Origin of the sequence: Corallococcus sp. AB045 (assembly GCF_003668895.1) — a bacterium.
In the GTDB taxonomy this organism is placed as follows: domain Bacteria; phylum Myxococcota; class Myxococcia; order Myxococcales; family Myxococcaceae; genus Corallococcus; species Corallococcus coralloides.
Genome location: NZ_RAWN01000033.1, coordinates 1 through 55,098, shown reverse-complemented (window position 1 = coordinate 55,098; position 55,098 = coordinate 1). Strand labels below are relative to the sequence as shown.

The window sequence follows — 55,098 nt, the reverse complement described above, 5'->3', positions numbered from 1 at the left end:
GGAAGCGGCCGCCGTCACGCCGGTGCGCTCCAATGCGGCGCACCAGGTCCGGCGACGTCCAGGCGTGCACCAGCACCAGGTCCGCGCCATCGAGCACCGCCTCCAGGTCCAGCGTGTCGGGTGCGTAGCGCTCCGGACGCACGTGCGGGTAGAGGGCTCGGACCTCGTTGAGCACGGCCACGCCGTGGGGTTCTTCCAGGAGGCACTGGAAGCTCGACGCGTCCTCCGGTTCGAACACGCGCACGGAGTGGCCTCGCGCGGCCAGCTCCGTCACCACCCCGCGCAGGAAGTGGGCGTCACCGTGGTTCCAGTCCGACAGCAGGGAATGACAGAAGAGGATGACACGCATGGATGGACAGGCTCCTCGGGCTCCCCCGCCGCGTGGCCATGGGCCCGGTCGTGAAAACGGTAAACACCCCGCCGTCCGGTTCACCCCTCCCTGATGGCTTGTCTGGGCGCCAGCCCTCGGGGACGCCCTTCCCCTCCCCACAGGGCCCCTTGCCCGTGAAGTACGAAAGGCTTCGTTGACACCTACGAAATCGTTCGTATAACTATGCGTAGGAAGCGGTGAGGAGAGAGGAAGCCATGAGCCGAGGAAAGCTGCCGCGACCCACGGATGCCGAGCTGGCCATCCTGCGGGTGCTGTGGGACGGGGGCGCGCGCACGGTGCGCGAGGTCCACGAGACGCTTCAGGACGGGGGCGGCTACACCACCGTCCTGAAGACGATGCAGATCATGACGGAGAAGGGGCTGGTGACGCGCGACGAGTCCCAGCGCGCGCACGTCTACAGCGCCCGGCTCCCCCGGGAGAGCACCCAGCAGCAGCTGGTCACCGACCTGGTGGACCGCGTGTTCGGCGGGTCCCCGGCGCGGCTCGCCCTGCAGGCCCTGTCCACGAAGAAGACGTCCCCGGAGGAGCTGGCGGAGCTGCGCCAGCTGCTGGATTCGCTCGAGAAGGAGTCGGAGTCATGAACGGTCTCATCCTGGAAGCGGTGGGTTGGGCGCTCGTGCACCTGGTGTGGCAGGGCGCGCTCGTGGCGGTGGCCCTGGCGCTGGCGCTCCGGTGGGTGGGGCGGCGTTCGGCGAACCTGCGCTACGCGCTGGCGTGTGGCGCGCTGGGCATCATGCTGGCGCTGCCGGTGGCCACCGCGTGGCGGCATGCCTCGCGCGCGGCGGAAGCCCGTCCGGTGGCGCGCACCGCGGTGGTCCCGCGGACCGTGGCGCCCCTGCCGGCCCCGGTGTCCCCCGCCCTGACGCGGCTGCCCGCCGCGCGTCCCATGTCCGTGAAGGAGACCATGTCGCTGCCCCGGCTGGACGGGATGTTCCAGCAGGTGGGCGAGCACCTGCCCTGGCTGGTGCTGGCGTGGGGGCTGGGCGTGGCGGCGTCGTCGCTGCGCCTGCTCAGGGGCTGGATGGGGCTGCGCCGGCAGGTGGACGAGGCGGTGCACGCGTCGTGGGAATGGCAGCAGCGGCTGGAGGTGCTGGCGCGGCGGCTGAACCTCACGCGTCCGGTGCGCCTGCTGGTGTCGTCGAAGCTGGACGTGCCGTCCACGCTGGGCTGGCTGAAGCCGGTGGTGCTGGTCCCCACCGCCACGCTCACCGGGCTGGCCGTGCGGGAGCTGGAGCTGGTGCTGGCCCACGAGCTGGCCCACATCCGCCGTCACGACTTCGCGGTGAACATGGTGCAGACGCTGGTGGAGACGCTGCTCTTCTACCACCCGGCCGTGTGGTGGATGTCCCAGGTCATCCGCGTGGAGCGGGAGAACTGCTGTGACGACCTCGCGGTGCGGCAGGGCCCCGGCGCCCTCCCCTACGCCCGAGCGCTCACCGCCCTGGAGGCGCTGCGGCTGCAGGGCATGGACACCAGCGGTCCCGCGATGTCCGCGCTGGGAGGTTCACTGAAGGACCGCGTGCGGCGGCTGGTGGTGGCGCCCGCGTCGCGGTGCTCGTCGCGCTGGGCGGCGGGGGTGTCCATCGTCACGCTGGCCAGCAGCCTGGCGCTGGCGGTGCCGCTGACGGCGCTCGCCGTGCAGCCCGCGAAGGCGCAGGAGGCGAAGGCCCTGGTGGCCCCGTCCGTGAGCGCCAAGCCCCGGACCGATGCCACCGCGTCCACGGGCCTGTCGCGCGCCGCTTCGATGACCAACCCGGTCGCCGCGCCCACGTCGCTCGCCGCCGCGAGGACGGCCCCTGAGCCCACTCAGGTCGCCGCTGCGCCCACGTCGCTCGCCGCCGCCGCAAGGACGGCCCTGGCACCTGCCCAGCTCGCGGTCCCCCAGCCGACGCTGCTCGCGGTCCTCGCGGCGCCCCCTCCTCCGCCCCCGGCGCCCGCGCCGGTCATCGCGCCTGCTCCGAACCCCGCGCCCTCCGCGAAGGAGAAGGCCCGCGCGGCGAGGAAGGAGTCGGACGATGCCGACGAGAAGACCCGCGTGGGCGTGGATCCGCTGAGCGTGGACCAGCTGGTCGCGCTGAAGATCGCGGGCGTCACCCCGGAGGTCGTCGAGCGCATCTCCGCCATGGGCTACGAGCCCACGGTGAACACGCTGGTGGGCTTCCAGCACGCCGGCGTCACGCCGGACTACGTGAAGTCCATGACGGACCGCTTCGGCCGCTCCATCCCCGCCGAGCAGCTGGTGGCCATGAAGCACCTGGGCGTCACGCCGGAGTGGCTGGGTCAGATGGCCGCCCTGGGCTTCGACAAGGAGGACTCCGACGACCTGCTGTCCGCGAAGGCGCTGGGCATCAACGCCGCGTGGCTCAACGAACTGAAGGCCGCGGGCTTCGGGAAGCTGAGCCTGGATGAAGCCGTGCAGCTCCGTGCGCTGGGTGTCGACTCCAGCTACCTGCGCGAGCTGGAAGGCGCGGGCGTGAAGCCCGCCACCGTGGATGAACTGGTGCGCCTGCGCACCGGCGGCGTGGACGCGGACTTCATCCGCCGCATGCAGAAGCTCCGGAAGTAACCCCTCCCTTCCTCTCCCATGCAGCCCCACCGCGCGCGCCATCCCGGGCGCGCGGAAGGGCCGCGCCTTGCCCGAAAAGGAGTCGCCGTCATGACGTCGCGCCTGTCTCCGTGGCTCACCCTGTTCGTGATGCTCCTCGCCCTCCCCGTCCTCGCCGCCGATGCTCAGCGCACCGGCACGTGGGGCGCGTACGTGAAGGAGCAGCAGTTGCAGTTGTCATTGCAGCCCAAGGACCGTCCTGATTCGCACCACGGCTTCTCCGCGCCGCTCACCGACTTCCAGGGGCTGTCCACGGCGGAAGGGAGCAGCGCCCCCTTCAAGCTGGTGCGCGAGGCGGGCACCTTCGACTTCGAGGGCCGCTTCAAGGACGGCCAGGGCGTGGGCACCTGGCGCTTCAGCCCGGATGCCAGCTTCACGAAGAAGCTGGCGGAGCTGGGCATTCCCAAGCCGGACGCGGACGAGCAATTCCTCCTGGCCAGCGTGAACGTCGGCCCGCAGCGCGTCCAGGCGCTCGCGGCCGTGGGCCAGAAGGTGACCACCGTGGAGGAGCTGGTCCAGGTGGGCATCTTCCGCGTCACCCCGGAGTACGTCCGGGCCATGGCCGCCGAGGGCTACCCGAAGCTGACGATCGAGCAGTTGGTGAGCAGCCGCATCCACAACGTCACGCCGGAGCGCATCCAGGGCCTCGCGGCGCTGGGGTTCAAGGGCCTGCCCCTGGACTCACTCCTGTCCATGAGCATCCACGGCGTGACGCCTGACTTCATCCGCGAGATGCGCGGCCTGGGCTTCAAGGACCTGAGCGCGGACGACCTGGTGTCCATGCGCATCCACGGCGTCACCGCCGCGTTCGTGAAGGAGATGCGCGACGCGGGCTACGAGAACGCCACCGCGGAAGACTTCGTCTCCCTGCGCATCCACGGCATCGACTCCGTCTTCGTCCGCTCCATGTCGAAGAAGCGCAAGTAGACAGCACCGGGGGCCTTGACGTTGGGAGCCTCAGGCCTTAACACTGAACCAAATGGTTCAGTCTCAAGCCGCCCTCGACCGTACGTTCGCGGCGCTGTCGGACCCGACGCGCCGGGCCATCCTCCTGCGACTGGGGGGAGGGACCGGCGCGTCCATCGGCAGCCTGTCCGAGCACTTCGAGATGACGCTCACGGGTTTCCAGAAGCACGTGCGCATCCTGGAGGAGGCGGGGCTCGTCACGACGGAGAAGGTCGGGCGGGTGCGCCACTGCAAGCTCGGGCCGAAGCGGCTGGAGGACGTGGCGAAGTGGATGGCCACGTACCGGACCATGCTGGAGCAGCGCCTGGACAACCTCGAGGACTTCCTCGAGCGCACGAAAGGAACGCCATGACGACCCAAGTCGCGAGTTCATCCCCCAAGGCCATCGTCACCCAGACCGCGGAGCGGGAGCTGCGCATCGAGCGCATCTTCAACGCGTCCCGCGAGCGGGTGTGGAAGGCGATGACCGACCCCGCGCTCGTCTCCCAGTGGTGGGGCCGGGGCAACAAGGTGGTCGTTGAGCGCATGGACCTTCAGCGCGGCGGCCACTGGCGCTTCGTCGAACACACTCCCGAAGGCACCCACGGCTTCGAGGGTCGCTACCGCGAGGTGACGCCCATGGAGCGCATCGAGCAGACCTTCGAGTGGGACGGCATGCCGGGCCACGTGACGGTGGAGACGATGACGCTGGAGGACCTGGGCGACGGGCGCACGAAGCTCGTCAACATCTCCCTGTTCCACACCGCGGAGGACCTCCAGGGCATGGTCGGCTCCGGCATGGAGCAGGGCCTCAACGAGAGCTACGCGGCGCTGGACAAGCTGCTCGCGCGGCCCAACTGAGGCAGGGCCCAAAGGGCGCCCAAGGTCCGCCCACGACACCCGCCGAACAAGCAAAACACGATCAAGCCAATTTCACTGAAAGACACTTCGAAGGCTTGAATAACAAGGATATCACGTCGCCTCCCACCCTCGTTGGAGGCGAAAGATGCTCCCATCCCCGCGTTCCCGTTCCCGTGCGCTCGTCCGGACGTGTCTGGTGCTCCCCCTGTGCTCGCTGGCGGCCTGTGACGTCCGTGAGCCCCCTCCAGATACACGCGTCGCCGTCTCACGCGGCGCGGTCACCGGCGAGCTGGCCGCGACGCTCATCGACGACGGCGGCTTCAACTACCCCTGGCAGGTGAACGACGGCGATGACGCGTCGGGTGCGTGGGGCGCGGGCGACAACGCCTTTGTCGGCTACGACCTGGGGACGCTGAAGCAGGTGCGGGAGGTGTGGAGCCTGGGCGACCAGGCCTATCGCTTCCACGTCCAGCTCTTCGACGCGAGCTGGTCCCAGACGGGCTGGTACGACTGCGACGTCGACGGCAGCACCGTCCAGTGGAAGGGCTGCGACATCCCGGACACGAACGCGCGCTTCGTCTACGTGCGCTACCGCACGAACACCAGCGGCTCCTGGGTCCAGGAGGTGAACCTCCTGGGGGGCGCCGCGGGCACGGGTGAGCTGCCCATTCCCACGGGCGCCTTCCGGGGCACCTACTTCAGCGACCCGGACCTGACGACCCGGGCCTTCCAGCGCCAGGACGCCGCCATCCAGTTCTCCTGGGGGACGGGGAGCCCCGGCGCGGGCGTGGGCGTGGACGGCTTCAGCGTGCGCTGGGAGGGCGACTGGAGCTTCGCCAGCGCGGGCACGTACCGGTTCTCCACCACGTCCGACGACGGCAGCCGCGTCTATGTCGACGGGGCGCTCGTCGTGGACCACTGGGGCGACCACGGCGCGTCGACGCGGACCGGCGACGTCACGCTCACCGCCGGCACGCACCGCGTGAAGGTGGAGTACTACGAGGCCACGGGCGAGGCGTCCGCCCAGGTGGGCTGGACGTTGCAGTCCGGGAACACGCCCGGCGTGGGCGGCGTCCCCACCCCGCCCGCCGGCTGGGTGCTGGACCTCCAGGACGACTTCGACTCGCTGGACTGGAACAAGTGGAAGCAATGGCAGACGAACGTGCCGCTCAACCACACGGTCATGGTGATGAACACGCAGAGCCAGTGCGTGACGGTCAACGGTCAACTGGAGATGCGCGCCCGCAAGCGCGCTGACGGCTCGGGCGTCTGGGACGGCTGCTACCTGGACCAGGGCACGTGGTGGGACGCGCAGAACTTCCGTCCGGCGCATCCCGGCTACGCGGACTACCAGGTGTCGTTCAAGGCGGACCTGCCGCCGGGCATGGGCACGGGCATGTACTTCCTGATGTGGCCCGTCGCGGAGAGCTGGGGCGGGACGCCGTGGCCTCCGGAGCTGGACATCGTCGAACTGCCCAACAACGACGGCACGAACGTGATGACCACGTGGCACTGGGACCCGGACAACAAGCAGTCAGAGGTCCGCCCCGCCGTGGACCGCCGCAATGGCAAGCAGTGGGTCTACACCGCGCGCCGCGTGGGCAATGACATCCGGATGTGGATTGGCGACCCGGCGACCAACGCCATCCGGGAGGTCCCGCTGCCAGCCGCGTTCTCCAACAACCCGGACTACAAGCGGATGCTCGTGGGCATGGCGAACTTCGTCGCGTCCACCTGGGCCCTCACCGGCAGCGGGTCCGCGTTCTGGTACGGCGACGCGAACGCCACGGGCGCCACCGCGTGGACCGCGTCCATCGACTACGTGAAGGTCTGGAAGCCGGGCCCGGGCATGAGCGGGCAGTAGGCCTTCTGTCCGGGCGCGGACGGCGCAGGGAGGGCCGTCCGCCCCTTTCACTCCGTCGTACCTTCCACCCGCTTTTCGGTGTATCCCTGGCTCCCCCTCAACGGGCTTCCCCCCTGCCCGGCCCATCAGGAGCGAGCCATGCATCACAGCCGACTCAGCACGTTCGTCATTGACTGCAAGGTCGAGGACTTCGACGCCGCCACCCGGTTCTGGAGCGCGGCGCTGGGGCGGGCGATGAAGCCGGTGGATCCGGACTCGCCCACCTACCGCGAGCTGGAGGCGAAGCCCGAGGAGCCGAGCCTCCTCATCCAGCAGGTGGAGCACGAGAGCCGCATCCACCTGGACATCGAATCGGATGACCTGGACGCGGAGGTGGAGCGGCTGGAGGCCCTGGGCGCCAGGCGCATCGCCTACGTGAAGCGCTGGTGGGTGATGGAGGCCCCCACCGGCCAGCGCTTCTGCATCGTCCGTCCGCAGCGCGGTCCCCTGGAGGGCCGCGCCAACGTGTGGGACGGCGAGGGCCGCTAGAAGCGCGCCCTACCCCGGGCCCAGCGCGGCCTGGAGCAGGTCCAGGAGCCCCGGCCACTCCTCCGCGGACAACCACAGCCCTTCCGGCGCGTGCTCCGCGGTCATCCGCAGGGAGGAGGACTCAAAGAGGCGGGACGCCAGCGCACCCTCCTTCGGCAGCGCCCCCTCCACCCGGAGCACCTGTCCGTCCCAGGCCAGTCCCGGCGGCAACAGCTTGCGCGCCAGGGCCTGGAGCGCGGCCTTCCCCGCCCCCGTGCGCAGCGCGCCCATCAGCAGCGATGACGCGCCGGGGGACTCCTCCAGCTCCACCCGGCCCGGCGTGGCCAGCCACAGCGTGTAGCGGCCCCCGGCCAGCTCCACGCGCTGGGGGGTGGTCTCCACCCGCAGCTTCCAGCCGCGCACGTCCAGCCGCAGGTCGTACACGGACGGAGTGCTGTCCCAGGTGCGCAGGGTGAGCCCCTTCACGCGGCCCAGCACTCCTCGCGACAGCGCCTCCACCCGCGCGTGCGACAGGCGCACCCGCCGGCCGCTCACGTCCACCGCCACCTGGTTGGACAGCCCCGCCGGCAGGGCCTTGGCCCACGTGACCACCCCGTCCAGCATCTCCGTCCACGGCTGCCCCGCCATCGCGCGTCACTCCCTGGGGGCCCGGCCGGGGCACCCGTCGGGTGCACAATGGGGGACGCGGGCCCCCCGTGCAAAGCTCACGCGCGGTGCTACGGTGCGCCCCGTGCCCCAGAGCGAGTCCCTGTCAGCGCGGGTAGAGCGGTTGGAGCTGCCCTTCAACGAATACGGTGTCGACCCCTACGGCATCTCCAAGAAGCACCTGAAGCTGGCGCTGGAGTTCTTCGCCTTCCTCTACCGGAACTACTTCCGGGTGCGTTGCACCGGCGTGCAGCACATCCCGAAGAAGGGCCGCGGCATGCTGGTGGGCAACCACTCCGGCGGCGTCGCGGTGGACGGGATGATGGTGCTCACCTCCACGATGCTGGAGATGGACCCGCCCCGGCTCGCGCAGGGCATGGTGGAGCGCTTCATCCACAAGTTCCCCGTGGCCTCGCTGTGGGCCAGCCGCACCGGCCAGTTCACCGGCCTGCCCGAGCACGCCGTGCGCCTGCTGGAGGACGACCGGCTCCTCATGATTTTTCCGGAGGGCGCCCGCGGCACCGCGAAGCTCTACCCGGACCGCTACTCGCTGGTGGACTTCGGCACGGGGTTCATCCGGCTGGCGCTCCAGACGCGCTCGCCCATCATCCCCTTCGCCTTCCTGGGCGGCGGCGCGGCCATCCCCACGGTCACCAACGCGTATGCGCTGGGCAAGCTCCTGGGCGTCCCGTACGTGCCGCTGACGCCGTACCTGCTGCCGCTGCCCCTGCCGGTGGGCCTGGAAATCCATTACGGCGAGCCGCTCGTCTTCGAAGGCACGGGCGACGAGGAGGACCACGTCATCCAGGGCTACGTGGACCAGGTGAGGGCGAGCATCCAGCGGCTCATCGAAGACAACCGCGCCGAGCGCAACCTGCGCCGGGCCCGGAGGCTGTTGCCATGAGGGTGTTGATCGCGGGCATCTCCGGCGGCATCGCGCGCAGGCTGGCGCTGAAGCTGCGCGACAGCGGCCATGAAGTCGCGGGCATCGACATCCGCCCGTGGCGGGACGCGCCCAAGGGCATCGACGTCCACCCGGTGGACATCCGCAAGCGCGCCGCCGAGGACGTCTTCCGCCGCTGGAAGCCGGAGGCCGTGATTCACATGGCCACGGTGACGGCGTTCACCGTGCAGGGGCACGAGCGCGGCCGCATCAACCTGGACGGCACCAAGGCGCTGTTCGACCACTGCGCGGCGCACGGCGTGAAGCAGGTGCTCTTCGTGGGACGGCACACGTTCTACGGCGCGGCGCCGGACTCGCCGCTGTACCACTCCGAGGACGAGCCCCCGCGCGCGCTGGAGGCCATCCCGGAGCTGGCGGACCTGGTGGCCGCGGACCTGTACGCGGCCACTGCGCTCTGGCGCCTGCCGGACGTCACCACCGCGGTGCTGCGGCTCGTGTACACGCTGGGCACGCCGGGCACGGGCACGCTCGCGAACCTGCTGCGCGGCAAGCGCGTGCCCATGGTGCTGGGCTACGACCCGCTCTTCCACGTGCTCCAGGAGGAGGACGTGGTGACGGCGCTGCAGCTGGCGCTGGAGAAGCAGGTGCGCGGCATCTTCAACGTCGCGGGGCCCGCGCCGGTGCCGCTGTCGGTCATCATCCGGGGCACGGGCCGCACGCCGGTGCCGCTGCCGTCGCCGGTGCTGTCGCTGCTGCTGGGCCGGGCGGGCTTCCCCCGGCTGTCCGTGGGGGCCACGGACCACCTGCGCTACCCCATCGTGGTGGACAACAAGCGCTTCCTGGAGGCCACGGGCTTCCAGGCCACCTACGACGAGGGCCGCATCCTGCGCGCCTACGCGGACGCGCTGCCGGTGGACCGGGCGGGCCATGGTGGCTGAGAGCGTGGGCGCGGCCCCCGTGGCCACGCCGGGCCTCCTGCGCAGGGTGGAGGCGGTGGTGTTCTTCACCGTGTTCCTGGACCTGGTGGGCTTCGGCATCGTCATCCCGATGCTGCCCTTCTACGTGCAGTCCATGGGCGGCTCGGCGCGCACGGTGGGCATCCTCCTGGGGTGCTTCAGCTTCACGCAGCTGCTCGCCACGCCGCTGCTCGGGCGCTATTCGGACCGGCACGGACGGCGGTCCGTCATCCTCCTGAGCCTGCTGGCGAACGCGGTGGCGATGGCGCTGTTCGCGCTGGCCAGCCACCAACTGATGCTGCCGCTGCTGTTCGCGTCTCGCATCCTGGCGGGGGCGACGTCCGGCAACATCGCCGCGTGTCAGGCGGCGCTCGCGGACGTGACGACGAAGGAGACGCGCGCCCGGGCCATGGGCCGCATCGGCGCGGGCATTGGCCTGGGCATGGTGCTGGGGCCCACGTTGGGCGGCCTGTTCTCCGGCCTGGGCGCGTGGGTGCCGCCGCTGCTCGCCGGAGGCCTGGCGCTGGTGGGCTTCGTGGCCGCGTTCTTCGCGATGCCGGAGACGCACCCGGTGGAGAAGCGCGTGGCGGCGAAATCCCAGACGCGCTGGTCCGCGTTGCAGGACTCGCCGCAGCGCAAGGCATTGGGATTGGTGCTGGGGTTGTTCTTCGCGGTGTTCCTGTCCATGACCACGCTCCAGGTGGCGTTCGCGCTGCTGGTACAGGCGCGGCTGGGCTGGGGCTCCAAGGAGGTGGGCTACACCTTCGCGGTCGTGGGTGGCCTGGGCATGGTCATCCAGGGCGGGCTGATTGGTCCTCTGTCGCGCGCGGCGGGTGAGTTCCGGCTGATGATCTGCGGAGCGCTCCTGCTCGCGGGCGGCATGGCGGGGCTCGCGGCGTCGTGGCAGGCGATTCCGATGATGGTCTCCGTGGTGCTGGTGGGCGTGGGCATGGGCTTTTTGCAGCCGTTGATTTCCAGCCAGGCCTCGCAGGTGGCCCCGCCGTCGCAGCAGGGCGCCGTGCTGGGTCTGGCGCAGTCGTGCGGTGGGCTGGCCCGCACGGTAGGGCCGGTGGCGAGCGGCTGGATGTATGCGTCATGGAGCACCCAGGCCCCCTTCCTGACGGGCATGCTTTCAGCGCTCGCGGCGGCCGGATTGGGACTGCTTCTCCATCGGGAAACCGGCGACGACGCAGGGCGCTAAAGCCTTTCAGACCCACCCGGGTCCCTTCCTTCCCGGAATGCCATACCTCCTTTGGGGGGCTTGTCTTCACCCGACCCGTGGGAGCAGTCTTTTGCTCACGAGGGGCGGTGAAGCCATCACTCCCGGGGGGTAGTGCTTGCCATTGGCGGGTGAAGTCGCGCTGCTGGATGCATTGGACCGCCAGGCCCGGCGCCGGGAGGAAGGCATCGCGACCCTGAGCGTGTTGGAGGGACCGGAGGCTCTGGGGGAGACCCTCTGGAACCAATGGGCCGCGAGGCACGGGCTGACGGTGGTGGAGGTGTCTGGGGAGGACCCGCAGGAGGCGGCGCTGGGCTGGGCCCGGGCGCTGGCGGCGACCCGGGACCTGGGGGCGGACGCGGAGGCGCTGGCGGCGTTCAGCCTGACGGCGGCGAATCCCAGACACACGCCGGTGTTCAGGGGAAAGACAGCGCATGAGCGGCGGGTGTTGCTGGACGCGCTGCCGCCGCCCGCGATGTTGGCGGACGCCACGTGGGCGCTGTGCCGGGAGTTGGTGATTGGGCGGGAGGCGGTGGAGCCGGGAGCGCTCCCGAATGCCGTGCGCACGGCGTTCGCGAAGAACCTGGGCGCGGGGCTGCGGGCGCTGCACGCGCTGCTGCCGCCCGGGAAGGCCCCGGTGGTGCGAATGGCGGTGGGGGAGGCGCCATCGTACCGGGGGCTCCAGGTGGCGGGGGTGTTGAGCAACGCGGTGCCGGCGCTCCCGGTGGCGTGCGTGGTGTCCAGCGAGGCGCTGGGGGCGTTCCTGGCGGGCGGGGAGACGCGGCTGAAGGCGCTGGTGCGCGAGGGCGTGGTGGAGGTGCCGACGGAGCCATCCGAGGCCGCGAGCGCGGTGGCGACGCTCCGGAAGCTGGAGCGCGCGGGTGCGCCCGAGAAGCAGCGGGTGAGCGCCGCCGAGGTGGCGTTGGCGGTGCTGACGGGCGCGGGCGAGGCGGGCGCGGACCGGGCGCGGAGCAAGGCGGAGGCGTACCTGCGCGACCGGCTGGAGGAGCACCCACGCACGGCGGGCCTCTTCGAGCTCAACGCCCGGCTGCGCCCCGAGGACAAGCGCAGCTGGGAGGTGGACCTGCTGTGCCGCCCGCTGCGCATCGCGGTGGAGATCGACGGCTACCACCACTTCCAGGATCCGGAGCGGTTCCGCCGCGACCGGCGCAAGGACCTGGACCTGCAGCGCGAGGGCTACTGGGTGTACCGGCTGCTCGCGACGGACGTGCTGTCCCAGCTGGAGCACATCCTCCACACCCTCGACACGTTGATTGAAGCCCGCGGGCGCGAGCCTGGCGGGCGGGAGCCACGACATGGACACCGACACTCCTGACACCCGGCTTCAGGGCCTGGCCCTGGCCTGGCTGGCGACGCGCTCCGAGAAGAAGGCCGGCACGCGCAACGAGCTGGCGAAGACGCTGCACGCGTTCGTGGAGCACCGCTGGAGCCGAGGCGAATGGAACGGCCGGTTCGACGCGCTGCTGACGGAGCTGCTGGAGGACAAGCAGGTGGAGGCCCGGGGCCGTTCGGGGCTGGCGTTGACGGGGGCGGGCCGTCAGCAGGCGTTGAAGTTCCTGCGGGTGGATTCCCCCAAGGGGCTCACGTGGAAGCGCGTGAAGCAGCAGCACCTGCTGGCGAAGGGGCTAGGCCTGCCGGCCTCCAAGCCCGCGCTGGGGCGCTTATCGGACGCGGACGGCGTGCGGGCCCTGGTGCTCAAGCGGGCGCACAAGGTGGAGGGGCCGGAGACGCCGACGCTGGCGCAGGTGCGCGACCGGCTGCTGTGGCGGCAGCTGGGCGTGGAGACGGACGAGGCGTTCTCGCTGCGCGCGGTGCAGGCGCACCTGTTGGGCCAGCTGCTGGGCCAGGAGGTCCGCGACCCGAAGCGCGGCGTGGAGCAGCTGGCCGCCCGCGCGGTGGGAGCGCCGCGGGTGGACGCGGAGGTGGTGCGGATGGCGGCGCTGCGGGAGTGGGTGCTGGCGGAGGCGGAGAAGGTTTCCGCGCCCAGGCCGAAGCTCGTGGAGGCGGCCGTGAAGCTCGCACCCAAGGTGCCGCCCACGGAGACGGTGTCTTTCGCCCGGCGGGTGCTGGACGCGGCGAAGGCCGTGCCCCCCACGGGCCGCTTCGGTGACAACAAGGTCTTCATCTCCCACGTGTGGAAGGCGTTGCAGCCGGAGTGGGCGGACCGCCCGGCGTTCAACGAGGCGCTGCTCGCGGCCAACCGCGCGCAGCACCTGTCCCTGGGACGCGCGGACCTGCTGGCGGCCATGAACCCCCAGGACATCACCGAGTCCGAAGTGCGTGCCGTCGGCGCCAGCTTCCACTTCGTCATCCTCTAAGCGGAACCCGTTCTCAGGAGCCTCCCCATGTCCAAAGACGCCCGGCTGAAAGCGTTCCTGTCCGATGGCCCCGAGATCTTCAACAGCGTCCAGCAGGGCCAGACGCTGTGGAAGCGGGACCCATTCGACGTGCCCTCCATCAATGCCCCCGCGCGTGTGGCATTCGAGCGGCTCGTGAAGCGCGCCACCGCGCAGACGCCGCCGGAGGACGGGAGGATCCTCCTCTTGAAGGGGGACTCCGGCAGCGGCAAGACGCACCTGGTGCGCGCCTTCCGCAACAGCGTGCACGAGAGCGGCAGGGGCTACGTCGGGTATCTGCCCATGACCGTCGATGTGACGCACTACGACCGGTACATCCTGTCGGAAGTCATCGACTCGCTGGAGAAGCCGTACGACCACGGCCACGTCGAGGACACGGGGTTGATGCTGTTGTCCGAGGCCGTGCTCAAGCGCTGCACGAACATCTTCGCGGCCCACATCCCGGACGAGGACGTGCTGGACGACGAGGAGCTGCACGGCAACATCCGCGCGGTCGCGGACGACCTGCACGCGGACCCTGCGTTCCGGAACATCGACGTCAACCTGCTGCGCGCCCTGCTCTGCCTCCAGCGCCGCGAGGCCCGCTTCCACCACCGCATCGTCCAGTGGCTGCGCTGCGAGGAGATGTCACCGGAGGACCGGGCCATCATCGGCAACCTGGTGCCTCGCAACACCGAGGAGTCCCCCAGCCGGATGCTCATCCAGTTGGGTCAGCTGATGGGCATCTTCGGCAAGGCGATGGTCCTCTGCGTCGACCAGGTGGAGGACATGCTCGACTTCGAGCAGAGGCCCCAGATGGAGCCCTCGTTCCGCCGCGCGATGAGCACGCTGGTGGCGATGGCGGCGCAGGTGCCCTCGGCCATCGTGGTGGTCTGCTGTCTCTCCGACTTCTGGGTCGCGACGCGTTCGCATCTCAACCGCGCGATGCTCGACCGCATCGAGCGCAACCCCGAGCCCGTGGACCTGGAGCTCAACGTCACCGCGCAGACGGGGCGCGACATCGCGGCCCGCCGGTTGAAGTCCCTGTACGAACAGCAGGGCATCGCGTTCAACCCGGCCCAGCCCACCTACCCCCTTCCGGCCCAGGGCTTCGAGCAGCTGAGCGGACAGCGGACGCGCGACATCCTGAACGCCTGCCACCGCTACCGGGAACAGGCCATCCAGGACGGCAAGCTGCCGGCGGCGTTCCCCCTGCCGGAGAAGCGTCAGCCTCCCCAGACGAAAGTCACCGCCGTCCCGCAGACGCCTCCGACGCCAGACCTGGATCAGGCCTGGACGGACTTCAAAGCGAAGTTCAAGGAGCGCGTGCCAGAAGAGGATGCGGATATCGCGGCGCTGCTCGACTGGGGCATCCAGGTGAGCTCGGAGGAATTGGGAGGCGCCACCCGCTTCCTGGTGGAACCCTGCGGGGAGGACGCGCTCGACGTCACGATCCAGCCAGGAAGCACCCATCTGTACGTCGCGATCTGCAACACCACCTCGCGAGGTGGACACCTGGCGAGGCAGATGGAGAGCGCCATCAGGGCCGCGAAGAAGAGCCTGCCTGTGCTGGTGCGCTCCACGGAGTTCCCTGGGAGCCTGGGCAGGCTGGTGGCGGAGCAGACCGCGGTGCTCCACCGCAAGGGAGGGAGACGGGCGGTGGTGGGGCCCAGCGACCTGCGGGAGTTGCTCGCGTTGAAGGCGTTCCGCAAGCAGCACGACGAAACCGCGTTCCTCGGATGGAGCCGCGTGGCCCGTCCGGTGACACGGCTCCAGGGAATCACGGACCTGCTGGCCCTGGAGAAGTACGTGCCTTCGGCCACGGCTGCCGTTGCGTCCCCCGCGCCCGTGGCAGTCAAGCCCGGCGCCGTGAGTGAATCCGTTGTGTCCGACGGCGAGTCCGAGTGGGAGGTGACGCCGGCCAGCCAGATTCTCCCGGTCAAGCCGGACAAGTCCCCCGCTCCCGTCGGCAAGTCGAAGAACGAAGAAGGCCCCAAGGGCCAGATGCGCGTGGGCGTCTCCGAAGGCGTCTTCGCCAACACCGTCTTCGTCCAGGCGGATGAGCTGAACAAGCACAGCGCCTTCCTCGGCGGTCCTGGCAGCGGCAAGACGACGCTCGCCTTGAACCTCATCGAGCAGCTGGTGATCCAGGGCGTCCCCGCCATCCTCGTGGACCGCAAGGGCGACCTCGCCGCGTATGCGCGCGACGAGTCGTGGGACGAGGAGCTGGACGACCCGATGATGGTCGAGCGCCGCAAGCAACTGCGAGAGCGCGTGGAGGTGGCGCTCTACACGCCGGGCCGTTCGGACGGACGCCCGCTGTCGATCCCGGTGGTGCCCCGGGGGCTCGACAAGCTCTCTCCCGAGGAGCGCGATCAAATCCTCCAGCAGGCGGCGGACGCCCTCTCCTCCATGCTGGAGTACAAGAGCGGCCAGAAGGACAAGGCCGCGAAGGCCCTGCTGGCCCTGGCGCTGCGCCTGTTGGTGCAGCGTCCGTCCGGCAAGGAGATCACCCTGGACCTCATCCAGCGCTTCGTCGCCGCGCAGGACATGACACTCGTCCAGGAGGCGCACGGGCTGGATGACAGGGTCTTCGTCAAGCTTGCCCAGGACCTGGCGACGCTGCGACTCAACGCGCAGGCGCTGCTCTCCAACACCGGGGAGAAGCTCGACATGAACGAGCTGCTGGGCCTGGGGGCCGCGAAGGTGCCGGGCAAGACACGGCTCACCATCATCAGCACCAAGTTCCTGGGCGGCCTGCACAGCTCGCTGTTCTGGGTGTCTCAGCTGCTGGTGGAGGCCAATCGCTGGGCCAGCCAGCACCCGTCGCCCAGGCTCCAGGCGGTCCTCCTCTTCGACGAGGCAGACATCTACCTGCCCGCGGTCGGCATCCCCGCCACGAAGCAGCCCATGGAGAACCTGCTCCGGCGAGCGCGTTCGGCCGGCGTCGGCGTGATGCTCGCGACGCAGAGCCCGGGCGACCTGGACTACAAGTGCCGCGACAACGTGCGCGCCTGGTTCGCGGGCCGCGTGAAGGAAGAGACCGCGCTCCGCAAGCTCAAGCCGATGTTCGCGGAGGCGCGCGTGGACGCATCGGTTCGCCTCCCGGCGCAGAAGACAGGTCAATTCCATGTCCTGCGTGAGGGGCAGGTCGAACAGCTCAAGGCGGACCGGAACATCATCAAGACAGAGCAACTGTCCGAGGAGGAGATCCTCCAGCTCGCGCACCGCTCCGGGGAGCAGGGCATCCGCAACGCGGGGTGAGTCCACTCGGGTCGTGCACCCAACACAACCCAGGCATTTGAGAGCCTTTGCGCCCACCCATGGAATTTCGCGCAAGGCCAACGTGGCACCATGGCCAGGCAACTCCCCCTCTCTCCTGGAGACACCATGCGCCGTTCATTGATGCTGGGCCTTGCCGTCATCGGAGTTCAGTTCGGCTGTGGAATGGAAGAAGCCGAGCAGCGCGCGACCTCCGAGCTGGCGGCGCGCGAGGACGCGCTCTACCGCTGCACGACCGACTCCTTGACCATCTATTACAGCGACGCCACGTACACGACGGAGGTCGGCTCGGATCGGTGCTTCTGCGGCAGGACTCCCCTGCGCACGGGCCAGATGACCGGGTACGCGCTCATCGGATTCAGTGAGGACTGCCCCGGGCTCGCGCCGGCGGCCCCGTAACTCCAGACACGCGAGCCCGCGGGCAGGGGGGCGCTCCCCTTCCATTGTCCGGGCTGGCCCACGAGCGGGGAGCCGTCCTCGCGCGGCTTCGCGCGGCCGTGACTCCCATACTTCCTTCTGGTGTCTTTCATGAGGGGGAGTGGAGGAATGGCCGTGAGACAGGGCCAGGAACGGACCCCGCCCGGGCGCCCCGCGTCCGAGGCTCCCTCATCCATCCAGGCCCTCGACGCCCTGGAGCGCATCTCGGACGCGGTCTTCGCGCTCGACCGCTCCTGGCGCTTCACCTACCTCAACACGAGCAGCGAGTGGCTGCTTCGACGCCCGCGTGCGGAGCTCCTCGGGCGCAACGTGTGGGAGGCGTTCCCCGAGGCGCGCGGCTCCATGTTCGAGCAGGAGTACCAGAGGGCGCTCGCCGAGCAGGTCCATGTCGCGTTCGAGTCCTACTACGAACCCCTCGATGCCTGGCTGGACGTGCGGGCGTACCCTTCCTCGGGAGGCCTCACCGTCAGCTTCCGGGACGTCAGTCCCCGCAAACGCGCCGAACATGCGAGGCATGAGTCGGAGAAGTTCCTGCGCTCCACGCTCGACTCGCTGTCCACGCACATCGCCATCCTGGATGGCCGGGGCGCCATCATCGCCGTCAACGCCGCATGGAAGCGCTTCGCGCGCGAAAACGGCTGCGCGGACGATGACGGCCGCTGCGGCGTGGGCGCGAACTACCTGAAGGTGACGGAAGCCGCGCACGGCGCGAACGCCAAGGAAGCGGCCGCCGTGGCGCAAGGCATCCGCGACATCCTCGCCGGTCGCAGCGAGTCGTTCCTCCTGGACTACCCGTGCCACGAGCCCGGAGGAGGCAAGCGGCGCTGGTTCCTGCTGCGCGCCACGCGCTTCGTCGGGTCGGGACCGCTGCGCGTGGTGATGGCCCACGAGGACATCACCGCCCGCTACGAAGCCGACGAGGCGCGCAACCGGCTGGTTCGGGAAGAGGCCGCCCGCGAGGAGGCGGAGGCCGGGCGCGAACGGCTGAACGCGGTGCTCGAGCGCATCACCGACGGCTTCGCCGCGTTCGACCGGGACGGACGCTTCACCTATGTGAACCGGCCCGCGGAAGCGCACTTCGGCCTCAAGCGCGAGGTGCTGCTGGGACGGCGGCTGGAGGAGGTCTTCTCCGGCAACCATGGCTCGGCCATGGCCGCCCTGGTGCGCCGGGCGACGGCGGCGCAGCTCCCCGTGGAGGAGGAGCAACCCTCGCTCGTGGACAGCCGCTGGCTGCGCGTCGTGGCGTACCCGTCCCCGGAGGGACTCTCCGTCTACTTCCGCGACATCACCGAGAAACGGCGCGTCGAATTGTGGGGCCGCTTCCTCTCCGACATGGGCGCCGCCAGCACGCGCTCCCTGGACTGCGGGGAGGTGGTCCGCACCGTGGTGACGCTCGCGGTGCCCACGCTCGCGGACGGCTGCGCCATCGCCACGCAGGGCGGCTGCCTCGAGGAGGGGGCCTCCTCCGAGGTCGCCGCCGGGACGCGCGAACTGGCGGACGCGCTGCGAGCGGCGTGTGCCCCCGGGGCCGAGACCGCCTTGGGGCGGACCGTGGCGCAGGCGCTGCGCACGGGGTCGGGGGTGCTCCTGCCGGGCCCCTCCGCGGACAGCCCCGGAGTGGAGTCCGCGGTGGCCGTGTCGCTGGCCCTCCAGGACCACTCCCTGGGGGTGCTGCTGCTGGTGTCCTCGCACACGGGCCTGCGTTACGGCAAGGAGAGCCTCCCCCTCGTGGAGGAGCTGGCGCGGCGGACCGCGCTGGCGCTGGAGAACGCGCGGCTGTACCGCACCGCGAAGCAGGCCGTCGCCGCGCGCGACGAGACGCTGGGCATCGTCTCCCATGACCTGCGCGCGCCGCTGAACACCATCACCCTCTTGTCCCGCTCCGCGGAGCGCAGCCTGGTGCGGACGCACGAAGAGGCGAATGCCACGGAGGCCCTGCGCAAGGTCCGCCTCGTGGTGGGCAACATGGAGGGGCTCATCGACGACCTGCTGGAGGTGGCGCGGGTGGAGTCGGGGCACACGACGCTGGACGTGGAGCCGCTGGACGTGCCCCGGCTGCTCCACCAGGTGCAGGCCTTGAACGAGCTGTTGGTGGCGGACAAGGCGCTGCGGCTCGAAGTGGAGTCCGAGCCGGATCTCCCGCGGGTGCGCGCGGACCGGGCGCGCCTGGTGCGCGTCTTCCAGAACCTGGTGGGCAACGCCATCCGCTTCACCCCGGCCGGGGGCCACATCCTCCTGAAGGCCGAGCGCCGGGAGGACCAGGTGTGCTTCCGCGTGGAGGACTCGGGGCCGGGCATCGACACGCAATCCCTGCCCCACGTGTTCGACCGCTTCTGGCAGGCCATCCACACGCGCAAGGCGGGCGCCGGCTTGGGGCTCGCCATCGTCAAGGGGCTGGTGGAGGCCCACGGCGGCCGCGTCTGGGTGGAGAGCCAGCCAGGCCGCGGCACCGCGTTCTTCTTCACGCTGCCCGGCATCCCGGCGGCCTCCGCGAGCCCTCCGCTCGGCGGCGCAGCCAGCCCGTGACGCCACTCGCCGGGCGCTCGCGCGGGTCTAGTATGAGGCCATGCACCCGCAGACCGTCTCCGTCGATGGTGTCGTCCAGCGCTGGGAGGACCTGCGCCTGCACGACTTCTCCCAGGGCTTCTTCTTCGGCGCGGGCTTCTTCACCACCTTCCGCATCGACGCCGGGCAGCCGAGGTTCCTCGCGCGGCACCTGTCCCGCCTGCGTGGAAGCCTGGACGCGTTCTCCACGGCGGTGCGCGCTCCGGCTCCCGCGCTCCTCCGCGAGGACGCCGTACGGGAAGCCCTGCGCCGCTGTCTCACCGCGGATGCGGCGATGGGGCCCCGCTTCACCGGCGTGGGCAAGCTCGCGGTCAGCGACGGACACGTGCTGTGCACCTTCCGTCCCTTCCCCGCGGAGCTCGAAGCCCTGCACCGGCAGGGCCGCGAACTGGAGGGCGTGGAGGCCGGGGCCTACCGGCGCGCGGAGCGTACGGTGAACCACAAGGGCCTGGCCTACTTCCGCCAGCACGCGCTCATGCCATGGATGCCCGTGCTCACCAACGAGGCGGCGGAGGTCTGCGAGCTGCCCACCGCCAACCTCTTCGTGCAGTTGGACGGCGCGCTCGTCACCCCGCCGCTGTCCGCGCCGTGCCTGCCGGGCATCGCGCGCGCGGTGCTGCTGGCCATGGCGTCCGTGGACGGCCTGCCGGTGGTGGAGCGCGTGCTGCCGCTCGCGGACCTGTCCCGGGCGCAGGCGTGTTTCTACAGCAACGCGGTGGCGCTGGCCGTGGGTGTCCCGAGGCTGCTGGGCCGGGAACTCCCTGACAGCCTGAGGCTCGCGGAGCGGGCCCGCGCCGCGCTCGAGGCCCGGGCCATTCGCGAGGGCTGAGCGGCCAGCCGGGCAGGCGCTGGACATGGCAAACGCCCCGTCCGCCCCCATCTTGGGAGGACATCGGAGGACTTCCTCCAACGACAGGGGGCTCGACATGGAGACGAAGAAACCAGACGAGAAGCAGGTCCAGCGACAGGGCATGAGCGAGGACGAGAACCTGCGGCACAAGGGCGGTGGGCGCGAGTCCGAAGCGGACCGGCACGCGGGCCCGAAGCCCGAGGGCAACGGCGGCACGGGGCAGCCCGCGGCGTTCCCGGAGCACAACTGACACCGGGCGCGTCACCGCGTTTCACGCGACGGCTCGAAGGTGCTTTCGCGGGAGCCGGGAGCCATTAACCTGGGGCGCATGAGCGCACCCTACGTCTCCCGCGTCCCCTTCGAGTCCGTCCACCCGAAGACCCTGGCCGTGTACTGCTCGGACGGGCGCTTCACCGAGGCCGTGGAGGACCTGGCCCGCCACCTGGGCCACCCTCGCATCGACACGCTCACCCTCCCTGGCGGCCCCGCGCTCCTCAACCGCTGGGCGTCGGACTACCTGGAGAGCGAGGGCTTCACGAAGGCCGCCCGCTTCCTCATCGAAGGCCATCACATCGAGGACGTGCTGCTGCTGGCGCACGAGGGGTGCGGCTACTACCACGCGAAGCACAGCGCGCTGGGGCCGGACATCGCCGTGGAGCAGCAGCTGAAGGACCTGCACTTCGGCGCGAAGGAGCTCCAGACGGCGTACCCGCACCTGCGCATCCACCTCTATTACGTGCGCCCCCACGGGGAGACGATCGAGTTCGAGCCCATCTCCCGCGAGGGTTGATCAGCGCTGGACGAGCTCTACGCCCGCGAGCGCGAGGGCTCGTGCGAACCCGGCGGGGGCGGCGGCGTCCGTCACCAGCCGGTCGATGAGGGACAGGGGCCCGACGACATAGGGAGCCGTCGTGCCCAGCTTCTCCCCCGCCGCGACGGCGATGACCTCCGTGGCCGCGGCCACCATGGCGCGCTTCACCTCCGCGTCCTCGTGGTTGAACACGCCCAAGCCCAGCTCCGGGTGCACGCTCGCGGTCCCGAGCACGCAGAGGTCCGCGCGGAACTTGCGATATCCCTCCACGGTCTCGGCCCCGGCCAGGGAGAGGGAATCCTTCAGCAGCCGTCCTCCAATCAGGATGACCTCCACCAGCGGGTGCTCGGCGAGCACGGAGGCGACGGGCAGGCTGTGCGTGACGACCGTCAGCTTCAGGTCCGGCGGCAGCTGTGACGCGACCGCCGTGGCCGTCGTCCCCGCATCCAGGAAGATGAGCTGCCCGGGGCGGAGCAGTCCTGCCACGGTGGCGGCGATGGCGCTCTTGGCCGCCACGGACTCGCCCCGCCTTCCCGCGTAGGTGGGCGCGGCGGGCGTGCGAGGGACCGCGCCTCCATAGACGCGACGGAGCAACCCCTCCTCGGCCAACTCCCGGAGGTCACGGCGGATGGTGTCCTCGGAGACGTTGAACTCCTCGGCGAGCGCGGAGGCGGCGACACGTTGCTCCCGGGCCAGGAGCTCGAGGATCCGCTTGTGCCGCTCATGGGTGACCATGCGTCCCGCCTCCATGCCTGATTCGGAGCCAGGGGTACCGACCCGACCCGTTCCGTTGCAAATACGCGCCTGATTCGGCAGATACATGCCGAATCGTGCAGATTTCACACACTGAAGACAATGACCCAGGGCGGCGCCCCATGAAGCAGCAAGACGTAGGCAGGGCGCTGCTGGCGCTGTCCCTGGGGGGCTTCGGCATCGGGACGACCGAGTTCGCCACCATGGGCATCCTCCCGCGGATCGCGAGCGGGCTGGAGACGACGATTCCCCAGAGCGGTCACGTCATCGCCGCCTATGCGCTGGGCGTCGTCGTGGGAGCGCCGCTGGTCGCCATCGTGACGGCGAGGATGTCTCGCCGGGCGCTGCTGCTGTTGTTGATGGTGGCGTTCACCCTGGGCAACACGGCGTCGGCGCTGGCGCCCACGCTCGAGACGCTCATCGCGGCCCGGTTCATGGCGGGCCTGCCACACGGTGCCTACTTCGGGGTGGCCTCCGTCGTGGGAGCCGAGCTGTTGGGAGCCGGGCGCAAGGGGCGCGCCGTGGCGCTGATCATGGCCGGGCTTACCGTCGCCAACATCATCGGCGTCCCGGCGGCGACGTTCCTGGGGCAGCAGCTGGGCTGGCGGAGCACGTACCTGCTGGTCGGTGCCATTGGACTGGTGACGCTCGCGGCCCTCTGGCTGTGGGTGCCGCACATGGCGTCACTGGGAGGAAGCAGCATCCGTCAGGAGCTGTCCGCGCTGCGGCAGCCGCAGGTGTGGTGGACGTCGTTGGTGGGTGCGGTGGGCTTCGGAGGTCTGTTCGCGGTCTACAGCTACATCGCGCCGACGCTGACGCTCGTGTCGGGGCTGCCCGAATCAGGGCTGCCGTGGGTGCTCGCCCTCTTCGGAGTGGGCATGACGGTGGGGGCCATGCTGGGAGGCCGTCTGACGGATCATTCGGTATCGCTCGCGATGTGGGTCGGATTCGGCGCGACGACGCTGGTGATGGGACTGTTCGCGCTCATGGCCACGTCACCCTGGGCGGCGGTCCCGCTCGTGTTCCTCATCGGCATCGCGGCGCAGTTCCTCGCGCCCGCGGTGCAGGTGCGGCTCATGGAGGCCTCGCCCGGCGCGCCCTCCCTGGCCGCGTCGATGTCGCACTCCGCCCTGAACATCGCCAACGCGGCGGGAGCGTGGCTGGGCGGCCTGGTCATCGCTGCCGGGTATGGTTACCTCGCGCCGGCCTGGGCCGCCGTCGCGCTCACCCTGGTCGGAGCAGCGCTCTTCGCGGTCGCGAACCGTGGCGCCAGCCGTCCCGCGCCGGCACACGCCGAGCACGCGTAGCCACGCGAGAGATGATCAACGGTCGTCGCTCGCCCACTCCGCGCGGATGTTGGCGACCATCGTCAAGGCATCCGCATCCGAGAGCGACCGGGCCAGGGATTCGGCGCTTGCCAGAGACGAACGTGCGCTGTCCGCCTGGCCTGACCGCCAGAGGACGCTCGCCCATGCGATCAGGAGGAGTGGCTCAGGATCCGCCGTGGCAATGGCTTCTTCGTAGTAGCGCGCTGCTTGCGAAAGTCTCCCGGCGACCTCGCAGTGGAGGCCCGCTGTTCTCGCCAGAAGGGAGGTATCGGCGGGCCTTTCCTTGTCTGACCGGGTGAGAGCGAGAGCCGCTTCGAGGCAGTCGATGGCCTCGGCCGTCCTCCCTGCTTGGGCGAGCTCGGATGCGGCCCGAAGGGGACTCTTGTCATTCACCATGACGTGCACCCCAAGCGTCCTGGAGCCCCCTCCGGAGCGCGTCCAGCAACGACGGCGGGTCACCCACTCGGAAGGCCTGGAGCCCTGCGTCGAAGTCGGCGCGGGCACCCGAGACATCACCACGCTGAAGCCGGAGCATGCCTCGATCGTACAGCAACTCCGGGTCCACCGCTTCGCCCTGCTGGGACGCGAGCGCTTCCGTGAGGTCCGCTTCCGCGGCCTCTGTCCGCCCCGCGCGGGTGCGGCTCCGGGCCCGCTGCTGGAGCAGCCACGGGTTGCCCCGGTCCTCCGCCAGGGCCGCCGTCCAGTCCGCCTCCGCCTCCGTCAGCCGCCCCAGCACTTCGAGCGACTCCGCGCGCTTCATGTGCAGCACCAGCGCCTTGCGGAACCCCGCGGACTCCACCTGCGTGAAGCCCTCCACCGCCTCCGCGTGCCTGCCCAGCCGGGCGAGCGTGAGCGCCCGGTGGTAGCGCGTGGCCACGTGGCCCGGCGCCAGCTCCAGCACGCGGTCGAACCAGGGCAGCGCCTCCGCGGGCTGGCCGCCCCATACGCCCAGCGTCAGCCCCACCTCCACCAGCACCCGCACCTGCGTCGGATGCGCCTCCGCCAGCGTCCGTGCCAGCGCGAGCGCCGACGTGTAGCGGCCTCCCCGGCGCAGGCGGTCCACTTCACGCAAGGGCTCGGAGAGCTCCGGGGGCCACGCCTGTCGTCCGTTGCGTTCCATGGGGTGGGGGCGGTCGTCCGGCATTTCGCAGGCACGTCCCGGGGTGTCAAGGCGCCGACTTGACCCGGAGGCCCGGTCGCGCGAAGAGCGCTGGCATGAAGCCCTGGGAAACAGTGGAGCGAGCGCAGCTGCCGGACGTGGGCGAGGTCGTGCTCGCCCGGCGAGACGATGAGTACGTGCTGCGCGTGCGTGGCCAGACGTTGATGTCCAGCCGCCAGCATGGCTCGGAGATGGCCATGGCCGAGGCCGGCTGCGCGAACCTCGATGCGGGTGCGCCCGCCCGGGTGCTCGTGGGCGGGCTGGGCTTCGGCTTCACGGTCCGCGCGGTGCTCGACCGCCTGGGGTCGGGCGCCCGCGTCGTCGTCGCGGAGCTGATGTCTCCGGTCGTGGAGTGGAACCGGGGCGTGCTCGCGCCGCTGGCGAAGGCGCCGCTGGAGGACCCGCGCGTCACCGTGGTGGAGGGTGACGTGGGCAAGGTGATGCGCAGGCAGCAGGGCGCCTTCGACGCCATCCTGCTCGACGTGGACAACGGCCCGAAGGCCCTGACCCACCCGGACAATGACAGCCTCTACGACCTCACCGGCGTGTCGCACGCCTTCAACTCCCTGCGCTCCAACGGGACGCTGGTGGTGTGGAGCGCCGGGCCCTCGCCCGCGTATGTGAAGCTGCTGGAAGAGGTGGGCTTCTCCGTCAACATCCTCCACCCCACGGCGCACGGCACCAAGGGATCGCGGCACACCCTCTTCGTCGCCCGGCGAGTGCCCAAGGCGAAGTCGTCGTCCTCGTCGTCCCGGCCGCCGTCCCGGCGCTGAAGCGCGCGAGTATTCCCCCACTCAGGAGGTGGCAGTCCATGTGGTCCGTCCGTCTGTTCGTGCTGGCCTTCGCCCTCGTCGGCTGCGCGGGACACGCCCTGAAGGTGGAGCCCATGCCTCCGCAAAGGACGTTCGCGCTCCCGTCGAAGGCGCTCCAGGAGGAGCGGCGCATCAACGTCTACACGCCGCCCGGCTACGACGCGGCGAAGGGCGTGCGCTACCCCGTGCTCTACATGCCCGACGGTGGCGAGCAGGAGGACTTCCCGCACGTCGCCACCGCCGTGGACACCGCCATCCGCGCCGGGGAGATGCGGCCCGTCATCCTGGTCGGCATCGAGAACACCGAGCGGCGCCGCGACATGACGGGCCCCACACAGGTCGAGTCCGACAAGGAGATCGCCCCGCGAGTCGGAGGCTCCGCCGCGTTCCGGGCCTTCCTCCGCGACGAACTGATGCCCCACGTGCGCCGCGAGTACCGCGTCACCGACGAGACAGCCATCATCGGCGAGTCGGCCGCCGGGCTGTTCATCATGGAGACGTTCTTCCTCCAGCCCGAGATGTTCGGCACCTTCATCGCGCTGAGCCCCAGCATCTGGTGGAACAACGACGAATGGGTGCGCAGGGCCGAGGAGCGGCTCAAGGCCATGCCGGACCTGAAGGCCACGCTCTACCTGGCGTCCGCTGGGGACGACGTCCCGGAGCAGGCCGCGCGCCTGGCCGAAGTGCTCCGAGCGAACGCGCCCACGGGATTGAGGTGGAAGTACGAACCCCGGCCCGACCTGCTCCACGCCAACATCTACCGCTCCCTGGAGGCGAAGGTGCTGAGGGAGGCCTTCGCGCCCGCCTCCACGAAGGCCGACCCTTGAGCAGGTAGCCAGACGCAAGTCGCCCCAGGAACAGCAGAGACCCCAGGGGCTGTCGCCATTCACCAGGCAGGCAGTCCCAGGGGAATGGCAATGAATCGCCAGAGGCGAGCAGCCCATCGGCCCAGGGGCCCCCGGACATCGTGAAGCGGACCGCCGTCCGTGTGCACCGCCACCTGAGAGAAGCCGTGAGAGCCCATGGGCGGGGCCTTGGGCAGGAGTCGCTCCTCCGAACCCAGGGCGCCAGGACCTGTCCGACAGCCGGACATGTCGCCCAAGGCCGCGCCCATCGAATCCCCGGCGCACGCCCCACCTGGCTCGCAGGGGACGAGCCCGATGGCGGCTGGGGACAGCAGCGTCCCGCGGGTTTGCTCCACGTGGAAGCCCTGCTCCTGGAGGCAGGGGGCAACCCCGAGCGCCTCACTGCTCTCGACGGCTGGGGCCGGACAGCCAAGGTCACGCTCCTCCATGGCGGGGCGAACTTCCATCGCATGGACCTGCGCGGTGGCTGACGCAGGGGCAGCGGGGCGTTCCTCCTGGGCGCGGGGGTCCTCAGGGGACGCGCTCCCCTGGGAGGCGGCGGGGGCGAAGGCGTCCAGCAGGCGCTCATCGCAGGCTTTCAGCAGCGCCGGCAGCTCGTTCTGAAGCGCCCGCACGTTACGCTCCGAGAGGGCCCCCATCACGAACCAGGCCCACTCGCGCAGCGACTCACCCCCCAGGAGCGGCAGCAACCGGGCTGCGCCTCCCAGGAATGCCCGCTGCAGGGATTGAACGAGGAGCACGTGTCCGGGCCGCTCCGCCACCCGGGCCGCCAGCCGCAGCAGCTCGAACTCCACCTGGGCGCAGGTTGCACCCGACTCCCAGCGCGCCGCGTCCTGCAACTTGAAGCAGGTGTCCGACAACTGATCCAAAGCCACCAGGGAGGCCCTCGCACAGCAGTCGACCAGGAGCTCCACCAGGACCTGCCGCTTGAGGCTGAAATAACCCTCCAGGAGCCACCGCGCGTCCGGGGAGCGCGCGTCGTGCAGCGCCAGGCCCAGGTTCTCCAGCGTCAGCGACTCATCCAGCGCCACCGCGCGCGTCTTGCGTCCGGGGTGTTGCACCACCAGGCCCCGCGCCGCCAGCCGCCGAAGCGCCTCCCGGATGGTGCCTCGGCATACCTCATAGCGACGCGCCAGCTTCGCTTCGGAGCCGAATTGCCCGCTCGGGTGCAGCCTTCCCAGCGCGATATCGCGCTCGATCTGCGCCTCTACATACGCCACCAGCCCGCCCCGTCCCATCCCCATCCCCCTCGTCGTCCCAGCATCGCCATCCAACCACAGGGGTCTGACATGGACGTGCGGGCAAACCGGCCGCGCCGCCTGCCGGGAGGGCGCGCCCTCCGGGCCCGAGCGGTGAAAACCTGTCCGACTGTCGGACACGTTCACGGCCTTGGGCTTCAGGCAGCGTAAACCGGTCCGACTGTCGGACAGGTTTCCAGGAAGCGGGCCTGGCGGGCGGCCTCTGCCCATGGCGCGCCCTTCGCGTCCGCGCACGAACACGGCCGCGGCCCACCATCGAGGATGGGGCTTCATGCGGCGCATCCCTGTCCGACTGTCGGACAGGTTTCCAGAAAGCGTGCCCGGCGGGCGGCGCTGCGCTCCTCGCGGAGAACTTCGGGCCGCGGGATTGGCCTGAGCATCCCGTCCGAAACGGAGCTGCTGGCGCTGCGCGACCGACTTCGCTCCCACTGCTACTGGGTGGCGGGACCCGTGAACCACAACCTGTGCAAGTCGCTGTACGCCCAGGCGCCGGAAGGACGGGTGCTGGAGTTCGCGACGGCGGAGGGCGCCATCGACACAGAGCAGTGGCTCGACCCGTCCGTGGTCGCCTTCCGTGGCATCAGTCCTTCAGCGCTGGATGGCTTCGTTCGTCTTCACTGGCGAGTGGGCCCCACGCGGCGAGACCTTCTTCCAGCCCACCGACGCGCGGATCGCCGCTGCCCTGGACTCGCCCACGCCGCCAGTGCCGAAGCGGCGTCTGGTGTCCTGCGCCAAGGGCCCGCCGCTACGGCGCGAGCCGCGCGCTGCCCGTGCCCACCGCCTCCGGAGGCCGCATCATCCCGGCCGCCACACGCAGGCCCAGCCAGCGCGGCGTGAAGCGCGTCAGGTTGGCCTGCAGCCAGTTGCGCCACCCCGGCACCACCGACGCCCGGCCCTGGTCCAGGGCCTTGAGGCCACGCAGCACCACCTCCTCCGCCGTCGCCATGGGACCGACTGCCGCCTGCTGGGTGCCCACCACGTCGAAGAACGCCGTCTTCACGGGCCCCGGGCACAGGGCGGTCACGCGCACGCCGCGCTCGCGCGTCTCCTCCGACAGCGCCTCCGTGAAGGACAGCACGAACGCCTTGGTGGCTCCGTAGATGGCCATGTACGGCACCGGCTGGAAGCTCGCGGTGGAGGCCACGTTGAGGATGCCGCCCACGCCGCGCGCGAGCATGTCCGGCAGGAACAGGTGGCAGGTGTCCACCAGCGACGTGACGTTGAGCATCACCTGTTCGTGCTGCCGCTCGAACGGCGCCGCGTCGAAGGCTCCGTGCGTGCCGAAGCCCGCGTTGTTCACCAGCAGGTCCACCCGCTGGCCCTTCTCCTGGCAGCGCGCGTGCAGCTCGCGGCCCGCGCCTTCACGGCCCAGGTCCAACGCGATGACCTCCGCCTGGATGTGGTGGGCCTCCGTCAGCTCCGCCGCCAGCGCGCGCATCCGGTCTTCTGAGCGGGCCACCAGGATGAGGTCCATGCCTCGCGCCGCCAGCTCGCGGGCGAACACCACGCCCAGCCCGGACGACGCGCCCGTCACGAGCGCGCGGTGGCCCGCGTAGGGGAAGGCCTTGCCCTGCGGGGTGACCGGCGAGACAGACGGACGAACAGCGGACTGGGACGAGGTCGTTTGCATGGGGCTAGAATGTGAGCAGTCGCTCACGTTCTCAACTCGCGTGGTGCTCACATTTCCCCGAGGAGGCCTCATGCCCCGCCGTCCCCCTCCGTCCCGTCGCAGGGCACCCCGCCAGGAGCGGGCGCAGGCCACGGTTGACGCCATCCTCACCGCGACTGCTCGCGTTCTGCTCAGGGACGGCTACGAGGCCGCGAGCACGAACCGCATCGCCCAGGAGGCGGGGGTGAGCGTGGGCTCGCTCTACCAGTACTTTCCCAGCAAGGAGGGGCTGGTGACCGCGCTGATGGAGCAGCACCGCGCGCGGTCGCTGGCGGACTTCGAGGCCGGGCTGGTGCCGCTCGCGGGACAGCCGCTCCCGGTGGCGATGCGCGCGATCATCCGGCAGGTGCTCGCGGTGAAGCGGGAGAACCCGCGCCTGAACCAGGTGCTGCACGAGCTGATGCCGCGGATGCGGCAGTGGGGCCTGTCGGATGCGTACTCGCAGCGGCTGCACCGGCTGGTGCGGGCGTTCCTCGCGCCCCGCTTCGAGGACCTGCGCCCCCGGAACCTGGACATGGCGGTCTTCATCCTCGTGAACACCGTGGAGGCCCTGTGCCACACGGCGCTGACGGACCGGCCGGACTACGTGGAGGACGATGCGTTCGTGGATGAAATCGCCGCGCTCGCGGTCGGCTACCTGCGTCCGGAGCCGGCCCTGGCGCGTCCCCGGCGCGCGACGCGGGAGCGCGTGGCCCGCATGTGACGGGCACAACGTCCTTCCGCGAGGAGGGTCCGACGCGTGGCCTTGGAGGGGCGTTCTCGCGCGTGGACACCCTCCTCGCGGGAGGAAGGCCGTGGGTCAGGACGGCGCGGGTGCGCGGCCCAGGGGAATCACCAGGGGCCCGGGCAGGTCCGGCCGCGACACCACCTCCACCTGCAACCCGAAGGTGCCCGCGATGAGGCCGGGCGTCAGCACGCCCGAAGGCGTGCCCGTCTCCACGCACCGGCCCTGATCCAACACCGCGATGCGGTCCGCGTACCGCGCGGCCAGGTTCAGGTCATGCAACACCGCGAGCACCGCGCCGCCGTCCTGCGCGAACGCTCGGGAGCGCTCCAGCACCAGGTGCTGGTGGGACAGGTCCAGGCTCGCCGTCGGTTCATCCAGCAGCAGGTAGCGGTGGCCGTGCGCGGGCGGCGTCCACAGCTGGGCCAGCACGCGGGCCAGTTGCACGCGTTGCCGCTCGCCACCGGAGAGCGTGGTGTACGCGCGCGAGGCCAGGTGCTGCGTGTCGGTGGCATCCAGCGCCGCGCGGGCGATGTCCAGGTCGGACGCGTCACCGCCACGCCGGGCATGCGGGCTGCGGCCCAGGACCGCCACTTCCAGCGCGGTGAAGCCGAAGCCCAGCGAGGACTCCTGCGGCAACACGCCCAGCCGCTGCGCGCGCTCCAGGGAGGGCCACTGTTGCAGCGCTCGGCCCTCCAGGAACACGTCGCCCGTCTTGCAGCGCAGCTCGCCCGACAGCGCCGCGATCAGGGACGACTTGCCCGCGCCGTTGGGGCCCACCACGGCGAGCACCTCGCCGGGTTGGACCTCCAGCGACAGCGGACCGGCCACCCTCCCCCGCCCGCGCCAGACCTCGATGCCGCGCGCCTCCAGGCTCATGCCGCCCCCTTGCGCGCGAGCAGCGCGATGAAGGCGGGCACGCCCAGCACGGACGTGAGCGCGCCCACCGGCAGCTCGGAAGGAGAGGCCAACGTCCGCGCGAGCAGGTCCGACGCGAGCAGCAGCGAAGCCCCCGACAGCGCGGACGAGGCCAGCAGCCGCCGGTGGTCCGGCCCCAGTGCGATGCGCAACAGCGCCGGCACCAGCAGGCCCACGAAGCCAATCATCCCGCAGAACGACACCGCGGCACCCACGCCCAGCGCGGCGGCGAGGATGAGCTTGCGCTTGAGCCGCTCCACGTCCACGCCCAGGTGCCACGCCTCACGCTCGCCCAGGAGCATCAGGTTGAGTGCCCGCGCCTCGCTCAGGAGCAACCCCAGCGTCACGGCGAGCGGGAGCGCCGCGGCGCCCACGGTCTCCCACGACGCGCCGCCCAGACTGCCCAGGCTCCAGAAGGTGATGGTGCGCAACTGCGCGTCCGAAGCGCTGTGCGTGAGCAGGCCCATGCCCGCGAACGCGCCCGCGCTCACCGCCACGCCCGCCAGCAGCACGCGCGGCGTGTCCGTGCGCCCTCCTCCCGTGCCCAGCCGCAGGGCGAGCACCGTCGCCCCCAGCGCGCCCAGGAAGGCCGCCCCCGGCACCACCAGCATCCGGAAGGGCCCCACGTGCGCGGCCAGCGTCACGTCCAGCACGATGGCCAGCACCGCGCCCAACGCCGCCCCGCTGGAGGTGCCCAGCAGGCCGGGCTCCACCAGCGGATTGCGGAAGAGGGCCTGGAGCGCGGCGCCCGTCGTCGCCAGCACCCCGCCCACCATCACGGCCATCAGCACGCGCGGCAGGCGCAACGTGAACAGCACCGCGCGCTGCATGGAGTCCAGCCGGTGGGAGGCCTCGCCCAGGCCCAGCGCCTCCCAGAGACTTCCGAGGATGGCGGACGGCGGCACCGTCATGGAGCCCACCGCCAGCGCCGCCAGGACCATCAACGCCAGCAGCAGTCCCAGCGTCACCCAGGGCCCCGCGCCCGGCAGCCGTGAAGTCACCGGACGCGACGCGGGCACGGGCATGGCCTCCGACGCGCTCATTTGCCGCCGCCCTTCGCCGAAGCCGGAGCCACCGCGTCCTGCACGCGGGCCACCGCCTGGCCCAGGTTGGGCCCCAGCCCCATGAAGTCCACGTCCTCCACGGTGACGAGCTTCCAGCCCTTCACCTGGGACAGCCCGGGCTGCTTCGCCAGCCCCTCCGCGCCGCCCACCGCCGACACCGAGCTCGCGGGCAGCAGCACGAACTCCGGCGCCGCCGCCACCACGGCCTCCGCGCCCAGCGGCTTGTAGCCCGGCAGCGAGCCCGCCGCGTTCACCGCGCCCGTCAGGCGGATGAGCGTGTCCGCCACGGTGCCCGAACCCGCCACCATCATCGTGCCCGCGCCGCGAGCGTAGATGGCGAGGATGCGCGGCGGCTTCGCGCCGTTCACCCGCGCCGCGCGGCCCGCCGCCTTCGCCAGGTCCTGGTCCAGCTTCGCCACCAGCGCCTTGCCCTGCTCCGGTGTGCCCAGCCGCTCCGCGATGCCCTGGATGCGCGCACGCGCACCCTCCACCGTGGGCTCGTTGGCGAACGTCTCCACCGCCATGCCCGCCTGCTTGAGCTGCTCCAGCACCGGCGGAGGCCCGGCTTCCGCGGAGCCCAGCAGCAGGCCCGCGCCCAGCGACAGCACTCCTTCCGCGGACAGCGCGCGCTGGTAGCCCACCGTGCGCACCTTCGACGCCTCCGGCAACGCCGCGCTGGAGTCGTCCACGCCCACCACCCGGTCGCCCGCGCCCAGCGCGAACACCGTCTGCGTGATGGCGGGTCCAATGGTGATGAGCTTCGGCGCGGGCTTCGGGGCGGGAGGCGCCGCGTGCGCCGCCAGCGCGAACAGGGCCGTGACGAGGCCCCACTTCGAGGCCGTCCGCCTCATGACGCCACCTCAACCGCGGGCAGCGTCCGGACCAGTTCCTCCATCAGCGCCCGCCACGCGGGGGACTCCAGCTCGCCCGGCTTCCGCTTGCCGAAGAGCAGCGCGATGTTCTCTCCTGCCTTGTCGAACAGCTCCAGCGAGGTGACGTCACCATCGCGCGTGGGCTTGCGCACCACCCAGGCGGTGTGGACGTGGTCCGCGCGGACGTGCAGGTTGAAGCCCGGGTCCATCACGTTCATCCACGGGCCCATGGGCCGCACCGTGCGCACCGGGCCGGTGTGGATCTGGATGGCGCCCGGGTTGCCCACGAACACCATGATGGGCAGCTCCGACGCCGCGGCGCGCTCCAGCGTCCAGCCCAGCGAGTCCGGCGTCACCGGCTTCGCGAACTCCGTCCCCGCGAGCCGCAGCGCCTGCGTGCGCGCCACCTTGAACTTTCCGAGCAACGCGAAGAACTCGTGCGTGTCCTGGAGCGCGCGCCAGCCGGCCTTGAGGCCCAGCGTGTCGACCTCCGAATCCGGCCGGGGCTCGGCGGGAGGAGCCGCCGGCACCACGTCCAGCACGTGGCTCTGGTCCTCGTGCTGGAGCTCGCGCACCAGCCCTTCGAAGGCGGCGACGTTCGCGTCGTCCTGGAGGTAGATTTTGTGCACCGCCGTGCCCACCGCGTCGAACACCTGGAAGCTGCGGCGCACCTGGCCGGAGAGGTCCTCGCGCAGCGCGAAGACGAAGCACCAGCGCGACAGGAACAGCCGCAGGTCGATGTCCTCGTCCAGCACCAGCGCGCGGGCGCCGTGCAGCTCCACCTTGCGGTAGATGCCCTTCTTCTCATGCACGGCGGACGCGTTGCGCGTGAGCGCCATCACCCGGCCCAGCGACTCCAGCCGGGGCAGCAGCACGTCCAGGCGCGGCTCCAGCCGCACCAACTCGCCATTCAATCCGGTGGCGAGCAGCTCCGCCTCGCTCACCCCCAGGCGGTCCGCCGCGTCGCGGATGCGCATGCGCGGCTCGGATTCACGCAGGGCCAGCCAGCGCTCTCGCAGCGCGACGAGCGGGCTCCCCGCCACATCCGTGCGGCCCATCACGGCTGCACCCCGGCCGGCGCGTCCACCTTCGCCCAGAGCAGCTTCATCATCGCGGGCGTGCCGGCGGCGTCGTAATACGACTGCACCTGCACCTTGAAGTACGTCCCCGAATCCGAGCGCACGACGTAGAGCTGGTCGCGCGGTGAGAGCGTGTGGGTCGGCAGGTCGTAGACGTACCAGCCGTCCCCCAGGTTGAAGACGGTGTCCGGGCTGTCCCCGGTGTCCGGGCCGTCCGCCGCGTCCGTCACGTAGCCGGACGCGGGCGCCTGGGTGAGCGCCGCGAACGCCATGCCCGGCACGATGGCCACCTGCACACCGCCCGTGCCGCTGACACCGCCGCGCGCCTTCACCGTGTAGCGCTGGAAGGCCAGGTCCCAGACCGCGTCCTCCGTCGCGCTCACCTCCTTGCCCGTGTCCAGATCCACGCCCACCCACGCCTCCGCGTGGGTCGCGTCGACGACGGAGGTGAACGAGCCGTCGCCGTTGTCGTGGTGCTTCAGGTTCGCGCCGTCCTGCGGCGTAACGAGGTTCTCGTCCTCGTCGGGCCCTGGCGTGGGCTGGAGGTCGTCACCACACGCGGTGCCCAGGCCCGCGATGAGCAGCGCCGCGCAGGCGCGGCCCAGGAAGCCGGGACGAAAGGGAATGAGGAACATGCGGACTCCTTCAGGGTGCAGGGGTGAGGAATCAGAACCGGGTGGAGACACCGGCCTGGAGGGTGCGGGGCGGGATGGGCAGGTCCGTTGGATTGCCCGCACCGGTGAGGTTGCTGCCCACTACGAAAAGCTGGAGCCCGCCCGCTGGCATGAGCCAGGCGACCCGGGCATCCAGGGAGACGGTGGGGCTGGCACGGTAGGAATCCGCCACACCGTCTCCGTTGGTATCGGGATGGAAGGGACGCTCGCCGGTGAGCGCGCCGCGCACGTTGGCCTCCAGGCCCCACTCGCGGTGGCGCCACGTGGCCTGCGCGGTGAGCCGGTGCCGCGCCTGGCCTTCCAGCGCGCGGTCCAGCTCCTGGTCGGTGCCGTCGGTGAGCGTGTAGCCCAGCTCCACCTGGATGCGGCCGGGCAGCGTCTGGCGCAGGCCCAGCTCGCCGCCGCGCACGCGGGCCCGGGCGATGTTGACGTACGAGTAGCGCAGGAAGTCGCCCTCGGACTGGAGCGACGCGGAGATCATGTCGCGCAGCGAGTGCTGGAACAGGCCCACCCACACCACGGAGTCACGAGTGGGGCGCGTCTCCACGTTGAAGCTGAAGCTGCGCGAGCGCTCCGGCTTCAGGTCCGGGTTGCCGCGCACGGTGTAACCCACGGAGGGGTTCTCGAAGTCGATGAGCAGGTCCTGGAAGCCAGGCGCGCGGTAGCCCCAGCCGTAGCTGCCGCGCACGGTGAGCCACGACAGCGGGTCCACCTTCAGCGAGAAGCGGGGCGTGAGCGCGAGCCCGAACTGCGAATCCACGTCCACCCGTCCGCCGCGCACCGCCACCAGTCCCAGGCGCTCCCACAGCGTCCAGCTGTCCTGCGCGTACAGGGAGCCGCGACCGCGCCGCCCGCGTCCACCGTCCAGCCGGTCCGACTGCAGCCATTCGCCCAGGTACTCGGTGCCCACCACCAGCGCGTGGCCGCCGCCGGGACGCGCGTCCAGCTGCGCGCCCACTCGGGCCTGCTGGTCGCGCGTGTCCTCCACGGTGTCCAGCGCGGAGGCGTTGCGCTGGTCGCGCAGGTAGCGCCGCTCATAGTGCCCGTAGGACACGTCCGTGCGCAGGTTCACCTTCCCACCCAGCCGCCAGGACGGGGACAGGCGCGAGGTGAAGGTGTTGTCGCGGGTGGCCCGGTCGAACACCGCGCCCGCGGCGCCCAGGTCCACGCCGCGCTGGATGCGGTGCGAATAGGACGCGGTGCCCTCCAGCGACAGCGTCTCCGTGCCACGCCAGTCACCGCGCGCGGACAGGTCGTAGCCACTCAGGCTGCTGCCCGTGGTGCCGATGTCCGAGGTGTCCAGGTCGTAGGCGGAGCGCCGCTGGAGTCCGGCGCTCATGCGCAGACCCCACGCGTCGCCGCGCGTCTCACCGGTGGCGTCCAGGTCCAGGCGCCCGAGCGTGCCGTACGCGGCGCGCAGGTCCGCGCCCAGGGTGCGCTGCGCGCGGCGGGTGATGAAGTTCACCACGCCCGCCACCGCGTCGCTGCCGTAGAGCACGGACCCGGGGCCCTTCACGATTTCGACCTGCTCGACGTCCTCCAGCGACAGGCGCGACAGGTCGATGTCGCCGTCCACCTTGCCGGTGACGCGCTCGCCGTCCACCAGCACCAGCACGTACTCCGGGGCCAGGCCCTGCATGGACAGCCCGGAGCCAGAGAAGCCCTGCTGCACCACGAAGCCCGGGCGCGCGTTCAACAGCTCCGACGCGTCCCGAGCACCGCTGGCGACAATCTCCGAACGGGTGATGACCTCGGTGGCCACCGGCGTCTCGCGCAGTCGCTCCTGCGTGCGGGAGCCCGTCACCACCGTCTGGAGCGCGGGCGGCTCCTCCACCGGAGGCGCGGCCTCCGCCGCCTGCGCGGGCTCCGCTTCGGACGGTGACGCGACCTGCGCCACGCCTCCATCCGCGGACGGCACGTCCTCCGCCCGGGCCAGGCCGGACAGGGCACTCCACAGCAGCGCGCACAGCCACCAACGCCCCGACATCCCACGTCCTCCCGGCACGAAAGCCGGGGGGCCTCCGCTCACGGGAAGCCTGTCGGGCGCTGGGCTCAAGGGCCTCGGGCCTCAGGAAACACACTGCCGCGAGCCCCTCACCGGAAGGCCCGTTCTTTCAAAGTGTCTCAGCCGCCATTGCCCCGGGGAGCACCGCCGCCTCGTGGCTCCGCCGAAGGCCCGGCCTCCAGCGGCACCACCTGCGTCCGGTGACACCGGCGGCACTTCAGCTCCACGCCGCCCGGCACCAGTCGCGCCAGCAGGCTGCCGCACATGCAGCGCAGCTCTCCGGCACTTCCCTGTGGCCCGCATCCCTCGTGCATCGCGGCTCCCTGCGCTCGATGGGGCCGGACGATATTGATACTGAATATCAAAGTCAAAAGACTCCCAGTGAACCCTCCAAGTGGGCGTTCAGAGGAGGACCGGCTACTTCGTGCCCGTCTTCGCCTCGGGGCGCGGGCTGGGCGCGGCGGCCTTCGGTGTGGGGAGCAGGGGCACCCGGCCTTCGGGGTAGAGCGCGGTGAGGCGGTCGCCGCGAAGCTCCAGCGCGGCCAGGTGGCGGCCGTAGTGGGTGCTGAGGCCGGTGTCGATGACGATGACGCGGCCGCCGAAGCGGACGGAGAGCCGGCCATCCTTCGACGGCGTGTGGCCCATCACCATGCGGCGGGCGCCGAAGCGCTCCAGCACCTGCGTGAGGCCCGCTTCCCACTTCGCCTCGTCGTCGATGGCGTAGCCGCGGAACCACACCGGGCCCTGCGGATCCACGCCGCCACCCGGCGCCTGTCCCGGCGTCAGGTCCTGCCACACCCAGCGGTTCACCTCCTCCAACGTGGTGCCGGGGACGCTGGGTGCCAGGCCGCCGTGGAGGAAGAGTGTGTCGTTGATGCGGATGACGGCGGGGTGCGAGCGCAGCCACTTCCCGTAGCGCCCGTCCGCGGCGTAGGCGGCGGAGTGGCCGTGGAGCCCCTTGGGTTCACCCGGGCCGTCAGCGACGGGGGACTGGTCCGCGAAGGAGGCGAACTCGCCGGGCGTGACGTAGCGCAGGTCCCCGCGCATGTTCATCAGCTCGTGGTTGCCCAGGAGCGGGTGCACGCGGCCGCCGGCCTTGCGCGCCTCGGTCTCCAGGCGCATGAGCAGCTCGAAGGCGTCACGGGTGTGGTCGCCCCGGTCCGGCAGGTCCCCGGTCTGCACCAGGTGCGCCTTGCCGCCAATCCAGTGGTCCTTCGCGTCGATGAGGCCCGCGAGCCGGAGCACTTCCTTCAGCGCATCCACATCACCGTGCACGTCCGCCACGGCGACGATGCGCTCCACGCCCGTGAAGACGAAGGGGTCCTGCGCCTTCGGGGCGGCGGCCCCCGTGAGCGCGGGCAGGAGCAGCAGGGACAGGAGAACGGGACGCACGGGCTTCCTTCCTTCGAAGAGGGAGGAAGCCTAGCGCACGTCCCGTCCGGCCTACGCGTTCGCGGCGGCGTAGATGTCCAGCAGCGTGATGCCCGCGACGGCGCCGGTGGCGGCGAGCAGGCGGCCCTTGCGCACGCCCGGCTCACGCAGGCCCTTGCCCATGGTGGCCAGGTCGAGCGCGTCACCGGCCACGCGCGCCCACAGCCACGGGCGCTTCTTCGCGGGGCTCAGCAGGGCCACACCGGCGGCGAGCTCCCGGGCGCCGTAGGCCCGCACCCACTTGTCCCCGCGCGAGATGCCGAAGAACCGGAGCAGGTTCCACGCCCCCAACAACTCCGTGACGCCCAGGCCCACGCTGAACCACCCCAGCGCGCGCGGCAGCTTGCTCATCACCTTCGCCATGACACCGCCTCCTTCAAGCGGAAAGGTCCGGTGGAAAGCTGCGGGTGTCCCCGGCGCACGCCAAGCCCCTTGGCTGTCCGGGCGCTGACGCATGTTGGGAGGCAGGCAGGCGACAGAGCCCCTGCCCTAGAGGGAGTTGCCGCGGAAGCGGGCCGGAATGGCTCGCAGGAACTGCGGATCCTTCCAGTCCCAGACGCGCTCCGGCGCGCTGTCCACGTCCACCGGCACGGAGTTCCACGCATGCACGTCGTAGGAGGTGGAGGCGCGCCAGTGGAAGACGAAGCTGAAGGCGGCCGTCGCGGCGAGCACGCCCACCAGGGCGCGATGCTGGCGGGGCGCATCCACCGCGAGCTGCACGGGGTACGCGAGGAAGACGGCCAGATAGGGCAGCACGTCCGTGAAGAAGCGCGGCCCCACGGAGTGCCCCGCCCACCAGACGGGGAACGCGGAGATGGCCACCCAATGCAGGAGCACGATGACGGCGAAGGCCTTCTCGGAGGGCTCCAGCTCCCGGCGGCGCCACCGCTGGACGAACCCCACCCCGGCGAGCACCAGGAACGGCGAATAGAGGAGCAGCCCGCGCGACGGGCTCACCAGGTTCGTGGCCAGCGCCATGAGGAAGCGCGAACCCATGACGTCCAGCGGGTGCGTGTAATACGGCGACAGGAGCGAGCCGTAGGTGTGGAGGTTGTACCCGCAGAACGGCAGCGCCACGAGCGCCGCGCCCGCGAAGTACGCGGGCAGCAGGCGGCGGAAGCGCAGGGCGAAGTACGCGGTGACGACGACCACGGAGAGGGAGTGCGTGGGCCGGCACACATACGCGAGCGCCACCGCGAGCCCGGCGAGGAACGCGGTGCGCGGCGTCTGCGCGGGCCTCGCCAGCAGCAGCACGACACAGGCGATGGCGAGCAGCCCGGGGCCGTGCTGCCAGAGGACGCGGCTGGCGGTGGAGTACGCCGTCGTCCCCAGCCCGAAGAGCAGGACGGTGACGAGCGCGGCGCGGGGCGACACGCGCCTTCGCAGCGCGACGAGCAGCACGCCCGCGGCGGCGCACACGTAGAACGAAGCGATGAGATTCTCGGTGCGGTGGAAGGAGCCCAGGTCCACCTTGCCGGTGCTCCGGAACAACTCCAGCCACGCCAGCGCATCCGCGCCGGGAGTCCCCAGGTGCGTGAGCAGCGGCCGTCCCAGCGAGAACAGCCCCTCCGCGGCCGCCAGGAACGGGAGCGCGGAGACCATCACCCCAGGCGGGTACTCGTAATAGGTGTGGCCGCCGTGGACGCCTCGCGCGTACGCGGTCGCCGGGGCGAACGACGGCGCGTACTCGTCCAGGTCGGCGTTGCCCTCGTGGAGGATGCTGGCCGCGGAGGGGATGGACCACAGCGAGTCCGTCTGCATCTGCACCTGGCTCGCGGTGTAGACCGCGAACAACCCCAGACACAGCAGCCAGGCCGCGAGGGACGAAGCCGCGAAGTCGCGGCGGGACGGGGAGGACGCCGGAAGCACGGAGCTGCTTCTAGCGAATCTCCGCTCCCCGCGCGCGGCCCGCGTCACGCGGGAGAAAATCAGCGAGGATGGTCCGCATGAAAATCTGGATCGATGCCGATGCGTGTCCGGGGCCCGTGCGGGACATCCTGCTGCGCGCCGTGCAGCGCGTGAAGGTGCCCATCGTCTTCGTGGCGAACAAGCCGCTGGCGCTGCCGCGCCTGGCGTACGTGTCCACCGTGCAGGTGGGCGCGGGGCTGGACGTGGCGGACCGGCACATCGCCACGTCCGCGGAGGCCGGGGACCTGGCCGTCACGCAGGACATCCCGCTGGCCGCGCTGCTCGTCCCCAAGGGCGTCGTGGTGATGGATCCGCGCGGGGAGCTCTTCACGCCGGAGACCATCGACGAGCGCCTGTCGATGCGGAACTTCATGCAGGAGCTGCGCGACAGCGGCGTGAACACGGGCGGCCCTGGCGGCTTCTCACCGCAGGACCGCCAGCAGTTCGCGGCCACGCTGGACCGCGAACTGACCCGGCTGGTGAAGCAGCAGGGCTGAGGCGTCAGAGCCTAATGGCCGGCGCCGCCGCTGCCCTCCGCGGGAGGCGTGCCGGTGGACGGCGCCACGGGGCTCGTGCCGATGCCCTTGTTGCGGTTCCAGGCCTCCGGGATGATGTCCAACCGCGCGCCGGGGTTCTGCGACGGCACGACTTCCGGGGCCAGGTTGTCCGCGCCGCGCATGTCGATGCCGCCCGAGCCGCCCGTGCCCGCCTCGTTGGCGTCCACGCATTTGAAGTCCTCTGGCTTCGAGGACCGCTGGATGCCCGTGCCTCCGGTGGCTTCCGCGTTGGCCTGGGCCTCGGCGCCCACGGTTCCGTAGAAGTTCAGGTCATGCTTGCGCTGCATCTCCTGCGTGCGAGGTGACTCCTCGGAGTCCCAGGACATCTCATCGCTGGCGAATGCCTCGGACGGGGACTCCTGTGGAACGGACGCGGTCTGCGTGGCACAGCCGCCCAGCAGGAGCGCGGTCATCGAGGCCATGAGCGGAAGCTTCATCAGGATGTCCTCCAGAAGTGTCGTCCGCCTCTCAAGTTGGAGGCACTCGCGGCGGGGGCAAGCGACGGGGAGCCAGCCGGGCCAGCGGCCCCGTTCCAGGCCGGGGCCTTATTCAATGGTCCACGGACGCATCGCCCCCGTGCAGACAGGCCAGCGCCGCCACGGCGAGTGACTCGCAGCCGCTGTGCAGCGACCCCTCGCGGTCCGGGGCATAGCGACCGGAGTGCGGCCCGGGGACGTGCGCCACCTTCTCCTGGGGCGTCGTGCCCGGCGCCTCTTCCCATACCTTTCGCGGCGTGATGCCCACGTACCAGTACGCGGTGGGCACCGGATGCTCCGGCCCCTGGGCGAAGAAGGGGAAGTCCTCGCTCGCGGTGCCGAGCACGCCCGGCACCAGCGCGTCGTGACCGAACCATTCCGCGTGCGCGTCCCGGACGCGGCGGAGGAGCTCCGGGTCGTTGCGGTTCACCGGCCCTCGGTTCAGGACCTCCACCTGGGGAGGCTCCGGCGCGCCCGCCGCCGCGGCCTCACCCTTCGCGATGCGTTCGATGGCGGCGAGCACCCGAGCCTGCACCGCGTCGTCTTCCGTGCGCACCGTCAGCTCCAGCAGCGCCTCCTCTGGAATCACGTTCGCGCGCGAGCCCGCCTGGAAGTGGCCCACCGTCACCACCGCGGCCTCCAGCGGCGACAGCTCGCGCGACACGATGGTCTGCAGTCGCAGCACCACACTGGCCCCGAGCACCACGGGGTCCACGGACAGCTCCGGCTGCGCTCCATGCGCGCCCCGGCCGAAGAGGCGGATCCGCACATGCGCGGAGCCCATCATCGCCACACCCTCGCGGTGCATGAAGGTGCCCACCGGCAGCGGCGCCGTGTGCTGGCCCAGCACGGCGTCCGGCGTGCCGAAGCGCGAGTAGAGCCCGGCGTCCAGCATCGCCTTCGCGCCCTGGAGGGTCTCCTCCGCCGGCTGCCCCACCACCATCACCGTGCCGCGCCACGCGTCGCGCGAGCGCGCCAGCACCGCCGCCGTGCCCACCAGACACGCGGTGTGGACGTCATGGCCGCACGCGTGCATCACCGGCTCACCGTCCTCCGTCCGCGCGCGGCTCGCGTACGGCAGCCCCGTCTTCTCCTCCACGGGCAGCGCGTCCATGTCCCCACGCAGGAGCACCGTAGGCCCGTCGCCGTTGCGCAGCAGGCCCACCACGCCGTGGCCGCCCACGTCCCGGCTCACCTCGTAGCCCTCCGTCTCCAACCGGCGCGCCACCTCGGCGGCCGTGCGCGCTTCCTGGCCGGACAGCTCCGGGTGTTCATGCAGGTCCGTGTAGAGCGCGTTCACGTCCGGCAGCACCGCGTCCAGGTGCGCGAGCACGCGCCGGGCGCGGGCCTGGATGCGTGAAGCGGTGGACGGGCCCGCGACGGACTGGGGGTGGGCGGCGTCGTTCATGGCGGAGTGCTCCCGTCCCGAACGCGAGGAGAGGTACCGCGGGCATCCGGGTATGGCTCAAGGTGGAAGCCGGGCGCGGGGCATCACAGGGGATGGGCAGGGAGGCAGGCAGGGGCCTGGCTTCGTGCGCCGCCGCCCCCGCCCTCCGGGGCGCCGTGGGCCTCCGGGGTACCGCCTGTCCGTTCGTTGTTCGCCCCTCCCCCGGAGACCACCTTCTGGCTGCGCATGAGACACATGGAGGGAGCGGTCATGAGGCGAAGCATCGCGTTGGGGCTCTGCATGGCAGGACTGACGGGTGGCGCCGCCAGGGCCCAGGACCCACCGCCGGACGCGCCCACGCAGGTGGGCCGGGTGGATTGGCGGGGCCCCTACTTCCTCCTCGGACTGGGCGTGGAGGGCTACACGGGCAAGCTCGCGCCCAACCTGGATCCAGGGCCGTCGTATGGCGTCGTCGTGGGCTACCGCGCCAATGACTACCTGGGCTTGGAGCTGGGCTACAGCGGCGGCGTGAGCAGCCTGTCCGTCGCGGACAGCTCCGACTTCTTCGGCACGCCGGACATCGTGCGGAACGGAGCGCAGGCGGCGCTCACGATTGGCTTCACCCCCACCCGGCTGCAGCCCTATGTGCTCGGGGGCATCGGCGTCGAGCGCTACTCGGTGCGCGAGGGCAACTTCTTCCGGTTCTTCGACGACACCGGGGGCTACGCGCCAGTGGGAGCGGGCGTGCGCTTCAAGATCAACCCCCAGCTCACGGCAGAGGTGCGCGGCAGCTACAGCTTCCTCTTCGGACAGGACTTCGCGCCCTCGCAGGACATTGGCGCGGGGGACGGTCGCTACGCGGGCGTTCTGATGATTGGCGGCAGCTATTGAGGTGCGCATGTCCGTCACGCTGATAGACCTGCTCGACGAACAAAGCCGCAGTCAGCACGGGGGCGCCCCGGGGCGTGGTGCTCAGCCACGGCAACCTGCTGCACAACCTGGGGCCATCTGCCGCGCCTTCCAGACGCGCGACGACAGCGTGGGCGTCATCTGGCTGCCGCCGTATCACGACATGGGGCTCATTGGAGGCGTGCTGGTGCCGCTGGCGCAGGGCTTCCACACAGTGATGATGTCGCCGCTGACGTTCCTCAAGCGGCCCCGCGCGTGGCTGGAGGCGCTCACCCGCTTCGGCGGCACCATCAGCGGCGGGCCCAACTTCGCGTTCGACCTGTGCGTGCGGCGCATCCCGCCCGCGGAACGGGGGGCGTGGACCTGAGCCACTGGGAGGTGGCGTTCTGCGGCGCGGAGCCCATCCGCCCGGACACGCTGGAGCGCTTCACGGAGGCGTTCGGACCGCATGGCTTCCGGCGCGAGGCGTTCTACCCATGCTACGGCCTTGCGGAAGGGACGCTCATCGTCTCCGGCGGCGCGAAGGAGGCCGCGCCCATCTTCCGCGACGTGGACACCGCCGCGCTGGAGGCAGGCAGCGCGCGGGCCCCCATTGGAGCGGCCCGGACGTTGGTGAGCAGCGGCGCGACGCTGCCGGATCAATCCCTGTGCATCGTGGCGCCGGGCACTGGTCGCGAGCTCCCGCCGGGCGAGGTGGGCGAGGTCTGGGTGAAGAGGCCCAGCGTGGCGAAGGGCTACTGGAGGCGCGATGAGGAGTCCGCGCAAGTGTTCCAGGCGCGGACCGCGCAGGGAGACGGGCCGTACCTGCGGCCCGGGGACCTGGGCTTCCTGGACGACGGAGAGCTGTACGTCACGGGGAGAGAGAAGGACCTGATCATCATACGCGGCCGGAACCTGTACCCACAGGACCTGGAGTCGGTGGTGGAGGAGAGCCACCCCGCGCTCAGGCCCGGATGCGGCGTGACTTTCGGCGTGGAGATGGACGGCGAAGAACACCTCGTCGTGGTGCAGGAGGTGGATGCACGCAAGTGGGACGGTGAAGTGGCGCCAGTGCTGGGCGCCATCCGAGGACGTCTGGCGACGGTGCACGAGGTGAGGCCCCGCGCGGTGGTGCTCATCGAACCTGGGAAGCCGGCCCAAGACCTCCAGCGGCAAGGTGCAGCGGAGGGCCACGCGGGAGGCCTTCCTCGCCGGAGCGTTGCGCGAGTTGCACGCCTGGTGCACGACCGCGCTCAACGGCGCGGACGCGCACACCGAGCGTTCAGCGAGGGAGCTCCGAGTCCTGGCACGTGTACCGACGCGCTTGGGAGCGCGGGTGGAGGACCTGGACGCCCAGACGCCCTGAACCCAAGGGGCCGGATTCGCGGGAGGAGCCGGAACAGGCACTGAGCGTGCCAGGCGCGACCAGGGCGCCGTCCGAAGCGAGAACCCGAGGGCGCCCGAGCTCCCGGACCATGATGCCCACCTCCCGCCCGACACAGCCCCAAAACCTGTCCGACAGTCGGACAGGTTTCCGCGGCCCGGACGAAGAGAAGGCCTCCCTGGGGCCGGCACTCCAAAACCTGTCCGACTGTTCGACAGGTTTCCGATGGCTGGAGCGGGAGCCCCCACCAACGGTCCACAAGACCGGTCCGACTGTCCGACAGGTTTCTGATTCCCGGGAGGCGAGGGGGCGCCCCCTCAGCCGCGGTTCTCCCAAACCGGTCCGACTGTCGGACAGGTTTCTGATTCCCGGGAGGCGAGGGGGCGCCCCATCAGCCGCGGTTCTCCCAAACCGGTCCGACTGTCCGACAGGTTTCCACCTTCCTGACGGGGAGGTGGCCTCCCCTGGTGACGGTTCCCAGAACCGGTCCGACTGTCGGACAGGTTCCCGCGGCTCGGGCGGAGAGGGGGGCCCCCACCCGCCGCGGATCGCAAAACCGGTCCGACTGTCCGACAGGTTCCCGCGGCTCGGGCGGCATGGGCTCCTCACCAGCCTCGGTTCTTCAAACCTGTCCGACTGTCCGACAAGTTTCCGCTGCTCGGGCGGCATGGGCTCCTCACCAGCCTCGGTTCTTCAAACCTGTCCGACTGTCCGACAAGTTTCCGCTGCTCGGGCGGCATGGACTCCTCACCAGCCTCGGTTCTCCAAACCGGTCCGACTGTCCGACAGGTTTTCGCGGCCCGGACGGCGAGCCAGCCGCGGTTCCCAAGACTGGGCTGGCAGTCGGACAGGTTCGTGAGGGGTGCCGCGGACGGGAGGAACTCGGAGGTCTCGAAGCCTGTCCGACTGTCGGACAGGTTTTTTCGGTTCGCCACTGACGGGGAGCCCTCAACGGGTTCTCACCTTCTCATCGCCCTGGAGCGCATTCGCTTCCGAGGGCCTGGCGCCTGGTCGGTCGGGCCATGGGCGCATCCGTGCGGGAGGCCTGCGCCAAACTCGTGGCCGGTGCGTCTGGCCCGACGCGTCCCGAATGGGCTGGGCAGCGTGTCACTGGCGGCCCGGGCGCGTCTTGCTAGCATCGGGCACATCCCCCCGCTGAAAGCTGACTCCGCTGAACGCCACCGAACCGCGCCATCTGGCCGGCCTGGACCTGCTCCGGTGCCTGGCCATCCTCGTCGTCGTCGTCTACCACTACCCCCGCCCCCAAGGCCCCGAGGCCTACCAGGCGTTCGCCAACTTCGGCTGGACGGGTGTGGAGCTGTTCTTCGTGCTCAGCGGCTTCCTCATCGGCTCGCAACTCCTGGAGCCGGTGTCGCGCGGTGAGACGCCGTCACTGCGGCGCTTCTACCTGCGGCGCGCACTGCGCATCCTTCCGTCCTTCCTCGTCGTGCTGGGCCTCTACCTCTTCGTGCCGGCCTGGACCGAACGGCCCCTGGTGACGCCCGCGTGGCGCTTCCTCACCTTCACGCAGAACTTCGGCCTGCGCATCAACGGCTTCTCCCACGCGTGGTCGCTGTGCGTGGAGGAGCACTTCTACCTGGTGCTGCCGCTCACCGTCCTCGCGCTGCGCGGACGCCTTCGCGCGCCGTCCCTCATCGCGATCGCCGCGGCCGTGATGGGCGGAGGCATGCTCCTGCGCGGTGGACTGTGGCTGCGGTACTTCTCCGAGCTCGGTCCCGCCGATCCAGGGTGGCGCGACTTCGACATGCTGCTCTACTACCCGACGTACGCGCGGCTCGACGGGTTGACGTGCGGCGTGCTGCTCGCGGCCTTGCGCGTCTTCCGGCCACAGGCCTGGGAGCGCTGGACTCGCGGCGCCCGCGCGCGGGGCCTGACCGTCGTGGGACTCGCGTGCCTGGGCGGCGTGCTCTTCATCAACGAGGAGCACTTCCGCTACCTCCCCTATGTCCTGCTGTCGTTCCCCCTGGCCGCCCTGGGCTTCGCGGCGCTGCTGATGGCGCTGGCGGGCCCCGCGGCCTCGCGCGTCTGCGCCCGCATCCCGGGCGTGAAGACCTTCGCGGTCCTGAGCTTCACCATCTACCTCACGCACAAGGCCGTGCAGCACGGAGTGCGGGACGCGCTGGCGCCCCATGGAATGGACGCGTTCCACGTCGTCACGTTGTTGGGTGGAGCCGTGGCGGTGCTGCTCGCCTCGCTCGCGCTGCACCATGGCGTGGAGCGGCCCGCGCTGAAGTGGCGGGAGCGGCTGGAGCGGGGGCTCACCTCCAGGAAACCGCAGGCGCAGCCCTCTGTTCCCTGAACGGCGGCCCGCGCTTCTGCTCGACAGAAGCCGCACAAGGGGGTGGCCCTGGGCCCGGGCGTCGCGTGCGCGCTAGACCTCGCGCATGCGCCCCTTCCTGACGGCGACGTGGCGGTACCTGCTGATGCTCAACTACGAGGTAGATCCGGCGGTTCTGCGGCCCCTCGTCCCCCGTGGCACGGAGCTCGACGCGTGGCAGGGCCGCACGTTCGCGAGCATGGTCGGCTTCCGCTTCCTCGACACGCGCGTGCGGGGACTCGCGGTGCCGTTCCACCGGGACTTCGATGAGGTGAACCTGCGCTTCTACGTGCGCCGCCTGGGCCCCGAAGGCTGGCGGCGCGGCGTGGTGTTCGTGCGCGAAATCGTGCCCCGGCTCGCCATCGCCACCGTGGCGCGTGTCCTCTACAACGAGCCCTACGTCGCGCACCCCATGCGCCACGCCGTGAACATGGACGGCGCGGACACCGGCGCGCCCGGCCACGTCGAGTACGCCTGGAAGTCCCACGGCCGCTGGCACCAGCTGTCGGCCCGGACGCTCGGCACACCGGCCGAGAGCGCCCCTGGCTCCCAGGAGGAGTTCATCACCGAGCACTACTGGGGCTACACCGCCCAGCGCGACGGCGGCTGCGCCGAGTACCGCGTGGAGCATCCCCGCTGGACCGTCTGGCGCGCCCAGGAGACCGCCTTCGACTGCGACGTGGCCCGCTTCTACGGCCCCGCCTTCACGGAGTGCCTCCGGGGCACGCCCCACTCCGCCTTCGTGGCCACCGGCTCGGAAGTGTCCGTCTTTCCTGGAAATGAACTCCCGCCCTTGCCAGCCCCGTAGAAATAAATATTCTCAATTCACAAATTGATTTTCTGAAGAATCCACCATGACGACCTCCAAGTCCGCCTGGCCCGTGCCCACCCGCTGCCCCGTCTGTGGAGGCGGCACCGTCATCGAACGGGTGCGCTGCGACGGGTGCGCGTCCGCGGTGGAGGGGCGCTTCACGACGGGCTGGGTGCAGCAGCTGTCGCCGGAGCAGCTCGCGTTCGTGCGCGTGTTCATCGCGTGCCGGGGGAAGATCAAGGACGTGGAGCAGGCGCTGGGCCTCTCCTATCCGACGGTGGTGTCGCGGCTGGACGACGTGGTGGAGGCCCTGGGCCAGGCGCCCGGAGTCCCGCCGCCTCCCACGCCTCCTGCTCCGCCACCTCCGCCCCGGGAGCGTGGCTCTCCGCGCCGGGCGCAGATTCTCGATGACCTCGCGGCCGGGCTCATCGACGCGGACGAGGCCGCTCAACGTCTCAAGAAGGCACGGGAGTAACCACCCATGATGGACCCTGAAGCCACGCCGTCCTCCGACGCCTCGTCTTCTTCGCGCGACGGCACCCAGCGCCACGCGATTCCGTGGGGACAGCACGCGGAGTTGGTGCTGCACGCGCCCGCCGCCACGCTCGTCGTGTCGCCGCTGCCGGAGGGAGAGAAGCCCTACCTGGTGACACACGGCCGGGTGGAGACGCGCATCCAGGAGCATGGCCGGGTGACGAAGGTGGAGCTGATGCCGCGCGAGGCCGGCTTCCTGTCACTGTTCTGGCGCCACGGCGGACAGGCGGAGCTGTTCGTGCCGCCCGACGTGCGCGCGAAGCTCCTGCTGGACGCGGGCGCGGTGCGCATCTCCGGCCTGAAGGACTGCGAGCTGGAGCTGAACACCGACGCGGGCACGGCGAGCCTGCGCGACGTGCACGGCAAGCTCACCCTGCGCACGGGCGCGGGACGGATCATCGGCGAGCGCGTGGGCGGCACCCTCCACGTCCACGCCGCCGCGGGCGCGGTGAAGCTGGACGTGGACGCGCTGGACGTGGGCGAGCACCGCATCGGGACGCAGGTGGGCGCGGTGGAGCTGCGCCTGGTGCCCGGGCTGGACGTGAACATCTCCGCCCATACGTCGCTGGGCACGGAGCAGACGCGCTACCCGTCCAACCCCCAGGCGGCCACGACGATCCTGCTGGAGACGGAGCTGGGCTCGGTACGCATCCGCGAGTCGGGCCGTTCACGCGGCGAGGACGCGGAGGGCTGGGAGGAGGACTCGCTGCGCTGGCAGCGTCAGGCGGAGCGCTGGCAGCGCCGCGCCGAGCGCCACGCGAACCAGTGGGCCCACGCCTGGGCGAACTCCTGGGGCGCGCCGCCCTGGGCGGGCCCGGGCGACCGGCACCACCGGCCGCGGCCGCCCGTGCATCCCCCGTCTCCGCAGCAGGCCCGGGGCATCCCCGACGACGAGATGCGCCGCGTGCTGGATCTGGTGGAGGCCGGCAAGCTCAGCGCGGAGGACGCCCAGAAGCTGCTCAAGGCGATGCAGCGGTGAGGCTCAGGCGCCCTGGGTGAGGAAGCGGAAGGGGCGCACGCAGTCCTCGCGGGTGCACCGGAAGAGGTAGCCCCGGCCGTTGTCGCCGAAGTCCAGGCCGAACGGCATCGCGGCCAGCTGCGCGACGAAGTGCATGGGCGCGTCACAGCACTCCGGCGTGGCCTCGCCGTTGAGCCAACCGGGCACGCCGCCCACCTTGCTCTCCGGCGCCTCCGCCTGCGCGCGGTCCAGCGCCAGGAGCTGCTCCTCGGTGGCCTCGTTGACGTCCACCGACAGGGCCTCGGTGTCCTCGGTGGCGGGCTCGAAGCCGAGCGTCCACTCCGCGTACGGCTTCACCGGCCCCGGCGGCGCGCTCACGGAAGGCGCGCCCGCCTTCACCGGCACGGCCGCGTTGGCGCCCTCCTCCGGGTCCCAGCGGAAACAGACGGTGTCGGGGTTCTCGCACTGGAAGACGTGGACCGACGCGTGCGGCGCCAGGTCCAGCCGTCCTTCGACGTGCGGCAACTGGAAGAGGAAGCGCTGGGGCCCGCCGCACATCGCGCAGGCGGGCCACTCCAGGAGCCCCGGCGCCTCGGGCGTGCCCCCCACCTTCAGCAGGGGGACACCGGTGCGGCCAGGGACGAGCGCCCACAGGGGCGCGAACGGACGGGACATGCCCCGGAGTCTAGAAGTCCGCGATGCGGTCGGCCAGCGACGCGTCGTCCACGAAGGGGTTGCGGTTCTGCTGGTAGGTCTCGATGGCGTCGTTGCGCGCCACCTCCGCCGCGTCCACCTTGTCCAGCGTGTTCCACTGCTTGAGCACGGCCTCGTCGTCCGCGGGGATGTGCTTGTTGTAGACGGTGGAGAAGTAGAACAGCGCGCGCGCCACGTTGCCCTTGTGCTCGTCGGGCGGCTCGAAGACGGTGCGGCCCTTCTCGTCGGTGCCGAACCTGGCGCCGTTCTCCTCCCACTTCACGTTCTTCACCGTGCCGAAGGGGTAGTTGCCGCGGATGGAGTTGGCCTTGCTGTCCGTGGGGAACAGGTGGTGCAGGTCCGCCTTCGCCGCGCCCGTGGCGCCCTTGGACTGGGGCCAGGTGTGCTCGGTGTTCATCACGTTGCTGTTGGGAATCTTGTTCGTCTGCACTTCCTTGCCCGTGTAGACGCACTTCACCTTGCCGTCGTGGTTATCGAGCGTGGTGAAGATGACCTTGCGCGCCTGGTTGTAGCCCAGGTCCTTGTGCTTGCTGACCGCGTCATGCAGCGCGTTGATCAGCGCCTGGTCCTTCAGCCCGTCGTAGCGAGGATCCGACTTGGGCGGCACGTCCTCCACCGGCACCTGCGGCGCGGGCACCGGCGTCGTGGGCGTCGTCGGGGCCTTCTTCGCCGAAGGGCCGGCCTCGAACGTGGAGACCGACGAGAACGCCTTCGGGGTGACACGGGCCGTGTTGGCCGGGGCCGACGCGGAGTTCGTCGAGGGGCGGGTCGCGGAGAGCGGGCGGGACGGGATGATCATGACGGCCCTCAGGATTCGAGGTGGGGGGATGACGCATTGTCGTCCGGACACGGGCCCGGTTGCGTGACGCGCCGCATTTTCCCTCCGAGCCGGTTGGTTTCTCCCGCCCGACCCGGGACATCCCGGGAAATGCCCCACCGCCGGGCTCCGGAGCCGGGGAAAAGCGGGGCTCATCGACGGCACCAGGACGGCCCGGGGGCCTGGCTCCGGGAGCCGGGCGGCCCGGACGGGGCGCACGCTATGCCTCCGGGTGTCGCACCAAATGAGGGGGTTTCGTTCATGAAGGTCGTGATTCCGGGTGGCACGGGACAGGTGGGCGCCCTGCTGGCGCGGGCGTTCACCGCGCGGGGGGATGACGTCGTCCTCATCAGCCGGGGAGGCCAGGGAGAGGCGCGCACGGTGTCCTGGGACGGGCGCACCCTGGGTGACTGGGCGAAGGAGGTGGACGGCGCCGACGCGGTCATCAACCTGGCGGGACGCAGCGTGAACTGCCGCTACACGGAGGAGAACCTGCGCCAGATGATGGACTCGCGGGTGGACTCCACGCGGGTGGTGGGCCAGGCCATCCAGCAGGCCGCGAAGCCGCCGCGCGTGTGGCTGCAGATGAGCACCGCGACGCTGTACGCGCACCGGATGGACGCGCCCAACGACGAGGCCACCGGGCTCATTGGCGGGAACGAGCCGGGGGTGCCCGCGTACTGGAAGCGCAGCATCGACATCGCGCAGGCCTGGGAGCGCACGCTGGCGGAAGCAGACACGCCCCACACGCGCAAGGTGGCGCTGCGCACGGCGATGGTGATGAGCCCGGACAAGGAGGGCATCTTCGACGTGCTCCTGGGCCTGACGCGCCGGGGACTGGGAGGCCCCGCGGGCAGCGGGCGGCAGTACGTGTCGTGGATCCACGGCCGGGACTTCGTGCGAGCGGTGCAGCTGCTGCTGGAGCGCGACGACCTGGACGGGCCGGTGAACCTGGCCTCGCCGAACCCGCTGCCCCAGCGGGAGCTGATGGCGAAGCTGCGCGAGGCGGCGCACGTGAGCGTGGGGCTGCCGGCGGCGAAGTGGATGCTGGAGGTGGGCGCGTTCTTCATGCGCACGGACACGGAGCTCTTGCTCAAGAGCCGCCGCGTGGTGCCCGGGCGGCTGCTGGACGCGGGCTTCACCTTCGAGTACCCCGACTGGGGGACCGCCGTGACGAACCTCGTCGAGCGCTGGCGCGCGGGGAGCGGCCCCGTCCGGAGCTGACCGTGTCCACGAAGCAGTACCGCGTCCGTTGGGGTCGCATCGCCGCGCTGGGGCTCGCGCTGGGCGCGCTGGGCACGGGCGGGTTCACGGCGGCGCGAGGCCTGCGCACGGCCCAGGCGCTGGTGCACCCGGCGCGCATCCCGGTGACTCGGCCCTCCGGCCCGGACGCGCTGCCAGACATGGAGGACGTGTCCTTCGAGGCCGCGGGGCGGAAGCTTCAAGGGTGGTACGTGCCGTCGCGCGACGGGACGGCGGTGGTGCTGGTGCACGGCTTCGCGGACAACCGCACGCGTGTGCTTTTCGAAGCCCGGGTGTTGTCGGAGGCGGGGCACGGCGTGCTGCTCTTCGACCTGCACGGCCAGGGTGAGAGCGAAGGCGACGCGATTGGCTGGGGCGACAGTGAGCGCGAGGACGTGCGCGCGGCCCTGGCCTTCGTTCGGGCCCGGCCGGACGTCACCCCGGGACGCGTGGGCCTGTTCGGATTCTCCATGGGCGGGACGACGGCGCTGCTGGTGGCGCAGGAGGACGCGCGGGTGAGGGCGGTGGCGGCGGCGGGAGCGTTCCCGGACCTGGCGGGGGACATGGGCTCGCACTACGGCCTGAGCACCTGGGCGGTGCTGTGGGGCCTGCGCCGGTCCGGCATCGACGTGGACGCGGTGAGGCCCGTGGACGGCATGTGCCGGCTGGAAGGCCGGCCGCTGCTGCTCATCAACGGAGGCAGCGACCCGGACGGTCCCCAGAAGCTGGACGGCCGCCTCTACCGCGCCGCCTGCGAGCCCCGCGAGCAGTGGCTGGTGCCGGAAGCGGCCCACGGCGAATACGCCCAGAAGGATCCCGAAGGCTACGCCCGCCACCTGCGGGAGTTCTTCGCCCGCGCGCTATGAGCGCTGTCCCCGGGTGACGAGCTCCAACCGGCCGTCTCACTCTCGGCGGCCCCTGGCGACGAACTCCCCGCGGCTGTGGATGCCGGTCTTCTCGAACAGCGACTTGATGTGGACCTTCACCGTCTCCACGGAGCACCCGAGCCGGGAGGAGATCTCCTTGTTCGCCAGGCCTTCGTGAAGACAGTCCGCCACGCGTGACTCCTGGGCGGTGAGCTTCTCCTTCCAGTCCGGGCGCAGCCAGTGGACCCGCTCGTGCATCCGCACCTGCCACAGATTGCGGCCCCCCCAGCTGACGGCGGAGGGACCGAACGTCACGTCCAGCCGGTCCGCGCCGCGCTCCAGCGTGAGGGACTCCAGCCGCGGATCCACCGCGACATCGAAGCGGGACAGCGCCCTCACCCGCTCCGCCCAGGCGCGGGGAACCCCGTCGCTGAGTTCATGGGACGGAAACCACCGCTCCAGCAGCGGAATGGCCGGCCCCGTGTCCACCACCTTCCGCCCCAGGCTGTTGAGCACCAGCACCGGGCTCGCCCCCATCGCGATGGCCTTCAGCAGGTCCCGCTCGAAGCGCACGGCGTAGAGTTCCTGGAGCCGCGCCACCGCCCGGGAGATGTACGGGATGATCTGCTGCAGGAACCACTGCGCCCGGAGCGTGAAGGGCCGGGTGGACTCCCGGTACATCGCGATGCCGCCCTTCAGGTCCTGCTCCGTGAAGAGGAGTGACGCCAGCACGCGCTTGAGCTTCAGCCCCGCGCCCTGGCTGCGCCGGAAGGTCTCCGTCTCCACCAGCGCCTGCCCCCGCAGCATCTGCTCGTCGCTGAGCACCAGGTTGGGCTGCACCACCGTGGCGCGGAAGACGAAATCCTCCTGCACCCACTCCGCGTAATCCTTGAGGAGGGGGTGGACGGTGTCTGTCTTCCACTGCAACCCCGCCGTCCCATCCGGGTTCGCGCAGCCCACCGCGAGGTGGTCCGCCTCGCAGAGCGAGAGGAGCGCCCGGGAGAGGGCTTCATAGACGTCCTCCAGCGTCCGGGCGTTGCCCAGCGCTTCCTTCAACTCCGCGACCAACGCCTGCTCACGCGACAGGAACTTCCGTGCCTTGCCCATGGGTACGACCCCCGTTTGCAATACCCATCAAGTATTACGAGGGCGGAAACAGGGCCCATCCCCCCAAAGAGGTATGGCGGGCCTGCCGGGCGTGGCCGCCTGCTACGCGCGGCGACCCTCGGTGAGGAACTTCATGCGGGCCCGGTCCCGGCCCCGGCTCTGGGTCCCGGTCTTCCGGTAGATGGCCTTCACCTGATCCTTCACCGTCTGCACCGACTTCTTCATCTGGCGCGCCATGTCCTGGTTCGACAGGCCCTGGTAGAGACCATCCGCCACCACGCGCTCCGCGGGCGACAGCAATCGCAGCCAGTCCTCCCGCAGCCAGTGCGGACGCTCGACGATGCGGACCTGCCACAGGGGATTGCCTGCCCAGGGGATGGTGGAGAGGGAGAACGTCACCTGCAATTGCTCTCCGTCCGCATCCCGCGCATCCCTGAGCAGGTCCGGGGGGAACATCCCCTTCACGCGCGACAACGCCTCCACGCGCTTCACCCACGCCTGGGGAATCCCCTGCGGCGTCAGCTCCGAGCGCGAGAACCACTTCTCCAACAGCCGCGTGGCCGCGTTCGTCCGGACCATCTCCCGGCCCCAGGGCGTCAGCACCAGCAGGGCCCCGGGCTCGACGGCGCTGGCCTTGAGCAGGTCCAACTCCAATCCCTGCGCATGGAGCTTCTGCACCCGGCTGACCGCGCGGTGGATGGCGGGCACCAGTTGCTGCAACAGCTGCTGGCTGCGCGCCGGGAAGGGCCGGGAGGCCTCGCTGTAGACCGCGAGCCCGCCCTTGAGGCCCTGCTGCTCTTCAATGAGCAGCGTCGCCATCACGTGCCGCAGGTCCAGCCCCGCCTCCACGCTTCGCTGACGGGTCTCCATGGCGTCCAGCTTCTGTCCCCGGAGCATCTCCGCCGTGCTCAACACGCGGTTGGGCTGGGCAATCGTGGCCTGGAAGACGAAGTCGTTCGTCACCCAATCGGAGTAGTGCTTGAGCAGGGGCATCGTCGTGCGGCTCGTCCACTGGAGCCCCACGGAGCCATCCAGGTTGGCGCAGCCCAGCGCGAAGTGGTCCGCCCGGCACAGCTGGAGGACACGCGCCTCCAGGACGTCGTGGATGTCCTTGTAGCTGCCGACGTCAATCAGGTCCGTCAGCAGCTCCGTCCGAATCGACTCTTCACGTGACGTGAATCGCAAGGCCCTACCCATGCGGAGTGCCTCCCCAGGCAATGCCATCCATCCCAAGCATGACACGGAGGAGCCCTACGGCTGGAAGCCCCTCCCCCACC

At 70.8% G+C, this 55,098-nt stretch carries 54 protein-coding genes and 1 pseudogene (1 of these 55 only partly in view); 31 read left to right on the top strand and 24 right to left on the bottom strand.

The genetic code is table 11. The annotated features are described in order from the left end of the window. Positions 1-349, bottom strand: the 5' end (the start) of a protein-coding gene (locus D7Y21_RS10945; RefSeq protein WP_121713016.1) for a glycosyltransferase. The gene continues 791 nt to the left of window position 1, outside the view; only the first 349 of its 1,140 coding nucleotides appear in the window; its start codon is at positions 347-349; its stop codon lies beyond the left edge, outside the window. A gap of 236 nt (positions 350-585) precedes the next feature. Here D7Y21_RS10945 and D7Y21_RS10940 point away from each other — a divergent pair, with 236 nt between their 5' ends. The 7 genes from D7Y21_RS10940 to D7Y21_RS10910 all read left to right on the top strand — a co-directional run bounded on the left by D7Y21_RS10940 (position 586) and on the right by D7Y21_RS10910 (position 7,194). After that, positions 586-972 (top strand): BlaI/MecI/CopY family transcriptional regulator, encoded by a 387-nt coding sequence (locus D7Y21_RS10940; RefSeq protein ID WP_120565186.1) that lies wholly within the window; start codon positions 586-588, stop codon positions 970-972. Then, positions 969-2,957, top strand: coding sequence for a M56 family metallopeptidase (locus D7Y21_RS43435; protein WP_121713014.1), 1,989 nt, complete (start codon positions 969-971; stop codon positions 2,955-2,957). Before D7Y21_RS10940 ends, D7Y21_RS43435 begins: the two co-directional genes overlap by 4 nt. A gap of 90 nt (positions 2,958-3,047) precedes the next feature. Continuing rightward, complete coding sequence (locus tag D7Y21_RS10930; protein ID WP_120565188.1) at positions 3,048-3,923, top strand: 4-hydroxy-3-methylbut-2-enyl diphosphate reductase; 876 nt, start codon at positions 3,048-3,050, stop codon at positions 3,921-3,923. Positions 3,924-3,975: 52 nt separating this feature from the next. Continuing rightward, entirely contained in the window at positions 3,976-4,314 is a 339-nt protein-coding gene (locus D7Y21_RS10925) for a helix-turn-helix transcriptional regulator (RefSeq protein WP_120565189.1), read from the top strand. Beyond that, positions 4,311-4,802, top strand: a complete 492-nt coding sequence (locus D7Y21_RS10920) for an SRPBCC family protein (protein WP_120565190.1) — start codon at positions 4,311-4,313, stop codon at positions 4,800-4,802. The genes D7Y21_RS10925 and D7Y21_RS10920 overlap by 4 nt, the downstream gene beginning before the upstream one ends. 196 nt (positions 4,803-4,998) lie before the next feature. Next, positions 4,999-6,666 carry a PA14 domain-containing protein gene (locus D7Y21_RS10915; protein ID WP_158619345.1) on the top strand — a complete coding sequence of 556 codons (1,668 nt, stop codon included), beginning with the start codon at positions 4,999-5,001 and terminating at the stop codon, positions 6,664-6,666. Positions 6,667-6,804: 138 nt separating this feature from the next. Further along, positions 6,805-7,194: a VOC family protein gene (locus D7Y21_RS10910; RefSeq protein WP_120565192.1), complete on the top strand. Its 390-nt coding sequence runs from the start codon at positions 6,805-6,807 to the stop codon at positions 7,192-7,194. Between the two features lie 9 nt (positions 7,195-7,203). On the opposite strand, the gene D7Y21_RS10905 is transcribed toward D7Y21_RS10910, so the two are convergent. After that, positions 7,204-7,821 (bottom strand): hypothetical protein, encoded by a 618-nt coding sequence (locus tag D7Y21_RS10905; RefSeq protein WP_120565193.1) that lies wholly within the window; start codon positions 7,819-7,821, stop codon positions 7,204-7,206. Positions 7,822-7,915: 94 nt separating this feature from the next. On the opposite strand from D7Y21_RS10905, the gene D7Y21_RS10900 reads away from it, so the two are divergent. The 11 genes from D7Y21_RS10900 to D7Y21_RS10850 all read left to right on the top strand — a co-directional run bounded on the left by D7Y21_RS10900 (position 7,916) and on the right by D7Y21_RS10850 (position 21,200). After that, a complete protein-coding gene (locus D7Y21_RS10900; protein ID WP_120565194.1) occupies positions 7,916-8,743 on the top strand; it encodes a lysophospholipid acyltransferase family protein in 828 nt (275 codons plus the stop codon). Then, entirely contained in the window at positions 8,740-9,681 is a 942-nt protein-coding gene (locus D7Y21_RS10895) for an NAD-dependent epimerase/dehydratase family protein (RefSeq protein WP_120565195.1), read from the top strand. The genes D7Y21_RS10900 and D7Y21_RS10895 overlap by 4 nt, the downstream gene beginning before the upstream one ends. Then, positions 9,671-10,900 (top strand): MFS transporter, encoded by a 1,230-nt coding sequence (locus D7Y21_RS10890; RefSeq protein ID WP_120565196.1) that lies wholly within the window; start codon positions 9,671-9,673, stop codon positions 10,898-10,900. The genes D7Y21_RS10895 and D7Y21_RS10890 overlap by 11 nt, the downstream gene beginning before the upstream one ends. Before the next feature lie 142 nt (positions 10,901-11,042). After that, entirely contained in the window at positions 11,043-12,254 is a 1,212-nt protein-coding gene (locus D7Y21_RS43310) for an endonuclease domain-containing protein (RefSeq protein ID WP_158627275.1), read from the top strand. Continuing rightward, positions 12,235-13,257 carry a hypothetical protein gene (locus D7Y21_RS10875; RefSeq protein ID WP_120565277.1) on the top strand — a complete coding sequence of 341 codons (1,023 nt, stop codon included), beginning with the start codon at positions 12,235-12,237 and terminating at the stop codon, positions 13,255-13,257. Before D7Y21_RS43310 ends, D7Y21_RS10875 begins: the two co-directional genes overlap by 20 nt. 27 nt (positions 13,258-13,284) lie before the next feature. Next, positions 13,285-16,539: an ATP-binding protein gene (locus D7Y21_RS10870; RefSeq protein ID WP_121713010.1), complete on the top strand. Its 3,255-nt coding sequence runs from the start codon at positions 13,285-13,287 to the stop codon at positions 16,537-16,539. Between the two features lie 126 nt (positions 16,540-16,665). Continuing rightward, positions 16,666-16,956 carry a hypothetical protein gene (locus tag D7Y21_RS10865; protein WP_147443287.1) on the top strand — a complete coding sequence of 97 codons (291 nt, stop codon included), beginning with the start codon at positions 16,666-16,668 and terminating at the stop codon, positions 16,954-16,956. A gap of 147 nt (positions 16,957-17,103) precedes the next feature. Next, complete coding sequence (locus D7Y21_RS10860; RefSeq protein ID WP_158627274.1) at positions 17,104-19,521, top strand: PAS domain-containing protein; 2,418 nt, start codon at positions 17,104-17,106, stop codon at positions 19,519-19,521. A gap of 40 nt (positions 19,522-19,561) precedes the next feature. Beyond that, complete coding sequence (locus tag D7Y21_RS10855; RefSeq protein WP_121713006.1) at positions 19,562-20,389, top strand: aminotransferase class IV; 828 nt, start codon at positions 19,562-19,564, stop codon at positions 20,387-20,389. Positions 20,390-20,486: 97 nt separating this feature from the next. After that, positions 20,487-20,660, top strand: coding sequence for a hypothetical protein (locus D7Y21_RS42190; RefSeq protein ID WP_014394505.1), 174 nt, complete (start codon positions 20,487-20,489; stop codon positions 20,658-20,660). A 78-nt stretch (positions 20,661-20,738) separates the two neighbouring features. Then, positions 20,739-21,200 carry a carbonic anhydrase gene (locus D7Y21_RS10850; protein WP_120565203.1) on the top strand — a complete coding sequence of 154 codons (462 nt, stop codon included), beginning with the start codon at positions 20,739-20,741 and terminating at the stop codon, positions 21,198-21,200. On the opposite strand, the gene D7Y21_RS10845 is transcribed toward D7Y21_RS10850, so the two are convergent. Continuing rightward, positions 21,201-21,956, bottom strand: coding sequence for a DeoR/GlpR family DNA-binding transcription regulator (locus tag D7Y21_RS10845; RefSeq protein ID WP_120565204.1), 756 nt, complete (start codon positions 21,954-21,956; stop codon positions 21,201-21,203). A 140-nt stretch (positions 21,957-22,096) separates the two neighbouring features. Between D7Y21_RS10845 and D7Y21_RS10840 the strand changes: the two genes are divergently transcribed. Continuing rightward, positions 22,097-23,281, top strand: coding sequence for an MFS transporter (locus D7Y21_RS10840; protein ID WP_120565205.1), 1,185 nt, complete (start codon positions 22,097-22,099; stop codon positions 23,279-23,281). A 15-nt stretch (positions 23,282-23,296) separates the two neighbouring features. On the opposite strand, the gene D7Y21_RS10835 is transcribed toward D7Y21_RS10840, so the two are convergent. Further along, positions 23,297-23,698 carry a tetratricopeptide repeat protein gene (locus D7Y21_RS10835; RefSeq protein ID WP_158627273.1) on the bottom strand — a complete coding sequence of 134 codons (402 nt, stop codon included), beginning with the start codon at positions 23,696-23,698 and terminating at the stop codon, positions 23,297-23,299. Continuing rightward, on the bottom strand, positions 23,688-24,422 hold the full coding sequence (locus D7Y21_RS10830; protein ID WP_121713030.1) for a tetratricopeptide repeat protein: 735 nt from the start codon (positions 24,420-24,422) through the stop codon (positions 23,688-23,690). Before D7Y21_RS10830 ends, D7Y21_RS10835 begins: the two co-directional genes overlap by 11 nt. A 95-nt stretch (positions 24,423-24,517) precedes the next feature. Between D7Y21_RS10830 and D7Y21_RS10825 the strand changes: the two genes are divergently transcribed. Beyond that, on the top strand, positions 24,518-25,234 hold the full coding sequence (locus D7Y21_RS10825) for a hypothetical protein (RefSeq protein ID WP_120565207.1): 717 nt from the start codon (positions 24,518-24,520) through the stop codon (positions 25,232-25,234). 38 nt (positions 25,235-25,272) lie between these two features. Then, on the top strand, positions 25,273-26,100 hold the full coding sequence (locus D7Y21_RS10820; protein WP_121713002.1) for an alpha/beta hydrolase: 828 nt from the start codon (positions 25,273-25,275) through the stop codon (positions 26,098-26,100). Between the two features lie 59 nt (positions 26,101-26,159). On the opposite strand, the gene D7Y21_RS10815 is transcribed toward D7Y21_RS10820, so the two are convergent. The 3 genes from D7Y21_RS10815 to D7Y21_RS10810 form a co-directional block, all read right to left on the bottom strand. Further along, positions 26,160-27,383 carry a FadR/GntR family transcriptional regulator gene (locus D7Y21_RS10815; RefSeq protein WP_121713000.1) on the bottom strand — a complete coding sequence of 408 codons (1,224 nt, stop codon included), beginning with the start codon at positions 27,381-27,383 and terminating at the stop codon, positions 26,160-26,162. Between the two features lie 603 nt (positions 27,384-27,986). Next, positions 27,987-28,133 carry a hypothetical protein gene (locus D7Y21_RS41745; RefSeq protein ID WP_158627272.1) on the bottom strand — a complete coding sequence of 49 codons (147 nt, stop codon included), beginning with the start codon at positions 28,131-28,133 and terminating at the stop codon, positions 27,987-27,989. A gap of 10 nt (positions 28,134-28,143) precedes the next feature. Next, the gene (locus D7Y21_RS10810; RefSeq protein ID WP_121712998.1) at positions 28,144-29,028 is read right to left on the bottom strand and encodes an SDR family oxidoreductase; all 885 of its coding nucleotides are present in this window, start codon (positions 29,026-29,028) and stop codon (positions 28,144-28,146) included. Between the two features lie 70 nt (positions 29,029-29,098). Between D7Y21_RS10810 and D7Y21_RS10805 the strand changes: the two genes are divergently transcribed. After that, the gene (locus tag D7Y21_RS10805; protein ID WP_158619353.1) at positions 29,099-29,770 is read left to right on the top strand and encodes a TetR/AcrR family transcriptional regulator; all 672 of its coding nucleotides are present in this window, start codon (positions 29,099-29,101) and stop codon (positions 29,768-29,770) included. Between the two features lie 96 nt (positions 29,771-29,866). Here D7Y21_RS10805 and D7Y21_RS10800 read toward each other — a convergent pair whose 3' ends face one another. From D7Y21_RS10800 to D7Y21_RS10755, 10 genes are all read right to left on the bottom strand, one after another. Then, a complete protein-coding gene (locus D7Y21_RS10800; RefSeq protein WP_121712994.1) occupies positions 29,867-30,670 on the bottom strand; it encodes a heme ABC transporter ATP-binding protein in 804 nt (267 codons plus the stop codon). After that, complete coding sequence (locus D7Y21_RS10795; RefSeq protein WP_120565211.1) at positions 30,667-31,752, bottom strand: iron ABC transporter permease; 1,086 nt, start codon at positions 31,750-31,752, stop codon at positions 30,667-30,669. The genes D7Y21_RS10800 and D7Y21_RS10795 overlap by 4 nt, the downstream gene beginning before the upstream one ends. Continuing rightward, positions 31,749-32,624, bottom strand: coding sequence for a hemin ABC transporter substrate-binding protein (locus D7Y21_RS10790; protein WP_121712992.1), 876 nt, complete (start codon positions 32,622-32,624; stop codon positions 31,749-31,751). The genes D7Y21_RS10795 and D7Y21_RS10790 overlap by 4 nt, the downstream gene beginning before the upstream one ends. Beyond that, positions 32,621-33,703 (bottom strand): hemin-degrading factor, encoded by a 1,083-nt coding sequence (locus D7Y21_RS10785; RefSeq protein ID WP_121712991.1) that lies wholly within the window; start codon positions 33,701-33,703, stop codon positions 32,621-32,623. The genes D7Y21_RS10790 and D7Y21_RS10785 overlap by 4 nt, the downstream gene beginning before the upstream one ends. Next, positions 33,703-34,359: an HmuY family protein gene (locus D7Y21_RS10780; RefSeq protein WP_121712989.1), complete on the bottom strand. Its 657-nt coding sequence runs from the start codon at positions 34,357-34,359 to the stop codon at positions 33,703-33,705. The genes D7Y21_RS10785 and D7Y21_RS10780 overlap by 1 nt, the downstream gene beginning before the upstream one ends. Positions 34,360-34,390: 31 nt before the next feature. Next, positions 34,391-36,385 carry a TonB-dependent siderophore receptor gene (locus tag D7Y21_RS10775; protein ID WP_121712987.1) on the bottom strand — a complete coding sequence of 665 codons (1,995 nt, stop codon included), beginning with the start codon at positions 36,383-36,385 and terminating at the stop codon, positions 34,391-34,393. Between the two features lie 137 nt (positions 36,386-36,522). Then, positions 36,523-36,669, bottom strand: a complete 147-nt coding sequence (locus tag D7Y21_RS10770; protein WP_233591739.1) for a hypothetical protein — start codon at positions 36,667-36,669, stop codon at positions 36,523-36,525. A gap of 151 nt (positions 36,670-36,820) precedes the next feature. Then, a complete protein-coding gene (locus tag D7Y21_RS10765; RefSeq protein ID WP_121712985.1) occupies positions 36,821-37,795 on the bottom strand; it encodes a metallophosphoesterase in 975 nt (324 codons plus the stop codon). A 51-nt stretch (positions 37,796-37,846) separates the two neighbouring features. After that, a complete protein-coding gene (locus tag D7Y21_RS10760) occupies positions 37,847-38,197 on the bottom strand; it encodes a hypothetical protein (protein WP_120565218.1) in 351 nt (116 codons plus the stop codon). Positions 38,198-38,323: 126 nt separating this feature from the next. Then, a complete protein-coding gene (locus tag D7Y21_RS10755) occupies positions 38,324-39,703 on the bottom strand; it encodes a hypothetical protein (protein WP_121712983.1) in 1,380 nt (459 codons plus the stop codon). 77 nt (positions 39,704-39,780) lie between these two features. On the opposite strand from D7Y21_RS10755, the gene D7Y21_RS10750 reads away from it, so the two are divergent. Further along, entirely contained in the window at positions 39,781-40,239 is a 459-nt protein-coding gene (locus tag D7Y21_RS10750; RefSeq protein ID WP_120565220.1) for a YaiI/YqxD family protein, read from the top strand. 11 nt (positions 40,240-40,250) lie between these two features. Here the strand turns inward: D7Y21_RS10750 and D7Y21_RS10745 are convergent, their stop codons facing one another. Both D7Y21_RS10745 and D7Y21_RS10740 read right to left on the bottom strand, forming a co-directional pair. Continuing rightward, a complete protein-coding gene (locus tag D7Y21_RS10745) occupies positions 40,251-40,736 on the bottom strand; it encodes a hypothetical protein (protein ID WP_120565221.1) in 486 nt (161 codons plus the stop codon). 112 nt (positions 40,737-40,848) lie between these two features. Next, positions 40,849-42,183, bottom strand: a complete 1,335-nt coding sequence (locus D7Y21_RS10740; RefSeq protein ID WP_121712982.1) for an amidohydrolase — start codon at positions 42,181-42,183, stop codon at positions 40,849-40,851. 249 nt (positions 42,184-42,432) lie between these two features. Between D7Y21_RS10740 and D7Y21_RS10735 the strand changes: the two genes are divergently transcribed. The 6 genes and pseudogenes from D7Y21_RS10735 to D7Y21_RS10710 all read left to right on the top strand — a co-directional run bounded on the left by D7Y21_RS10735 (position 42,433) and on the right by D7Y21_RS10710 (position 49,096). Then, the gene (locus D7Y21_RS10735) at positions 42,433-43,053 is read left to right on the top strand and encodes an outer membrane beta-barrel protein (RefSeq protein WP_120565281.1); all 621 of its coding nucleotides are present in this window, start codon (positions 42,433-42,435) and stop codon (positions 43,051-43,053) included. A 7-nt stretch (positions 43,054-43,060) separates the two neighbouring features. After that, positions 43,061-44,460: pseudogene (locus tag D7Y21_RS10730) on the top strand (AMP-binding protein). A gap of 1,136 nt (positions 44,461-45,596) precedes the next feature. Continuing rightward, on the top strand, positions 45,597-46,754 hold the full coding sequence (locus tag D7Y21_RS10725; RefSeq protein ID WP_370038435.1) for an acyltransferase family protein: 1,158 nt from the start codon (positions 45,597-45,599) through the stop codon (positions 46,752-46,754). Positions 46,755-46,839: 85 nt separating this feature from the next. Beyond that, positions 46,840-47,580, top strand: coding sequence for a YqjF family protein (locus tag D7Y21_RS10720; protein WP_120565224.1), 741 nt, complete (start codon positions 46,840-46,842; stop codon positions 47,578-47,580). A gap of 46 nt (positions 47,581-47,626) precedes the next feature. Further along, complete coding sequence (locus D7Y21_RS10715) at positions 47,627-48,058, top strand: DUF2089 domain-containing protein (protein WP_121712978.1); 432 nt, start codon at positions 47,627-47,629, stop codon at positions 48,056-48,058. A gap of 6 nt (positions 48,059-48,064) precedes the next feature. Further along, complete coding sequence (locus tag D7Y21_RS10710; protein ID WP_121712977.1) at positions 48,065-49,096, top strand: hypothetical protein; 1,032 nt, start codon at positions 48,065-48,067, stop codon at positions 49,094-49,096. Between the two features lie 3 nt (positions 49,097-49,099). On the opposite strand, the gene D7Y21_RS10705 is transcribed toward D7Y21_RS10710, so the two are convergent. Beyond that, positions 49,100-49,750, bottom strand: coding sequence for a hypothetical protein (locus tag D7Y21_RS10705; protein WP_120565227.1), 651 nt, complete (start codon positions 49,748-49,750; stop codon positions 49,100-49,102). 10 nt (positions 49,751-49,760) lie between these two features. Beyond that, a complete protein-coding gene (locus tag D7Y21_RS10700; RefSeq protein ID WP_120565228.1) occupies positions 49,761-50,588 on the bottom strand; it encodes an endonuclease I family protein in 828 nt (275 codons plus the stop codon). A 279-nt stretch (positions 50,589-50,867) separates the two neighbouring features. Here D7Y21_RS10700 and D7Y21_RS10695 point away from each other — a divergent pair, with 279 nt between their 5' ends. Both D7Y21_RS10695 and D7Y21_RS10690 read left to right on the top strand, forming a co-directional pair. Further along, positions 50,868-51,830: a TIGR01777 family oxidoreductase gene (locus tag D7Y21_RS10695; RefSeq protein WP_121712975.1), complete on the top strand. Its 963-nt coding sequence runs from the start codon at positions 50,868-50,870 to the stop codon at positions 51,828-51,830. A 2-nt stretch (positions 51,831-51,832) separates the two neighbouring features. Further along, on the top strand, positions 51,833-52,714 hold the full coding sequence (locus tag D7Y21_RS10690; RefSeq protein WP_121712973.1) for an alpha/beta hydrolase: 882 nt from the start codon (positions 51,833-51,835) through the stop codon (positions 52,712-52,714). A 36-nt stretch (positions 52,715-52,750) separates the two neighbouring features. On the opposite strand, the gene D7Y21_RS10685 is transcribed toward D7Y21_RS10690, so the two are convergent. After that, positions 52,751-53,821: a helix-turn-helix transcriptional regulator gene (locus tag D7Y21_RS10685; protein ID WP_120565231.1), complete on the bottom strand. Its 1,071-nt coding sequence runs from the start codon at positions 53,819-53,821 to the stop codon at positions 52,751-52,753. 102 nt (positions 53,822-53,923) lie between these two features. Beyond that, positions 53,924-55,018, bottom strand: a complete 1,095-nt coding sequence (locus D7Y21_RS10680; protein WP_158627271.1) for a helix-turn-helix transcriptional regulator — start codon at positions 55,016-55,018, stop codon at positions 53,924-53,926. Positions 55,019-55,098 lie beyond the last annotated feature (80 nt).

Coding starts and splice junctions, on each gene's coding strand:
- D7Y21_RS10825 (WP_120565207.1), top strand. CDS start 24,518: ATGAAGCCCTGGGAAACAGTGGAGCGAGCGCAGCTGCCGGACGTGGGC.
- D7Y21_RS10715 (WP_121712978.1), top strand. CDS start 47,627: ATGACGACCTCCAAGTCCGCCTGGCCCGTGCCCACCCGCTGCCCCGTC.
- D7Y21_RS10800 (WP_121712994.1), bottom strand. CDS start 30,670: ATGAGCCTGGAGGCGCGCGGCATCGAGGTCTGGCGCGGGCGGGGGAGG.
- D7Y21_RS10835 (WP_158627273.1), bottom strand. CDS start 23,698: ATGGTGAATGACAAGAGTCCCCTTCGGGCCGCATCCGAGCTCGCCCAA.
- D7Y21_RS10700 (WP_120565228.1), bottom strand. CDS start 50,588: ATGATCATCCCGTCCCGCCCGCTCTCCGCGACCCGCCCCTCGACGAAC.
- D7Y21_RS10815 (WP_121713000.1), bottom strand. CDS start 27,383: ATGGGGATGGGACGGGGCGGGCTGGTGGCGTATGTAGAGGCGCAGATC.
- D7Y21_RS10780 (WP_121712989.1), bottom strand. CDS start 34,359: ATGTTCCTCATTCCCTTTCGTCCCGGCTTCCTGGGCCGCGCCTGCGCG.
- D7Y21_RS10770 (WP_233591739.1), bottom strand. CDS start 36,669: ATGTGCGGCAGCCTGCTGGCGCGACTGGTGCCGGGCGGCGTGGAGCTG.
- D7Y21_RS10905 (WP_120565193.1), bottom strand. CDS start 7,821: ATGGCGGGGCAGCCGTGGACGGAGATGCTGGACGGGGTGGTCACGTGG.
- D7Y21_RS10735 (WP_120565281.1), top strand. CDS start 42,433: ATGAGGCGAAGCATCGCGTTGGGGCTCTGCATGGCAGGACTGACGGGT.
- D7Y21_RS10680 (WP_158627271.1), bottom strand. CDS start 55,018: ATGGGTAGGGCCTTGCGATTCACGTCACGTGAAGAGTCGATTCGGACG.
- D7Y21_RS10785 (WP_121712991.1), bottom strand. CDS start 33,703: ATGGGCCGCACGGATGTGGCGGGGAGCCCGCTCGTCGCGCTGCGAGAG.
- D7Y21_RS42190 (WP_014394505.1), top strand. CDS start 20,487: ATGGAGACGAAGAAACCAGACGAGAAGCAGGTCCAGCGACAGGGCATG.
- D7Y21_RS10710 (WP_121712977.1), top strand. CDS start 48,065: ATGATGGACCCTGAAGCCACGCCGTCCTCCGACGCCTCGTCTTCTTCG.
- D7Y21_RS10875 (WP_120565277.1), top strand. CDS start 12,235: ATGGACACCGACACTCCTGACACCCGGCTTCAGGGCCTGGCCCTGGCC.
- D7Y21_RS10810 (WP_121712998.1), bottom strand. CDS start 29,028: ATGCAAACGACCTCGTCCCAGTCCGCTGTTCGTCCGTCTGTCTCGCCG.
- D7Y21_RS10745 (WP_120565221.1), bottom strand. CDS start 40,736: ATGAAGCTTCCGCTCATGGCCTCGATGACCGCGCTCCTGCTGGGCGGC.
- D7Y21_RS10720 (WP_120565224.1), top strand. CDS start 46,840: ATGCGCCCCTTCCTGACGGCGACGTGGCGGTACCTGCTGATGCTCAAC.
- D7Y21_RS10860 (WP_158627274.1), top strand. CDS start 17,104: ATGGCCGTGAGACAGGGCCAGGAACGGACCCCGCCCGGGCGCCCCGCG.
- D7Y21_RS10760 (WP_120565218.1), bottom strand. CDS start 38,197: ATGGCGAAGGTGATGAGCAAGCTGCCGCGCGCGCTGGGGTGGTTCAGC.
- D7Y21_RS10920 (WP_120565190.1), top strand. CDS start 4,311: ATGACGACCCAAGTCGCGAGTTCATCCCCCAAGGCCATCGTCACCCAG.
- D7Y21_RS10850 (WP_120565203.1), top strand. CDS start 20,739: ATGAGCGCACCCTACGTCTCCCGCGTCCCCTTCGAGTCCGTCCACCCG.
- D7Y21_RS10750 (WP_120565220.1), top strand. CDS start 39,781: ATGAAAATCTGGATCGATGCCGATGCGTGTCCGGGGCCCGTGCGGGAC.
- D7Y21_RS10895 (WP_120565195.1), top strand. CDS start 8,740: ATGAGGGTGTTGATCGCGGGCATCTCCGGCGGCATCGCGCGCAGGCTG.
- D7Y21_RS10890 (WP_120565196.1), top strand. CDS start 9,671: ATGGTGGCTGAGAGCGTGGGCGCGGCCCCCGTGGCCACGCCGGGCCTC.
- D7Y21_RS10790 (WP_121712992.1), bottom strand. CDS start 32,624: ATGAGGCGGACGGCCTCGAAGTGGGGCCTCGTCACGGCCCTGTTCGCG.
- D7Y21_RS10830 (WP_121713030.1), bottom strand. CDS start 24,422: ATGGAACGCAACGGACGACAGGCGTGGCCCCCGGAGCTCTCCGAGCCC.
- D7Y21_RS10740 (WP_121712982.1), bottom strand. CDS start 42,183: ATGAACGACGCCGCCCACCCCCAGTCCGTCGCGGGCCCGTCCACCGCT.
- D7Y21_RS10910 (WP_120565192.1), top strand. CDS start 6,805: ATGCATCACAGCCGACTCAGCACGTTCGTCATTGACTGCAAGGTCGAG.
- D7Y21_RS10930 (WP_120565188.1), top strand. CDS start 3,048: ATGACGTCGCGCCTGTCTCCGTGGCTCACCCTGTTCGTGATGCTCCTC.
- D7Y21_RS10865 (WP_147443287.1), top strand. CDS start 16,666: ATGCGCCGTTCATTGATGCTGGGCCTTGCCGTCATCGGAGTTCAGTTC.
- D7Y21_RS10705 (WP_120565227.1), bottom strand. CDS start 49,750: ATGTCCCGTCCGTTCGCGCCCCTGTGGGCGCTCGTCCCTGGCCGCACC.
- D7Y21_RS10840 (WP_120565205.1), top strand. CDS start 22,097: ATGAAGCAGCAAGACGTAGGCAGGGCGCTGCTGGCGCTGTCCCTGGGG.
- D7Y21_RS10695 (WP_121712975.1), top strand. CDS start 50,868: ATGAAGGTCGTGATTCCGGGTGGCACGGGACAGGTGGGCGCCCTGCTG.
- D7Y21_RS10805 (WP_158619353.1), top strand. CDS start 29,099: ATGCCCCGCCGTCCCCCTCCGTCCCGTCGCAGGGCACCCCGCCAGGAG.
- D7Y21_RS10685 (WP_120565231.1), bottom strand. CDS start 53,821: ATGGGCAAGGCACGGAAGTTCCTGTCGCGTGAGCAGGCGTTGGTCGCG.
- D7Y21_RS10925 (WP_120565189.1), top strand. CDS start 3,976: ATGGTTCAGTCTCAAGCCGCCCTCGACCGTACGTTCGCGGCGCTGTCG.
- D7Y21_RS10795 (WP_120565211.1), bottom strand. CDS start 31,752: ATGAGCGCGTCGGAGGCCATGCCCGTGCCCGCGTCGCGTCCGGTGACT.
- D7Y21_RS10775 (WP_121712987.1), bottom strand. CDS start 36,385: ATGTCGGGGCGTTGGTGGCTGTGCGCGCTGCTGTGGAGTGCCCTGTCC.
- D7Y21_RS43435 (WP_121713014.1), top strand. CDS start 969: ATGAACGGTCTCATCCTGGAAGCGGTGGGTTGGGCGCTCGTGCACCTG.
- D7Y21_RS10855 (WP_121713006.1), top strand. CDS start 19,562: ATGCACCCGCAGACCGTCTCCGTCGATGGTGTCGTCCAGCGCTGGGAG.
- D7Y21_RS10820 (WP_121713002.1), top strand. CDS start 25,273: ATGTGGTCCGTCCGTCTGTTCGTGCTGGCCTTCGCCCTCGTCGGCTGC.
- D7Y21_RS10845 (WP_120565204.1), bottom strand. CDS start 21,956: ATGGTCACCCATGAGCGGCACAAGCGGATCCTCGAGCTCCTGGCCCGG.
- D7Y21_RS10940 (WP_120565186.1), top strand. CDS start 586: ATGAGCCGAGGAAAGCTGCCGCGACCCACGGATGCCGAGCTGGCCATC.
- D7Y21_RS10870 (WP_121713010.1), top strand. CDS start 13,285: ATGTCCAAAGACGCCCGGCTGAAAGCGTTCCTGTCCGATGGCCCCGAG.